This is a genomic window from Tolumonas osonensis (genome assembly GCF_014202415.1).
Lineage (GTDB): Bacteria > Pseudomonadota > Gammaproteobacteria > Enterobacterales > Aeromonadaceae > Tolumonas > Tolumonas osonensis.
In genome coordinates this window covers 115,344-173,014 of sequence record NZ_JACHGR010000003.1, presented here as the reverse complement: position 1 = coordinate 173,014, position 57,671 = coordinate 115,344, and the positions used below count along the sequence as shown (strand labels likewise).

Sequence of the window (57,671 nt, the reverse complement as noted above, 5' to 3'; positions counted from 1 at the left end):
CTTTTCTGTATATGAAAAACCCGGCTATCTGTGCCGGGTTTTTTGTTGCCATTTTTTAACCACCCCAGCATTACCTGAAGGTGGTTAACGGATTACATAGTGGCTTCCGTTTCGGCACTTCCGGTGTCGATATCTTTCGCGCTGAAATAGGCAAAAGTTTCGGCAGCAATGACATGACGCAAGCCAATCAGACCAATCAGGTTTGGAATTGCCATCAGGCCGTTGACGATGTCGGCAATGATCCAGATCAGATCCAGATGCAGCGTCGCACCGGCAGCAACCAGCAGGACGAAGACCCACCGGTAGCCTTTAATGGCTTTAACGCCCAGCAGATATTCGGTACACCGTTCACCGTAGTAGTTCCAGCCAATGATGGTGGTAAAGGCAAAGAACAACAGACCGATGTTAACCAGATAGAAGCCTAACTGGCTGCCGATACCCTGAGTAAACGCGAGGTTGGTCATGGCGGTGCCGGCAACTTCAGATTGCCATGCGCCGGTCAGCACCAGCGTAATGCCGGTCATGGTGCAGATGAGAATGGTATCGAAAAAGGTGCCGGTCATGCAGACCAGACCCTGTTCCACACAGGAGTTGGTTTTTGCCGCAGCGGCAGCAATAGGCGCTGAACCCAGACCTGATTCGTTAGAGAACACCCCGCGGGCCACACCCGCCTGCAATGCCAGCATCATAGTGGCACCGGCAAAACCACCGGTTGCTGCAGTCGAGGTAAAGGCGGCATTCAGGATCTGACTAATGACTTCTGGCAACTGTTCCGCGTGCAGATACATCACTCCCAGACAGGAGGTGATATACACCAGGGCCATGAATGGCACGATTTTGGTTGAAATGCGGGAGATGGACTGAATGCCACCCACCGTGATCAGCGCGACCAGCACAGCCAGGATCAGGCCAGTTGCCCATTTGGGTACATCAAAGGTGAGTTGAGCGGCATCGGCAATGGCATTGACCTGCGGGAAGGTGCCGATACCAAACAGCGCAACACCAATACCAAACAACGCGAATGCGCCCGCCAGAAATTTGCTGCCCAGGCCTTTTTCCAGATAGTACATCGGGCCGCCACTCATCTGACCGTTCGCGTCTTTCTGACGGTAGCGGACAGCCAGCAGGCCTTCGGCGTATTTTGTCGCCATGCCCAGAAAGGCAGCGATCCACATCCAGAAAATGGCGCCGGGACCACCCAGTTTTACTGCGGTAGCCACACCGACAATATTGCCGGTACCGATGGTGGCCGACAGGGCGGTACACAAGGCTGCGAAGCTGGATACATCGCCTTCTTTACCATCATGTTTCGGCGGGAAGAACACCAGTTTCAGTGCCAGTGGCAGGCGGATAACCTGCAGCAGGCCTAAACGGATAGTGAGATAAAGGCCGGTTCCCATCAGTAGCGCAAGCAGTGGTGGACCCCAGATAAAGTCATCAACGGCGGTAAGAAATGAATGAAGCATAGTTTTAAATATCCTCCTGAAACGAAGCTGTTCATTCGTGAAAGGAGGAGACAGGAACACCTACCCAGTGAGGATCACCAGATATGCTATTCCATCCCCTCTGTCCTTTTGCCTGAGAGTTTCAACCCTGACGGGTTTTGCTCCTTCGGCGCCCGATTTAACGGGTCTCTCCAGAGTATCGTCCAGTAGCAGTCCTCGCCTTGCGGCACCTGAAAGATTCACTTCTTCGGTGGATGTAGAACCATCCTCTCCTGCTACCTTCATCCGAACATTGGAAGGTAGATGCGGATCCTAAATAAAATCCCGGGATTTGTCTTCATATCAGCTGAAAAAATTACAAAATGATAATTTGCCTGAGGATTCAGCCTGAGATGATCCTCTGTTCGGTATTTAATTGGTCAGACTGGCATAAAAAACGTGTCAGGCAGGAAATGAGTCCGGTGGTTTATACATTAATCCGCTTAATTCATTTTCGATTAAAGATCGCGCTAATTTCGCTGAATGTAACCGGTTTATACGGTAAGATAAGTACAACTTTATTACTCCGGTGATGACGATGTATAAGCTGATTGCACTTGATATGGATGGCACGCTGTTGCGTGGTGATGGTTCGATTTCTGAGCGTACGAAAAGTGCGATTAAAGAAGCCCGGAAACAAGGGGTGAAAGTAGTACTGGCCTCCGGCCGGCCGCTGGAAGGGCTGGAGCGGTATCTGGAAGAGCTGGAGCTGACGACGCCGGAGGATTATGCGCTGAGTTATAACGGGGCGGTCATTAAGAATGTCGGCACCAGAGAAACGATCTGCAGTCAGCTGATCAGCGGTAAAGATGTGCAGGATGTGTATGCCATCAGCCAGCAGATTGGTGTGAACACGCATGCGTTTTCTACAGAGCTGGGTCTGATTTCTCCGAAGGTCAGTCATTACACGGCGCATGAGCGTGATATCAACGGCATTTCGCTGACATTGATTGACTATAACGAGTTGTCCGCCGATCACCCGATTGTGAAAGTGATGATGGTGGATGAGCCGGAAATTCTGTCTCCGGGTGTTGAACAGATCCCGGCAGAATATTATGAGCGTTTCACCGTGGTACGCAGCGCGCCGTTTTTCCTGGAAATTCTGAACAAGAACAGTAACAAGGGAAATGGTGTGTCCATGCTGGCCGACTATCTGGGTATCAAACCGGAAGAGGTGATCTGCGTGGGCGATGCGGGTAATGATGTGCACATGCTGGAATATGCCGGCTTGTCGGTCGCCATGGGTAATGCATTCGACGAGATCAAGGCGATTGCAGACTATGTGACGCACACCAACGAAGACGATGGTGTAGCACATGTGATTGAGAAGTTTATTCTTTCCTGATTATCGCCGATAAAACAGGACAGAGTTTAAGCCGTCTTTCCGATTTGGGAAGACGGCTTTTTTATTTACACAAAACGCATGGAAAGATCCATGGCGTGGGTGTGCTTGGTCAGGGCACCGACAGAAATGTAGTCCACGCCGGTTGCTGCATAGGTAGCGATGGTCTGCAGCGTCACGTTACCGGAAACTTCCAGCTTGGCTTTACCGGCGTTGATAGCAACTGCTTCACACATCATCGGGACTTCGAAGTTGTCCAGCATGATGATATCGGCATTGGCGTCCAGCGCCTGCTGCAGCTCATCCAGGTTTTCCACCTCGACTTCGACTTTCTTGCCCGGGTTCAGTTTACGAGCAGTCTCAATGGCCTGAGCAATACCACCACATGCCATGATGTGGTTTTCCTTGATCAGATAGGCATCGAACAGACCCATACGATGGTTAGTGCCACCGCCACAGGTCACGGCATATTTCAGTGCCGTACGCAGGCCCGGAATGGTTTTACGGGTATCCAGCAATTTGCATTGGGTACCGGCCAGTTTTTCCACATAAAGTGCGACGTTGCTGGAAACGCCGGACAGGGTCTGGATAAAGTTCAGTACGGAACGTTCACCAGTCAGCAGAATGCGCGCCGGACCATACAGACGAACCAGTTCCTGATTAGGCACAACATGGTCACCGTCTTTGACTTTCCACTCAATACGGACGTTACCGCCGAGTTGAGCAAAGACTTCTTCTGCCCAGGCTTTGCCACAGAACACGCCTTTTTCACGGGTGATCACATAGGCTTCTGCCTCTTTATCGGCAGGAATAAGTTGTGCGGTAATATCGGCATGCGCATCCAGTACGCCACCTAAATCTTCTTCCAGAGCGGCACGTACGGTGCGCTGAATATCAGTTTGCAACATGACAAGTCCTGTTGAATTAGCCGGATTTTCCGGTCGAAACAAAAAGATGTTGGATGTAAGCATACCATGTAGCATGCTCTGGCGCTAAAAGCAGAGAGGGAAACCGGTATGTGGCAGAAAAAGTGGTTGATAAATGAGCAAGGTTGGCTTGCTGAGGCCCGGCATTGTCCGTCACCGTTTTTTAATCAGCGCCCCGAAGGGGAGCCTGTTTCGTTGCTGGTGGTACATGGCATCAGCTTACCGCCGGGACAATTCGGTGGACCGCATATTGATGAATTGTTTACCGGAAAACTGGATCCACAGGCTCATCCGTATTTTGCCGAAATCGCGCATCTGCAGGTGTCGGCTCATTGCTTGATCCGCCGGGATGGGGAAGTGGTGCAGTATGTCGGTTTTCTGGATCGCGCCTGGCATGCCGGACGATCACAGTTTGATGGCCGTGAAAACTGTAATGACTTTGCGATAGGTATTGAGCTGGAAGGGACGGATGAAGGTGGGTATACCGAAGCGCAGTATCAGCAACTGGCGTTAGTCACCTTGGCGCTGCAGCAGCAGTATCCGGTGATCACGGCTGAACGGATCACGGGGCATTCGGATATTGCCCCGGGAAGAAAAACCGATCCGGGTCCTTCGTTTGACTGGGATCGGTATCGTCAGTTGTTGCAGTCGTGATCAGGTCACCGGAGCCGGGTTAAACACAGACAGTGCATTGAACAGGCCCCATTGATCCGACCATGGTTTCTTGCGGCCACTGGCAACATCAAGAATGAAGTGGAACACTTCCCAGCCCAGTTCTTCGATGGTCTTCTCGCCGGTGGCGACAGAGCCGGCATCAATATCGATCAGATCATGCCAGCGTTCAGCCAGTGAGCTGTGCGTCGACATTTTAATCACAGGCACTGCGGCTAAGCCATAAGGCGTTCCCCGACCCGTGGTGAAGACCTGTACGGTGATCCCGGAAGAGAGCTGTTGTGTGCCGCACACAAAGTCACTGGCCGGGGTTGCAGCGAAAATCAGTCCTTTTTTAGTTGGGCGCTGGCCTGGCGATAAGACTTCGACAATCGCTGAGCTGCCGGATTTGGCAATCGAGCCGAGCGCTTTTTCGACCACGTTGGCCAGACCACCTTTTTTGTTGCCGGGAGAGGGGTTGGCACTGCGGTCGGTTTTGCCGGTATCCAGATAATTGTCGTACCAAGCCATTTCGCGTAGTAAGGCTTTACCGACTTCTTCGTTGGCAGCACGTGGTGTCAGCAGGTGAATGGCGTCACGCACTTCGGTCACTTCGGAGAACATGACGGTCGCGCCACAGCGCACCAGCAAGTCTGCCGCATAACCAACGGATGGGTTGGCGGTCACACCGGAGAAGGCATCACTACCACCGCACTGTACACCGAGCACCAGTTCGGAAGCCGGGCAGGTTTCGCGTTTGCGCAGGTTCAGTTTTGCCAGCAGTTTTTCGGCCTGGCCGAGAATATCGTCAACCATGGCTTTAAAACCGACGTGAGCTTCGTCCTGCAGCATGATGATCTGGCTTTTATCGACGTTGATTTGTTCCAGCTCTTCATTTCCGGCCAGCAAGCGTTCCGGTTGCAGTTTTTCACAACCCAGCCCGACCACCAGTACTTCATTACCAAAATTCGGGTTCTTCGCCAGGTTGTGGATGGTACGGATCGGCACCACGGCAGCGGGAGCATTGATGGCGACACCACAGCCATATAAATGGTTCAGGGCCACGACACCGTCCACATTGGGATACTTGGGCAGTAAATCCCGTTCAATGATTCTCACGACGTAATCGACAACACCGGCGACACACTGCACGCTGGTGGTAATGCCCAGCATGTTTTTGGTACCGACACTGCCATCGGCGTTGCGGTAACCTTCAAAGGTATAACCTTCCAGCGGTGGTTGCGGTGCAGGGACTTTGGTGGCTAACGGCAGTGTTTCCAGTGCCGGAGCTTTAGGCAGATCAACCTGATGTTCGCTAATCCAGCCACCCTGTTGGATTGGTTCATTGGCATAACCGATGACTTCGCCATAACGAATGATGGCTTCACCTTGTGCAATTGCCTGTAATGCAACTTTATGTCCTTTAGGCACATGCTCGGTTAATGTTAATCCGCACGGGAACCGGCTGCCTTCAGGAAGACCGTTACTGTTAACGACAATCGCCACATTATCATCGGGATGCACCTTTATATAATGCGGCTGTGCATATGACTTATTGTTTGCAGACATATATTACCTTGTTATTAATTTGTTAATTGAAGCCCTGTTAAAAAATACGCTATTTGCTTTAGTCTGGCATTGTTGTTTTAAACAATATATGTGCTCTTGTTTGCTTATTATTTTGGTCAAATGACTCATAGATTGTGATATTAGGCATAAATCACTTTTTGTTTTTATTTTATAAAAAAGTGCAATATTTAAATTATAAAAATGTGATGTGTGATCTTATTTTTAAAGATAAAACCGGATTTTTAGTAAACCGGTTGCATTGATCATGTGGTTATCTGCTGTTTTGTGATCCATTCGCTAAATATTTGTGCTAATGCCAAGTATATTGCCGCTATTATTAATCATTGTTGTGTTTTTGCACGATGAACCTGCCACGCTGTCTATTTATACTTTTCCCCGAGTTGGACGTTTTGGTTTTGTTTGCTGTTGTGACGCAGTGAGTCTCCCGGCAATAAAAAAATCAAGTGGTAGTGTTCAATAACTTTGTTTGCCGGATTGCTTAATTAAGTTACTCAACATCTTTATAGCCTGAAGCTATAAACCGGGAGAATACAATGGAATCAGTAAATACAATGACTTTGGAGGCGGAAAAACGCACGAACGTCCGTTATTGGATTGTCGTGATGTTATTTATCGTCACCGCATTTAACTATGGCGATCGTGCGACCTTATCGATTGCCGGTGCATCCATGACCAAAGAATTAGGTCTGGATTCAGTTGGGATGGGATATGTCTTCTCGGCATTTTCCTGGGCCTATGTAATTGGCCAGATCCCGGGGGGATGGTTACTGGATCGCTTCGGTTCCAAGAAAGTTTACTTCTTCAGTATTTTGACCTGGTCCATATTTACCTTGTTACAAGGCTTCGTTGGTTCATTGGGTAGCGTTTCCAATGCAATTATCGGGTTATTTATTTTGCGTTTTATGGTTGGCCTGTGTGAATCACCTTCATTCCCGGGTAACAGCCGTATTGTGGCGGCCTGGTTCCCGGCGCAGGAACGTGGTACTGCAGTTTCTATCTTCAACTCCGCCCAGTATTTCGCGACCGTTATTTTCGCGCCAATCATGGGCTGGTTAACGCATGCTGTGGGCTGGTCACATGTGTTCTTCTTCATGGGTGGCTTAGGCATTCTGCTGAGTTTCGTGTGGCTGAAAGTCATTAAGAACCCGACCGAACATCCAAGCATGAACCGCGCTGAGCTGGAATATATTGAGAAAGGCGGTGCGCTGACCAATATGGACCATCAGGCCGCTAAAAGTAAGCTCACTATCTCTAAATGGGATGCGATCAAGCAGCTGCTGAAATCACGCATGATGATGGGTGTTTACTTAGGTCAATACTGTATCAACGCGCTGACTTACTTCTTCATTACCTGGTTCCCGGTTTATCTGGTACAGGAACGTGGTATGTCGATTCTGAAAGCGGGTTTCATTGCTTCCATCCCGGCTATCTGCGGTTTCACCGGTGGTGTACTGGGCGGCATTATCTCTGACTACATGCTGCGCCGTGGTTACAGCCTGACGCTGGCCCGTAAAACACCAATCGTATTAGGCATGATGCTCTCTATGTCGATGGTGATTTGTAACTACGTTGATTCGGAAATGATGGTCATCATCGTGATGGCGGCGGCGTTCTTCGGTAAAGGCGTGGGCGCACTGGGCTGGGCTGTAATGGCAGATACCGCGCCGAAAGAGATCAGTGGTCTGAGCGGCGGTCTGTTCAACATGTTCGGTAACATCTCCGGTATCGTTACTCCGATTGCGATTGGCTACATTATCAAATCAACAGGTTCATTCAACGGTGCGCTGGTTTATGTCGGTCTGCATGCTCTGTTGGCGATTATCAGCTTCGTCTTCATTGTCGGTACCATCAAACGTATTGAACTGAAAGCAGCATAAGCGAGGCAGAGTCATGAGTATGTCTACTACCCCGGTTATTACATCCATGCAGGTTATCCCGGTTGCCGGTCATGACAGCATGCTGATGAACATCGGTGGTGCACACGGTGCCTACTTCACTCGTAACATCGTCATTCTGAAAGACAACGCCGGAAACACCGGCGTTGGTGAGGCGCCGGGCGGTGAAGTGATTTACAAGACGCTGGTGGATGCGATTCCCCACGTTGAAGGCAAACAGATTGCGGTACTGAACAAGATTGTCAGCCAGATGCACGCCGGCAATATGGGTTCCGATTTTGAAACCTTCGGTAAAGGTGCCTGGACATTTGAACTGCGTGTCAACGCGGTAGCAGCACTGGAAGCGGCGTTGCTGGACCTGATGGGTAAATTCCTGAATGTACCGGTCTGCGAATTGCTGGGCCCGGGCAAGCAGCGTGATGAAGTCACCGTCTTGGGTTACCTGTTCTACATCGGTGATCGTCAGGCAACAGATTTGCCTTATCAGGCACCGGAAACCGGCAAACATGACTGGTATCGCCTGCGCCATGAAAAAGCGATGGATACCAATTCCGTACTGGAACTGGCAGCAGCGGCGAAAGACCGTTACGGCTTCAAGGATTTCAAACTGAAAGGCGGTGTACTGGCCGGTGAAGATGAAATTGAAACTGTGACGGCACTGGCGAAACGCTTCCCGGATGCCCGAATTACGGTTGATCCGAACGGTGCGTGGTTGCTGGAAGATGCCATCCGTCTGTGCAAAGGCATGAAAGGTATTCTGGCGTATGCCGAAGATCCGTGCGGCGCAGAACAGGGCTTCTCCGGTCGTGAAATCATGGCGGAATTCCGTCGTGCTACCGGTCTGCCGGTCGCGACCAACATGATCGCTACCAACTGGCGTGAAATGGCGCATACCGTGATGCTGAACGCCATCGATATTCCGCTGGCTGATCCGCACTTCTGGACCCTGACCGGTGCGGTACGTGTCGCGCAGCTGTGCAATGACTGGGGTCTGACCTGGGGTTGTCATTCCAACAACCACTTCGATATCTCGCTGGCGATGTTCACGCAGGTGGGTGCGGCGGTGCCGGGTAATCCGACCGCGATTGATACGCACTGGATCTGGCAGGAAGGTCAGCATCTGACCAAAGAGCCGCTGCAAATCGTCGATGGCAAGATTGCAGTTCCTGATAAACCGGGTCTGGGTGTCGAGCTGGATATGGATCAGGTGATGAAAGCGCACGAGCTGCATAAAAAGCTGCCAACCGGTGCGCGTAACGATGCCATGGCGATGCAGTATCTGATCCCTGGCTGGAAGTTTGATCGCAAGCGTCCTTGCATGATCCGTTAATCAATTTAATACCGGACTCTCAAACGGGAGTCTGTTCTTGGATGGAGATTTAAAGATGAGTTTTTCTACAGCCCCTGTAGTCACTGAAATGCAGGTTATCCCGGTTGCGGGCCACGATTGTATGCTGATGAACCTGAGTGGTGCGCACGGCCCATTCTTCACCCGTAACATCGTTGTCATGAAAGACAGCGCGGGCCACACCGGTCTGGGTGAAGTGCCGGGCGGCGAAAAAATCCGTCAGACACTGGAAGATTCCAAAGCGCTGATCATCGGTAAATCACTGGGTGAATACAAAAACATCATGACCCGCATGCACAAAGAGTTTGCGGATCGTGACTCTGGTGGCCGTGGTTTACAGACATTCGATCTGCGTACCGCGATCCATGCGGTGACTGCGGTGGAATCAGCGATGCTGGACCTGCTGGGTCAGTTCCTGAATGTGCCAATCTGTGCGCTGCTGGGCGATGGTCAGCAACGTGATGCGGTGGAAATGCTGGGTTACCTGTTCTTCGTGGGTGATCGCAAGAAAACCGATCTGCCATACCTGAGCAACGAAAACGCAAGCTGCAACTGGTATCGCGTACGTCACGAAGAAGCGATGGATCCGGAAGGTGTGGTGCGTCTGGCAGAAGCCGCGTACGAAAAATACGGCTTCAACGATTTCAAACTGAAAGGTGGCGTACTGAGCGCGGATGCTGAAGCGGATGCGGTGACTGCACTGGCAAAACGTTTCCCGGAAGCTCGTGTGACACTTGACCCGAACGGTGCATGGTCACTGGAGGAGGCGATCCGTGTTGGTAAACGCCTGAAAGGTGTGCTGGCTTACGCAGAAGATCCATGTGGCGCAGAGCAGGGCTTCTCTGGTCGTGAAGTAATGGCGGAATTCCGTCGTGCGACCGGTCTGCCAACAGCGACCAACATGATCGCTACCGACTGGCGTCAGATGGGCCATTCTGTACAACTGAATTCTGTGGACATTCCGCTGGCGGATCCACATTTCTGGACCATGCAGGGTTCTGTCCGTGTGGCGCAGATGTGTCACGAATGGGGTCTGACCTGGGGTTCACACTCTAACAACCACTTCGATATATCTCTGGCGATGTTCACTCAGGTGGCTGCGGCTGCGCCTGGCAACATCACCGCGATTGACACCCACTGGATCTGGCAGGAAGGCATTGACCGCCTGACCAAAGAAGCGCCGGAAATTAAAGGCGGCCTGGTGAAAGTGCCGGAAAAACCAGGTCTGGGTGTGGATGTGGACATGGAACAGGTGCTGAAAGCGCATGAGCTGTACAAGTCACAAGCCCTGAATGCGCGTGATGACTCTATCGGTATGCAGTATCTGATCCCTGGCTGGAAGTTTGATAACAAACGTCCTTGCATGGTGCGTTAATTTGTCGTCAGGAGCAGGCGAGTTGCCTGCTCCGAACAACTCAAGGAAATGAACATGAACAAGCAGTACATACCCAATCAGCTTCGTAAAAGCCTTCAGAATCAGACCGTACAGATTGGGTGCTGGTCCGCATTAGCGAATCCGATTTCTACCGAAGTATTAGGTCTGGCCGGTTTTGACTGGATTCTGCTGGACGGTGAACATGCCCCGAACGACATTTCCACCTTCATCCCGCAGCTGATGGCGCTGAAAGACAGCAGCAGCCAGCCGGTGGTGCGTCCACCAGTGAATGAGCCAGTGACCATCAAACGTCTGCTGGATATCGGTTTCTACAATCTGCTGATCCCATTCATTGAATCAGCAGAAGATGCCAAACAGGCCGTAGCGTCTACCCGCTATCCACCTGCCGGTATCCGTGGTGTTTCCGTTGCGCACCGTAACAACGCTTACGGCACCATGCCGGACTACTTCGCCACCATCAATGACAACATCAGCGTGATCGCGCAGATCGAAACGCAGAAATCAGTCGATAACATCGACGAAATCGCGGCGGTGGACGGTGTGGATTGCCTGTTTATCGGCCCTGGCGATCTCTCTGCCGGCATGGGCTATATCGGTCAGCCGGGTCATCCTGAAGTGCAGAAAGCCATCAAGTATGTGTTTGACCGTGCGAAAGCCCATGGCAAAGCCAGCGGTATTCTGGCACCGAACGAAAATGATGCCCGCCGTTACATGGAGTGGGGCGCCACTTTCGTTGCGGTTGGCAGTGATCTCGGTGTGTTCCGTAGCGCAACACAAGCATTATGCGACAAATTCAAGAAGTAACTATTCGACGTTTACCCAGACTGGGGAATATGCCCCGTCTGAGTGAACGGTTGAATGAGCTGCAACAGTATCAAGAAGGAAAAGAAAATGAGTCTGAAAATCGGTTTTATTGGTCTGGGGATTATGGGCAAACCAATGAGCAAAAACCTGCTGAAAGCCGGTTATTCATTGGTAGTTTCTGATCTGAATCAGGTTGCAGTTGGCGAGCTGATTGAAGCGGGCGCCAAAGCGGCAAAAAGCCCGAAAGAAGTAGCGGAACAGGTTGATATCGTGATCACCATGCTGCCGAACTCCCCACACGTGAAAACCGTAGTGCTGGGTCAAAACGGCGTGATCGAAGGTGCGAACAAAAACACCATCGTGGTGGATATGAGTTCGATTGCGCCACTGGCGAGCCGTGAAATCGCTGCTGAACTGGCGAAAAAAGGCGTTGTCATGCTGGATGCGCCGGTATCCGGCGGTGAGCCAAAAGCCATTGACGGCACCCTGTCTGTGATGGTCGGTGGTGACAAGGCAGTCTTCGATAAATGCTATGACGTGCTGAAAGCGATGGCAGGCTCTGTGGTTCACACCGGTGATATCGGTGCGGGCAACGTGACCAAACTGGCAAACCAGGTAGTCGTAGCGCTGAACATCGCCGCACTGTCTGAAGCTATGTCACTGGCCACCAAAGCGGGTGTGAGCCCGGATCTGGTGTTCCAGGCGATCCGTGGTGGTCTGGCTGGCAGCACCGTGATGGAAGCGAAAGCGCCAATGATCATGGATCGTAATTTCAAACCGGGTTTCCGTATCGATCTGCACATCAAAGATCTGGCGAACGCGCTGGATACCTCACACGGCGTTGGCGCATCACTGCCACTGACTGCCGCTGTCATGGAAATGATGCAGGCATTGAAAACCGATGGCATGGGCGAATGTGACCACAGTGCACTGGCCCGCTACTACGAAAAACTGGCAAAAGTAGAGATTTCTCGTTAAGGGAAAAAAACAGCCCGGTGCGACCGTACCCCAGCACCGGGCTGACTCTGATGCCGTAGATGAATGACCGAGGACGCGATTATTTCGCGAAGTAGTGAATTATGAAGATAGTCATTGCCCCCGATTCGTACAAGGAAAGTCTGAGCGCTATGGATGTGGCCACTCAGATTGAGGCTGGATTTCGCGAAATCTATCCGGATGCGGAATATGTCAAACTGCCGGTTGCCGATGGTGGCGAAGGCACCGTTGAAGCCATGGTCGCAGCAACCGGTGGTCGTAAGATCAATGTCAGTGTGACTGGTCCGACCGGTAAACCCGTGATGGCCCATTTTGGTCTTACCGGCAATCAGCAATGTGCTGTGATCGAGATGGCTTCCGCCAGTGGTCTGGAGTGTATTCCGCCGGAAGAACGTAATCCGCTGATTACCACCAGTTATGGTACCGGTGAGCTGATCCGGGCGGCCTTGGATCTCGGGGTAACCGAATTCATCATCGGTCTGGGTGGCAGTGCCACCAACGATGGTGGTGCCGGCATGCTGCAGGCGCTGGGAATTCACCTGCTGGATAAATCCGGCCATAATATCGGAAAAGGCGGACAATGCCTGTCTGAGCTGGAATATGTCGATGTGTCCGGCATGGATCCGCGTCTGAAAGATTGCCGCATCACGGTGGCCTGTGATGTGACCAACCCGCTGACCGGTCCGCAGGGCGCTTCCGCCATTTTCGGGCCGCAAAAAGGGGCCAATCCCGCCATGGTGCGTTTTCTGGATGAAAATCTGAAGCACTATGCCGAGGTGATCGCCCGTCAGACCGGCAAGGATGTGGAATTTGCGCCGGGTGCCGGGGCTGCGGGTGGCCTGGGTGCCGCACTGCTGGCTTTCCTGAATGCCGAACTGCGTTCCGGTATTGATATCGTCACCGAAGCCGTGGGACTGGAAAAAGCCATCATTGATGCTGATCTGGTGATCACCGGAGAAGGGCGTATTGATAGCCAGAGTATTAAAGGCAAGGTGCCGGTCGGCGTGGCTAAACTGGCCAAACGGTATAACAAACCTGTCATCGGTATTGCCGGCAGTTTGAGCAGCGATGTCGCTGTCGTGTATGAACACGGTCTGGACTGTGTGTTCAGCGTGCTGAATAAAGTCTGCACACTGGAAGATGCGCTGAGCAATGCCGCTGAAAATGTGCGTCTCACCGCCCGCAATATTGCCGCTACTTTAAAGTTGTTACCGTGCTGATCTAGCCGGTGCTCATAATTGTGACAGTGCATTGCAACAAGCTGTCACAATTGTGATCCATTCGATTTTGTGCATTTGACCAATCTACTATCGTAAGCGCCTGTTATGGCTGTTCTGCTTGCGAAGGCTTATCCATGTTTAATAAATTTCTCGACTCCCGTCTGGCACAGGAAATCGTTGCCCGTACCATGCGTATTATTGACTGCAACGTCAATATCATGGATTCCAAAGGTTACATCATCGGTAGTGGCGATCCGGAGCGTATTGGTGAATTGCACGAAGGTGCACTGCTGGCCCTGTCGCATGGCCGTATGGTGGAGATTGATTCCAACCTGGTGAAACATCTGCAGGGGGTTAAACCCGGTATCAACCTGCCAATGCGCATTGATGGCCAGATTGTCGGGATCATCGGTCTGACCGGCGAGCCCTCCCAATTGCAGCAATTCGGTAAGCTGGTCTGCATGACCGCGGAAATGATGCTGGAACAGGCCCGGTTGTTGTCCATGCTGGCACAGGACAGCCGTCTGCGTGAAGAGCTGGTGCTGAATCTGATCCGCTCTGAATCGCTCTCGTCGGATCAGATTGAATGGGCGCAGCGCCTGGGGATCGATCTGAATTTGCCGCGCGTAGCGGCCGTGATTGAAATCGACAGTGGACAGCTCGGGGTCGATACCGCCATCTCGGAATTGCAGCAACTGCAGAACCTGCTGAATACGCCGGAAAAGCAGAATCTGGTGGCAACCGTATCGCTGACGGAAATCGTGGTACTGAAACCGGCACTGGGCAATGCCGGCCGCTGGGATTCGGCCCGGCTGAAAAAACAGATCGATACGCTGCTGGCTAACATGAGCATGTCCGGCGGACTTAAATTACGTATCGCACTGGGTAACTACTTCAGCGGCGATGGCAGCATCGCCCGTTCGTACCGTACAGCCTGCACCACCTTACAGATTGGCAAGCTCTATTACCCGGAACAACGCAGTTACAACTATCAGGATCTGATGTTACCAGTGCTGCTGGACAGCCTGCGTGGTAGCTGGCAAACCAGTGAGTTGGTCAGACCTATGCAAAAACTGAAGGTGATGGACACCAATGGCCTGTTGCGACGCACCTTAATGGCCTGGTTCAAGCACAATGTACAGCCTATCGCGACCGCAAAAGCGCTTTATATTCATAGGAATACCCTTGAGTACCGTCTGAATCGCATTGCGGAGCTGACCGGGCTGGATCTAAAGGAAAATTTTGACGATCGCTTGCTGCTGTATATCGCGCTGCAACTGGATGAAACGACCTGATTTAACCATTTGTTAATGGCCTGTTATCGTTTGGTCATACCTTAGAGAAAATATTCCGCTGTTTTTTGATTTTAGTCAGATAATTCGTGGACAGTTGTTAATGATTTTGCTAATTTGTTTAACAATTCGTTTATTGGTAATACCAAGTTAACAAATTTCACATGACTGAATACAAACCAACCCAGCCAAAACTGTCTGACAGCATTGTTGCCGAACTGGAACAGATGATTGTCGACGGCACTTTGCAACCTGGCCAGAAGTTGTTGCCAGAGCGTGAGCTGGCTGTACAGTTCGGGGTTTCCCGACCTTCTCTGCGTGAAGCAATCCAGCGTCTGGAAGCTCGTGGGTTGCTCTATCGCCGTCAGGGTGGTGGTACCTACGTCAAGAGCGAACTGAACCGTGGATTGTCAGACCCTTTCTTCGAATTACTGGCCAATCATCCCGGTTCCCAATTCGATCTCCTTGAATTCCGTCATGTTCTCGAAGGCGTCGCGGCCTATTACGCCGCGCTTCGGGGGAATGAAGCCGACTTTGCTCACATGCGCGAGCTACAGAATGATATCGAACAAGCACAGACCAGCGGTAATGTCGCCGCCGAAGCCAAGGCTGTGTCTGCCTTTTATCTCGCCATGACAGAAGCCTCGCATAACGTGGTGTTGTTACACCTGATGCGGGCCATCCGGGAGTTACTGGAACGTAACATTCTCGGCAATCTTGAAGTACTGAATCAGCGTCCGGGGGTGGTTAACCGGATCCGTCGTCACAGGTCAGACCTGATTGCGGCGATCCTGGCAGGCCACCCAGAACAGGCCAGAGATGCTTGCCATGAGCACCTGGCTTTTATCGAGGATACCCTGCTGGATATACAGCGGGAGGACGAGCGAGCGCAACGTCCTTCGCGGCAGATCCATCAAGGCTAGCCTTACAAACCAACATGCAGTCAACAAACACAGGAAACAGCCATGTCTGAACTCCTTAAACATGATGTGGACCCGGTAGAAACTCAGGAGTGGTTAACCGCCCTGGAATCACTGCTGCGGGAAGAAGGTCCGGAACGTGCTCAATACATTCTGGATCAATTGTCATCAGCAGCCAGCAAAGCAGGTTTAGCTGCAGGCACTGGTACTGGTGGTAAGGTGCTGACCGACTATATCAATACCATTGCAGCCAGCGATGAACCGGCCTACCCAGGCAAATTAGAGCTGGAACAACGTATCCGCGCAATTATCCGCTGGAACGCGGTGATGATCGTATTGCGTGCATCGAAGAAAGGCTTGGAGCTGGGCGGACACATGTCCTCTTTCGCTTCTTCTGCCACAATTTACGATGTGTGCTTCAACCATTTCTTCCGTGCGCGTAACGAGAAAGATGGCGGTGACCTGGTTTACTTCCAGGGTCATATCGCCCCGGGTATCTACGCACGTGCGTTTGCTGAAGGCCGTCTGACTGAAGAGCAGCTGGATAACTTCCGTCAGGAAGTGGATGGCAAAGGTCTGTCCTCTTATCCGCATCCGAAACTGATGCCGGAGTTCTGGCAGTTCCCGACCGTATCTATGGGTTTAGGCCCGGTTGGTGCGATCTATCAGGCGCGTTTCCTGAAATACCTGACCAACCGCGGTATCAAAGACTGTTCCCAGCAGAAAGTGTACGCCTTCCTGGGTGACGGTGAGATGGACGAGCCGGAATCAAAAGGCGCGATCACCATCGCTGTGCGCGAGAAGCTGGATAACCTGATCTTTGTTATCAACTGCAACCTGCAGCGTCTGGATGGTCCGGTTATTGGTAACGGTAAAGTAGTCAACGAATTGGAAGGTATCTTCGGCGGCGCAGGCTGGGATGTCATCAAGGTTATGTGGGGCTCCAAGTGGGATGAGCTGCTGAAGAAAGATACTTCCGGCAAACTGATCCAGCTGATGAATGAAACCCTGGACGGTGACTACCAGACCTTCAAGTCCAAAAATGGTGCTTATGTCCGTCAACACTTCTTCGGTAAATATCCGGAAACCGCCGCGCTGGTGGCTGACTGGACCGACGAGCAGATCTTCGCACTGAAACGTGGTGGTCATGACCCACGTAAACTGTTTGCGGCATTCCAGAAAGCCTCAGAAGCGAAAGACAAACCAACTGTGATCCTGGCGCATACCATCAAAGGTTACGGCATGGGTGAAGCAGCTGAAGGCAAAAACATTGCGCATCAGGTCAAGAAGATGGATATGGATTCTATCCGTCATCTGCGTGATCACTTCTTCGTGCCAGTGGATGATGCACATCTGAAAGATCTGCCTTATCTGAAAATCGAAGAAGGTTCAGAAGAATACAAATATCTGCACGAACGTCGTCAGGCGCTGAAGGGCTATCTGCCAACTCGTCTGCCTCAGACTACCGTGAAACTGGATATTCCTGAGCTGTCAGCGTTTGATGCGCTGCTGGGTGAGCAGACCCGTGAAATTTCGACCACCATGGCGTTTGTCCGCAGCCTGAACGTGCTGCTGAAAGACAAATCCGTGGGTCAGCGTCTGGTGCCAATTCTGGCAGACGAAGCCCGTACCTTTGGTATGGAAGGTCTGTTCCGTCAGATCGGTATCTACAGCCCGCACGGTCAGCAGTACATCCCGCAGGATAAAGAGATCGTTTCCTACTACAAGGAAGATCAGAAAGGACAGATCCTGCAGGACGGTATCAATGAACTGGGCGCTATGTCTTCATGGCTGGCGGCGGCAACGTCTTACAGCACCAACGACTGCCCGATGATCCCGTTCTATATCTACTACTCTATGTTCGGATTCCAGCGTATCGGCGATCTGGCATGGGCAGCGGGTGACCAGCAGGCGCGTGGCTTCCTGGTAGGCGGTACTTCCGGCCGTACCACACTGAACGGCGAAGGTCTGCAGCACGAAGACGGTCACAGCCATATTCTGGCTGGCACCATCCCGAACTGCGTCAGCTACGATCCATCGTTCGTGTATGAAGTCGCGGTGATTATTCAGGACGGTCTGCGTCGTATGTACGGTGACAATCCGGAAAACATCTACTACTACATCACCACACTGAACGAAAACTATCATCACCCGGCGATGCCTGCTGGTGCTGAAGAAGGTATCCGTAAAGGTATCTACAAACTGGAATCCAACGCCGGTGCGAAGGGCCAGGTTCAGCTGATGGGTTGTGGTTCAATTCTGAACTATGCGCGTCGTGCCGGTAAGATCCTGGCAGACGAATACGGTATCGGTTCTGATGTGTACAGCGTCACCAGCTTCAACGAGCTGGCACGTGATGGTCAGGATGCAGATCGTTACAACATGCTGCATCCGGAAGCGGAAGCCAAAGTGCCATATATCGCTCAGGTGATGGGTACTGCGCCGGCTATCGCCGCGACCGACTACATGAAAGCATATGCCGAACAGGTACGTAACTTTGTACCGGCAAGCAGCTTCCGTGTATTGGGTACTGATGGTTTCGGTCGCTCAGACAGCCGCGAAAACCTGCGTCGTCACTTCGAAGTGAACGAAGGTTACATCGTTGTCGCTGCACTGACTGAACTGGCGAAACAAGGCACCGTAGACAAGAAAGTAGTGGCAGAAGCCATTGCGAAATACGGTATCGATGCTGACAAGATCAACCCGCTGTACGCATAAGGGGAAATGGCATGTCTAAAGACATTTTTGTTCCGGATATCGGCGGTGATGAAGTTTCCGTTACCGAAATCCTGGTCAAGGTAGGTGACAAGGTTGAAGCGGATCAGTCCCTGATCACGGTCGAAGGCGACAAGGCTTCAATGGAAGTACCGGCTCCGGAAGCCGGTATCGTCAAAGAGATCAAAATTGCAGTAGGCGACAAGGTTTCTACTGGTTCTCTGATCATGGTCTTTGAAGCGGCCAATGCGGCAGTGACTGCACCGGCTCCGGCAGCTGAAGCGGCCCCTGCGGCGGCACCTGCTGCAGCAGCGGCAGCAAAAGATGTTCACGTACCGGATATCGGTGGTGACGAAGTGGCTGTCACCGAAATCATGGTGAAAGTGGGCGATACCGTTGAAGCGGATCAGTCCCTGATCACCGTAGAGGGTGACAAGGCTTCGATGGAAGTGCCTGCGCCGTTTGGCGGTGTGGTGAAAGAAATCAAAGTGGCTGCGGGTGACAAAGTGTCTACCGGTTCCCTGATCATGGTATTCGAAGTGGCGGGCGCTGCGCCTGCGGCGGCCCCTGTTGCTGCTGCTCCGGCTCCGGCTCCTGTCGCGGCAGCGCCAGCGGTTGCTGCGGTGAAAGAAGTCAATGTCCCGGATATCGGTGGTGACGAAGTGGCTGTTACCGAAATTCTGGTGAAAGTCGGCGATGCGGTTGACGCTGATCAATCGCTGATTACCGTAGAAGGCGACAAGGCTTCGATGGAAGTGCCTGCACCGTTTGCCGGTGTGGTCAAAGCGCTGAAAATCGCGGTGGGTGACAAGGTGAAAACCGGCTCGCTGATCATGGAATTCGAAGTGGCGGGTGCTGCACCTGCTCCGGCACCGGTTGCTGCACAAGCTGCTGCGCCTGCAGCGGTCAAAGCGGTTCCGGCTGCAGCGCCAGCGCCTGTTGCTGCGGCGAAAGCGGAAGAGAAAGGTGAATTTGTAGCGGGTGATGCTTATGTTCACGCCACGCCGGCCATCCGTCGTCTGGCGCGTGAATTCGGTGTTAACCTGTCAAACGTCAAGGGTACTGGTCGTAAAGGTCGTATCCAGAAAGAAGACGTTCAGAACTACGTGAAAGAAGCACTGAAACGTGCTGCTTCTGCACCGGCCGCTGGCGGCGCGGGCGCAGGTCTGGGCGTGCTGCCATGGCCGAAAGTTGATTTCGCGAAATTCGGTGAAATCGAAGAAGTTGCGCTGACCCGTATCCAGAAAATCTCTGGTCCAAACCTGCATCGTAACTGGGTGATGATCCCGCACGTAACGCAGTTTGATGAAGCGGATATCGGTGAACTGGAAGCGTTCCGTAAAGAACAGAACGTGATTGCCGAGAAACAGCAACTGGGCTTCAAGATCACACCGTTGGTGTTCATCCTGAAAGCGGCCGCGAAAGCGCTGGAAGCACATCCGCGTTTCTGCAGCTCGCTGTCAGAAGATGGTTCTACACTGATCATGAAAAAATACATTCATATCGGTGTGGCGGTGGATACACCAAACGGTCTGGTTGTACCGGTAGTTCGTGATGTTAACAAGAAAGGCATCTATGAACTGTCGAAAGATCTGGCTGAGATCTCCAAGAAAGCACGTGCCGGTAAACTGACTGGTGCGGACATGCAGGGTGGTTGCTTCACTATTTCCAGCCTGGGTGGCATCGGTGGTACTCAGTTCACCCCAATCGTGAATGCGCCGGAAGTGGCGATTCTGGGTGTGTCTAAATCAGACATGAAGCCGAAGTGGAACGGTAAAGAATTCGTACCACAACTGACGTTGCCGCTGGCGCTGTCTTATGACCACCGCGTCATTGACGGTGCTGATGGTGCGCGTTTCATTACGACGCTGACTGGTGTGCTGTCCGACATTCGTCGTCTGGTACTGTAATTTTGTCTGCCTTACCGGAAACGGGCTGGTTTAAGCCGGTTTCCGGTAGCAACTGAGATAAAGAATCGAGGTCATGATGAGTAATGAAATTAAAACTCAGGTTGTGGTAATCGGTGCCGGTCCTGCTGGTTATTCTGCTGCTTTCCGTGCTGCCGATCTGGGACTGGATACCGTTCTGATCGAGCGTTACGGTACCCTGGGTGGTGTCTGTCTGAACGTGGGCTGTATTCCGTCTAAAGCGCTGCTGCACGTAGCGAAAGTGATCGAAGAAGCCAAAGCGCTGGCAGAACACGGTATCGTATTCGGCGAACCGCAGACTGATATCAACAAGATCCGTCTGTGGAAAGAAAAGGTAGTAACCAAGCTGACCGGCGGTCTGTCTGGCATGGCCAAGCAGCGTAAAGTGCCGGTGGTGAATGGTGTTGCCAAGTTCACTGGCCCGAACAGCATTGAAGTGACTGCGGCTGATGGCGCTGTGACGACCGTTAAGTTTGATAACGCGATTATCGCGGCGGGTTCCCGTCCGGTAAAACTGCCGTTCATTCCGCACAACGACCCACGCGTGTGGGATTCTACCGATGCGCTGGAATTGAAAGAAGTTCCGGGCAAACTGCTGGTGCTGGGTGGCGGTATCATCGGTCTGGAAATGGGTACTGTGTACTCAGCGCTGGGTGCGGAAATCGACGTGGTTGAATTCGCGGATCAGCTGGTTCCGGTTGCCGATAAAGACGTGGTGAAGGTTTACGCAAAACGTGTCGAGAAGAAATTCAACGTGATGCTGGAAACCAAAGTGACTGCGGTTGAAGCGAAAAAAGACGGTCTGTATGTCTCTTTCGAAGGCAAACAGGCACCGGCAGAACCGGTTCGTTATGACAGCGTGCTGGTAGCTGTAGGCCGTGTACCAAACGGTAAAGCGCTGGATGCCGAGAAAGCCGGTATCGCTGTGACCGAACGTGGTTTCATCGAAGTGGATAAACAGCTGCGTACTAACGTACCGCACATTTTCGCGATCGGTGACATCGTGGGTCAGCCAATGCTGGCGCACAAAGGTGTGCATGAAGGTCACGTAGCTGCCGAAGTTATCGCTGGCAAGAAACACTACTTCGATCCGAAAGTGATCCCTTCTATCGCGTATACCGAACCGGAAATCGCGTGGGTGGGTCTGACCGAGAAAGAAGCGAAAGCCAAAGGCATCAACTTTGAAACGGCGGTGTTCCCATGGGCAGCCTCCGGTCGTGCGATCGCCTCTGACTGCGCTGACGGTATGACCAAACTGATTTTCGACAAGGCCACTCACCGTGTGATCGGTGGTGCGATTGTCGGCACCAACGGCGGTGAACTGCTGGGTGAAATCGGTCTGGCCATCGAAATGGGTGCGGATGCCGAAGATATCGCGCTGACTATCCATGCTCACCCGACGCTGCACGAGTCAGTGGGTCTGGCTGCGGAAGTGTACGAAGGTTCGATTACCGACCTGCCGAACGCCAAAGCGAAGAAACGTTAATTCTGTTTCGCCATGAAGAAAAATCCGGCTCAACGCCGGATTTTTTATGTCTGCTATTTTTTCAGTGCCAGGATCAGCGCGGAGGTATCCATCCGGCCACAGCCTTCCTGCTGCAGTTTTGCGTAGCGTTCATCCACCTCTCTGGTCAGTGGCAAATCGATATTCTGTCGTTCAGCCTCTTCCAGACAAATGCCTAAATCTTTACGCATCCAGTCGATCGCAAACCCGAAATCAAACTGGTTTTTCGCCATGGTTTCGGCGCGGTTTTCCATCTGCCAGGAACCGGCGGCACCAAATTTCAGCGTCTCGACCACCTGATGAATATCCAGCCCCACGGTCTCGGCCAGCAACAGTCCTTCACTCAAGCCTTGCAACACCCCGGCGATACAGATCTGATTCACCATCTTGCAACGTTGTCCGGCACCACACCGTCCAACCAGCTGGATCTGACGGGCATAAGACTCCATCACCGGTTTAACCACCGCAAAGGTCTTTTCGTCGCCGCCGCACATGATGGTCAGGCAGCCTTTTTCGGCACCACTCTGACCACCGGAGACCGGGCAATCCATGAAATGATTTCCCTGCTTGTGGCAGGCATTTTCCAGCTCATGCGCTAGGGTGGCCGAGGCAGTCGTATGGTCAATCAGTATGGCGCCGGGTTTTAAGCCAGCGAGGATGCCGTCGTCACCGTAACAGACGCCGCGCACGTCATTGTCATTACCGATGCACATAAACACGATGTCAGCATCCCGGGCTGCTTCCCGGGGCGTGGCGGCAATTTTTCCGTTATACAGCGCCTGCCAGGCTTTGGCTTTACTGTGCGTGCGGTTATAAGCCGTAGTGTTAAACCCTTTCTGCTGTAAATAGCCAGCCATGGGTGACCCCATGACGCCCAGGCCAATAAACGCAACTTTATTAATGTCCATCATGATCCCTCCTGATTGGTGGTATGAGGAGATAATCGATCTTTAAATGACATATGTCAATTGAGTTGTCCTGTAATCTCGATATGCCTGTATTTTGGTGCTGTTGCGCACTGTCTGGCTCATTTTCTTCTGTTATATATGTTAATTGATATATGTTATCTTTAGTCAATGAGGTTTATCCGGTAAGACACTATGAGTGCGCCTAAATATTTAGCCATTGTAAAAAAGATAGAAGCATTAATCCGTTCCGGCCAGTTTACGGAAGGTAGTCAGTTGCCGACGCATCGTGAACTGGCACAGCAACTGGGGACGACCCCCATCACGGTGGCTAAAGCTTACAAAACTCTGGCGGAGAGAAAGCTGATTGAGTCGTTTGTCGGACGGGGCAGCTTTGTCTGTAACCACAGTCAGCTGTCGGATGTGATCCGTGCGGAAAGCAGTGAAACGGAGAAAAATCTCTCTATTCTGCAGCCTTGTCTGTCTCAGCATTCGGAGCGGTTAAACCAGGCATTTTCACAGATACTGAACCGGGGCAATGAAGCACTCTACGGTTATGTCGAGCATACCGGATTGGCCCGGCACCGTTTGATGGGCGCAATGTGGGCCCGGCATTATGGTCTTGAGGTCACCGATCATCATGATGTCGTGCTGGCGAGCGGAGCCCAGCATGCATTATCTGCCTTGATCCAGTGCTATACGCAACCTGGTGATACGATCGCGGTGGAAGCGCTGACCTATCCCGGCATCTTGTCGATGGCGAATATGCTGGGCAGGAAAGTGGTCGCGATCGCCATGGATGCAGATGGGATGTTACCGCAGGCCCTGGATGACCTATGTCAATCGTCGGATATCGCCATGGTGATGATTGTGCCATCGCATCAGAATCCGACTGCGGCGACGATGCCGGCTGAACGGCGCCAGCAGATAGCGGCTGTGATCAATCGTCATCGCATATGGCTGGTAGAAGACGATATTTACGGATTTCTCAATCCGCAGCCGATTGCGGCGATCACCAATTTTGCCCCGCAGTACAGTTTTCACATTACCAGCCTGTCAAAAGCGATCAGTCCGGGTATGCGCTGTGCCTTTATCAAGACACCGGCAACGGAAAGTGAGCGGCTGGCGGCATTTATCCGTGCCACTATCTGGCTACCATCCCCGGTTCCTTTTGCGGCGGCCGCGATCCTGATCCATTCCGGCGAAGCGTTCCGTATTGCAAAAGAACAGCGGCAGATTGCGCTTCGTCGTCAGCAATTAGCCAGAGAGCAGCTAGCGGAATTTACGCTGTACAGTCAGCCTGACAGTTATCATCTGTGGCTGGAATTACCGGCATACTGGCAGGCGGATGCATTTACGCTGGCGGCGAAAAACAGAGGGATTCTGGTCAGCAGCGCTTCTTATTTTAAAGCGGATCCACAGGCAGTGACGCCGAATGCGATCCGTTTGTCACTGATGGCAATCGAAAACGAAGCGGCGCTGGTGTCGACGCTGAAACAGCTGGCGGAACTGCTGAAACGGGATACCCGGTTTGACTATGTGCATTGCTGATATGAAAAGACCCGGTAGTGACCGGGTCCATGGTTTGGCGTGGTGGTTGAATTCAGGTATGCCGTGTTCTTCAGTCAGTAATCCTGGTTTTCAGTTTTGCACTTTTATGCTGCTCTCTGGTCATATGGCGCCGGTTAACCGCACGTCGGTACAGACAATAAACGGCCCATAAAATCAGAATCGAGCCAGTAACCAGCCAAAATGTCTGTCCGGTATTCCTGATGAATAAAATCCCGACAAATGAATAGAAGAAGGGTCTGAATTCATACAATGCCTCAGGAAAGAACAGGTATTTAGGAGAAAAATGTTGGCGGGTAGGGCGTATATCTGTCCGCCGGCTTTTGGATCTGAGTATCCAGATGAGCGCTCCGGCCCAGAAGAAAAGACCCGCTGAAATTAACAGTAGTCCACTTTCTCCTTTAGCCAGCAGGGCTGCTCCGCCGCAAAGATAGATCAGTGGTAAGGGTTCGTACAACAGGATAGGTAACATATGACATCCTCTCTGTTTTCAGAACATGCTTATTCAGTATAGTAATCCTGATGACTCTACGTAATTTTTTGTTAAGTTTGGGAGCTGGATGACATTGGGGAAAAAGGTTGATATGGCGCAGAAAATCAGTGCATGGCAGATCCTGATAATTTTTTTGCGGCTGGGACTGACATCATTTGGCGGACCGGTGGCGCATTTAGGTTATTTCAGGGAGGAGTTCGTTGTCCGACGTCACTGGCTGAGTGCGCAGCGCTATGCGGATCTGGTGGCACTGTGTCAGTTCCTGCCCGGACCAGCCAGTAGTCAGGTGGGGATGGCCTTGGGTCTGGTTCAGGGCGGATACCGCGGTGCTCTGGCTGCCTGGTGCGGATTCACATTACCGTCTGCCATGATAGTGATCCTGTTTGCAGCAGGTCTCACACATTGGCAAAACCACGTCCCGGCCGGTGTGCTGCACGGATTAAAAGTGGTGGCCGTTGCCGTCGTGGCGCAGGCGGTCTGGGGAATGGCCGGACAATTTTGTCGCGATAAGCGTCATATCAGTCTGATGCTGATGGCGACGACCATCTCTTTGCTGTGGCCTTCCGTTCTGGCGCAGATGGTCATCATTCTGGTGGCGGCTGGCACCGGCTATGTTCTGTTCCGGACAACGCCTTCAACAGGGTGGGATCCGGAGGGAAACAGACTTAGTCACCGCCATGGGGTGATCTGGCTGCTACTGTTTGTCGTCCTGCTGGTGAGTTTACCCATCCTGGCAACCGTGTCATCCGGGCCGGTTATTCAGTTATTGGATATTTTCTACCGGACCGGGGCACTGGTCTTTGGCGGGGGGCATGTTGTACTGCCACTCTTGCAGGCAGAAGTGGTGCCCGCAGGGCTGGTCAGTAATGAAACCTTTCTGGCTGGTTATGGCGCCACGCAGGCGGTACCGGGACCGCTTTTTACCTTTGCCGCTTTTCTCGGCGCGTCCGTGCCGGATCTGGGATGGTTTGGTGGTGTCGTCGCACTGACGGCAATTTTTCTGCCGTCATTTTTATTGGTGGCGGGGGTGTTGCCTTTCTGGGAGCGGTTGCGTCGTTTTGCGCCGGTACAGGCAGCGCTGAGTGGCATCAATGCAGCGGTCGTGGGCATCTTGCTGGCGGCGCTATACCAGCCGGTCTGGACGAGCGCTGTGCAGCATGCTGCCGATTTTGTGCTGGCGCTACTGGCCCTGATGGCTTTAATGGTCTGGCGTATATCACCTTGGCTGGTGGTGATCGGTTGCGGAGTTGGCGGCTGGGTTATCGCCCTGGTTTAAAAAAGCTGCCAGCATGCCCGCTGGCAGCGAGATTTACGGTTTACCCTTTATGTCTCAGGTAAAGGAAATAAAGCACCGGGATGACCACCAGTGTCAGCATGGTCGATGCGAACAGGCCGAACACCAGACTGATCGCCAGTCCGTTAAAAATCGGATCGTCCAGAATAAACATCGCGCCGATCATCGCTGCCAGTGCAGTCAGTATGATCGGTTTTGCCCGCACGGCACCACTGTTGATCACCGCCTGCGCCAGTTCCACCCCGGCGGCACGCTGCAGATTGACGAAATCGACCAGCAGGATCGAGTTGCGCACAATGATGCCGGCCAGTGCGATCATGCCAATCATCGACGTGGCGGTGAAGGGTGCGCCGAGCAGGGCATGGCCGGGCATGACACCGACCAGTGTCAGCGGAATGGGGGCCATGATGATGAGCGGCACGCTGTAAGAGTTAAAATGCGCCACCACCAGGAAGTAGATCAGCAGGATCCCCACGGAATAGGCAATGCCCATATCGCGGAAGGTTTCATAGGTGATCTTCCACTCGCCATCCCATTTGATCGCGACACCGGACAAGCCGTCGGGCTGACCGATCAGTGACTGTTCCCAATCAGGATGCTGGTCACTGAGCGTCGAGGCAATCTCGGCCATCCCGTACAGCGGGCTATCCAGCTTGCCGGCCATATCGGCGGTGACCATCACCATCGGCTGCATATTTTTGTGCACGATGCTGTGTGGTTTGCTGCCTTCGGTGATATCAACCAGTTCACTCAGAGCAATCGCCTTACCGGCTGCAGAAGGTAGGGTCAGACTCAGGACACCCAGCAGATCGACTTTCTCGCCATCATCCAGACGCAGACGAATCGGTTTGGCGTATTTCTGATCGGGGGTGTGCAGATAACTGACATCCTGCCCGTTAATGGCGCCTGCCAGTGTCTGTCGGATCAGCGCTTCAGAAATCCCCAGCCGGGAAGCCCGCGCCCGATTGATACTGATTTGCCAGTGCTGTTGAGTGGCCGGGACATCGACATCCACATCGACAATATCTGCGGTTGTCCGGAAGATATCCTGTACCTGCAGGGCAGCCTGTTCCCGCATGGCCTGGGTCGGGCCATACACTTCCGCCAGGATCGGTGACCAGACCGGCGGCCCGGGCGGAATTTCCACGACCTTGATGGCGGCGCCTGCTTTCATGGCGATAGGGGTCAGACGTTCCCGGGCATCACGGGCGATCTGGTGACTGGCGCGATCGCGCTCATCCTTGCCTTTCAGATTAACCTGCAGATCACCGAGCTCGGCGGATTGCCGCATAAAATAATGGCGTACCAGCCCGTTAAAGTTAATGGGCGCGGAGGTACCGGCATAAATCTGTACCGAGGTGACTTCAGGAATGGTTTCAGCCTCCGTCGCCAGCTGATGCAGTACCGACTGCGTCTGCTCCAGGGAGGTGCCTTCCGGCATATCCACCATCACCTGAAACTCTGACTTGTTGTCAAAAGGCAGCATTTTCAGCACGACCAGCTGTACAACCGGCAAGGCCAGAGAACCAACCAGCAATAAGCCGACAACCAGGGCCAGTTTGCGCCGGGCTTTTTGTGCCTTATCGCCCAGCAAAAAACGGCTGAGGAAGTGGCGGAAAAAACCGACGGCCCGGTGTTCCTGCGCCTGTTGTTCTTCTGCCTGATGATGGGAACGCAGCAGATGCAGTGCCAGCCACGGCGTCACAATAAACGCCACCGCCAGCGAAATCAGCATGCCGGTACTGGCATTGATCGGGATCGGGCTCATGTAGGGTCCCATCATGCCGCTGACAAAAGCCATCGGTAACAGCGCGGCAATGACAGTCAGTGTGGCCAGGATAGTCGGGCCACCGACCTCATCGACGGCCTGCGGAATGGCTTCTTTCCAGTTGCCACCATCTTTCTGGTGCCGGTGAATGTTTTCGACCACCACAATGGCATCATCCACCAGGATCCCGATCGAGAAGATGAGGGCAAACAAGGAGATCCGGTTGAGCGTAAATCCCCAGGCCCAGGAAGCAAACAGCGTCATCGCCAGCGTCAGCAGAATGGCGCCACCGACTACCACTGATTCCCGCCAGCCCATGCTGATCCAGACCAGCACGATAACGGCGGCCGTTGCAAAAATCAGTTTGCTGATCAGCTTATTGGCTTTTTCGTTCGCCGTTTGGCCGTAATCCCGGGTCACACTGACTTCAACCCCCTGCGGGATGAGGATGTGATGAACGGCTTCGAGCCGGCTGCTGACCGCCCGGGTCAGATCAACGGCGTTGATGCCGGGCTGTTTGGCAATCGCCAGCGTGACGGCCGGATAAATCTTCCCGTCCTGACTCATCCACACATTGGCAGTGGGGACATCCGCGCCTTCTTTTACCTCGGCGATATCAGACAGATAGATCGGATGACTGTTCTGCGTACTGATAATCAGCTGACCCACTTCATCCGCAGACTGTAAAAAGGAACCGACCTGCAGACTGATCTGACGGTTTTCCTGTGTCAGCGAAAGATTGCTCTGCTGCTGATTGGCGGTCTGTAATATCTGGGATACCTGTGGCCAGCCCAGACCAAACGCATTCATTTTTACCGGATCGACCGTCACCTGTACGACCCGGTCATGCCGTCCTACGGTCTGGATCTGGCGGGTGCCCGGCAGCCGTTTCAGTTCGGTTTCCAGACCGTGCGCCACCTGCGTCAGCTGTTCTGCGGTGATCCCGGCCTGTTTGCTCCACAGGGTTAGATTCAGGATGGGAACATCATCGATCGCCCGCGGTTTGACCAGCGGTTCACTCACTCCCAGACCGGATGGCAGCCAGTCCTTGTTCGAATCCAGCTGATTGTACAGATCGACCAGCGCCTGCTGCCGCGGTTTCCCCACCTTGAAGGCCACAATCAGCATGGCGCCACCCGGTTGGGAGAACGAGTACATGGTGTCGATATCCTTCATTTCGGATAACACCTGTTCGGCCGGCAGGGTCACCAACTGCTCGACTTCCTGCGGACTGGCACCGGGGAAGGGGATATAGATATCCGCAAACGTCACTTCAATCTGCGGTTCTTCCTCTTTCGGCGTGATGAGCACCGCCGCGACACCGAGCAACAGGCCCAGCAGTGCCAGCAACGGCGTGATCGGCGAATGCAGAAACTGACGGGCGATCCGTCCGGAGATACCGGATTTAAGGTGCATAGTGGCCTCCCTGCGAAGCAATCACCGTATAGGCATCACGAGCAATCACATCACCGGCATTCAGACCGGAGAGGATTTCGATCTGATCCTCATAGTGACGGCCCAGCCGCACTTGGCGCAGCACATAACTATCCTTTTCTGCCAGATAGACCGCCGATAATTCATTCTGGCGCAATACGGCATGTTCCGGGATCAGCAGCTTCGGTTTGGTTGCCAGCGGCATGGCTAGTTTGACCCAGGTGCCATTACGCCAGATAGGCGTTTCCTGTTTTGGCAGATTGGCCCGTAATGTGAAACTGTGACTTGCCGGATCGGCGAACTGAAACAGCTGGTGTTGCGGCAGCGTCAGGGTTTGTCCGTCAGGGAAGGTGACCTGAAGCGGTGTGGTCTCTTTCAGCTGGGAAATATATCTGGCAGGCAATGAGGCCACGACCCGCATATTTTCAAAAGCATAGCCACTCAGCAACAACTGGCCCGGATTGACGGTTTCACCCAGTGACACATGGCGTCCCGATACCACACCGGCATAGGGCGCGACGACCCGGGTATATCCCAGATTCTCCCCCGCCCGCACCAGTTCGGCTTTGGCCTGTTTTAATACATTGGCGGCGGCTTCCGCTTCGGTGGCGGCACTGTCATATTCCCGGCGGGAGATAGAACCTTTCTTCACCAGATCGACCAGGCGTGCACGTTGCCGTTCCGCATCGGCATATCGGGCTTCAGCGGCTTTGACCGCCGCTTTGGCCTGATCCAGCCCGGCGGTCTGGGAGGTGTTGGTGATTTCAATTAACAGATGCCCGGCGGGTACCACATCGTTGACATCCACAGTGATGGCACTGATCCGGCCGCTGGTCTGCGCGGATACCGTACCCTGATCCACCGGTTCTATCCGGCCGTCCATGATAAACCAGTCGGGGATATTTGTTGGCTGTACGGTCAGTGTTTCACCGGTGGATGGCGTATCGGCGGCAACAGCCAGTCCGGCAGAGAGAATAATGAGGAGACTTAAGAGATATCGCATAGCCATGCTCCATTAAATTAGAACTATCTAATATATAGCGTTATATATATCCTGCAACTAATAGAAGTTTAGAACTGTTCGGCCGTATATAGCAGAAAATCGCGCTGTTTGAATCTTTATTGCCGAGGCAGTGGCGGGTCCGATGAAAGCGATTAATACTTAATCAGGTAATATGGATTGATTCTTACAGGAGTGCATTATGACTGCAGATAAAGCTGTACGTGCATTTGCCGGTATCATGGTTTTACTTTCTGTGGCGCTGACATACTGGGTAAGCCCATGGTTTGTGTTACTGACGCTGTTTGTGGGTGCCAACCTGCTGCAAAGTGCGTTTACCGGATTCTGCCCGGCAGAAATGTTTTTCAGAAAAATGGGGCTGAAGTGATCGCCGTGATCACCAGCCATACCCGTTGAATAGTTAAGACAGTTCCCGCCAGCGGAAAGGTATTTACTCTGCCAAAAACAGTGATCGGCATCTGGCTTGGAGCTGAAGAAGCGGAGATAAAATAATGGCGACTGTGATTGTAATTGGCGCCGGTTTAGGTGGCATGTCGGCGGCCTATGAAATTAAGGCAGAACTGGGTAACGCGCACGACGTCATCCTGATCAATAACAAGCCTGATTTTGAATTTACCCCCTCTAATCCCTGGATTGCTGTTGACTGGCGGCAGCGCAAAGAAACCTCGCTCCCTATCGAACCTTATGTCAGCAAGAAAGGAATCCGGTTTATTGCCTCCGGTCTGCAGGCGCTGCAGGCAGAACAAAAGCAAATCACGTTAACCGACGGACAAACCCTGGATTATGACTTTCTGGTGCTCTGTACCGGGCCGGAACTGGCCTTTGATGAAATTCCAGGCGCGGGGCCGGATGCAGGGGGCACCGTCAGTGTCTGTACGCTGAGCCATGCCGAACACTGCCGGGACAGCGTGCATGCCCTGATTGAAGAGCCGGGGCCTGTTGTAGTCGGCGCCATGCCGGGCGCTTCCTGTTTCGGTCCGGCCTATGAATATGCCTTTATTCTGGATAAACACCTGCGTGATAAAAAGGTCAGAAAATCGGTACCGATGACCTTTGTCACCAGTGAACCCTATATCGGACACCTGGGGCTGAACGGGGTGGGCGATTCCAAAGGCATGCTGGAAAGCGAACTGCGCCAGCGGGATATTCAATGGATCTGTAATGCCAAAACGGTCGGTATCGTCGATGGCAAGATAGAAATTGATGAACTGGACGAAGATGGCAATGTCAGAAAACATCACAGTCTGCCGTATAAACACAGCATGATGCTGCCGGCTTTCCGTGGGATCGCACCGTTACGGGGGATTGACGGTCTGGTTAATCCGCGTGGTTTTGTGATTGTGGATGAACATCAGCGTAACCCGAAATATCCGCAGATTTATGCGGCCGGGGTCTGTATCGCGATTGCACCGCCGAAAGCAACACCGGTACCGACCGGCGTACCCAAAACTGGTTATATGATTGAATCCATGGTGCGGGCGCTGACGCTGAATATCAAAGCCGAACTGGAAGGCGCACAACCCAGCGCCAAGGCCACCTGGAATGCGATTTGTCTGGCCGACATGGGGGACACGGGTGCTGCGTTTGTGGCGATGCCGCAGATCCCGCCGCGTAACGTTGCTTGGTTCAAAAAAGGAAAATGGGTACATCTGGCCAAAGTGGCCTTTGAAAAGTATTTCCTGCACAAGATGCAAACCGGGGATACCGAGCCGATTTATGAACGGGTTGTACTGAAGTCGCTGGGGATCGACAAGCTGGAATAATCTGCTCACCGGAGAGCGCCGGGCTATCAACGCTCTCCGGACATACCGAATTCAATCGCCGCCTGTGTGTAGAAAATGTTGATGTTTTCTTGTTTCAGCAAAGCAAACACCTGTCCGGCTTCCTCTTCTGTAACAGCCATCGTGACCTGCAACGGTTGTTCCGCCAGTTCAAAGAAATGTGCGGAGTGCAGTTTTTTATCATGACCAAAGCCTTCCGTAGCGGCAGAGAGGGTGGCGCCACGAATACCGATTTCCTTCGCTTGCTGGATCAACCATAACGCCAGTGACTGACCATGCACGGTACGATCCTGCTGGGTAAAAAACGTCAGTTTGAAGCCTTGCATAAACACCTCCCGGATGATCAGTCATCCGTTATATTGTCATCAGCTGCGTTGCAAGAAACTCATGGTTGCCATACCAAGGAGCGTCATCAGCAGAGAACCCGTCACATGGACGGCGATGGCGCCACCGGCCCAGAGCAGGCGGCCTTGCTGTAACAGCGTGGTCACTTCTGCCGAGAAGGTAGAAAAGGTGGTCAGGCCGCCCAGAAAACCGGTGATCACCAGCAAACGCCATTCCGGTGGCAGATGCGGATTAGCGGCGAAAAAGCTCACTGCGATGCCGATCAGATAGCCCCCCAGCAGATTCGCCAGCAGCGTGCCGGGCGGAATTGTCGGGAACAAGGCATTAAACCCTAATCCCAGCAGCCAGCGGCTGACCGCGCCAAACGAGGCGCCGATACTGATCGCCAAAACCGAATACAACATGACACTGTCCTTATATAAAACCGGACAGGGCTTACTTTAGCTCGCCTGACCGCAATAGAATCTGAAATTCGTATTTCGTTAAGTATAGCTTTAGCGTCAATTGCTGACTACTTCGTGAAAGGCCATCGGTATGACAGTCCGGCAGGATCAGAGCACGAAATTTTTTCTTCGTTAATTACCGGTTGGTGTTTTTTTGGTTGGTAACGATTATGCTTAGCCGGTTAGTAACAATAACAACTACAGAGGAACACTCCTGTGAAAAACATGTCGTATTTTGCATTGGCAGTTGCAGCAATTGTGATGGTTGGTTGTGCCGATCCTTATCATCCGGTTCGTGTTAACCGGGCTGATGTGGATGTAGGTGGCGCACGTGTGATTTTGGGTGATCAGTCCCCTGCATATCCTGCCGGTAGTGGCCGATTCTGCCCGCCAGGTCAGGCGAAAAAAGGTCGCTGCTGATTAGCAGATATGTTTCTAATTTGCATATAAATTCACTATAGTGGTCCCCGTATTGCTTAATAAAGCCGAGTTAAGCCACTGAAAACTGTTCAGGGAAGAGCGGCGGGGCTGATTTTCGAAAGAGGAGTGCATTGTGCTGGAAAACTATCGTCAACACGTCGCGGAACGTGCTGCGCAGGGTGTTGCGCCAAAACCATTATCAGCCGAACAGGTTGCTGCACTGGTTGAATTACTGAAAAACCCACCGGCAGGTGAAGAAGCATTCCTGCTGGAACTGCTGGCTGATCGCGTTCCGCCGGGAGTGGATGAAGCCGCTTATGTGAAAGCGGGTTTCCTGGCTGCGGTCGCCAAAGGCGAAGTTACCTCTCCGGTGGTCAGCGCGGAAAAAGCGACTGAACTGCTGGGCACCATGCAGGGCGGTTACAACATTCAGCCGCTGATCGATCTGCTGGATGACGCCAAGCTGGCACCGATTGCGGCAAAAGCACTGTCTCATACTCTGCTGCTGTTTGATTCTTTCCACGATGTGCAGGAAAAGGTCAAAGCCGGCAATGCTTACGCCAAACAGGTGATGGAGTCCTGGGCAAATGCCGAATGGTATCTGAACCGTCCGAAGCTGGCGGACAAAGTCACGCTGACCGTATTCAAAGTCACCGGTGAAACCAATACCGATGACCTGTCCCCGGCACAGGATGCCTGGTCACGTCCTGATATTCCGCTGCATGCGCTGGCGATGCTGAAAAACAGCCGTCCTGGCATTACTGCCGATCAGGAAGGTGTGGTTGGCCCGATCAAGGCACTGGAAGCGCTGAAACAGAAAGGTTTCCCGCTGGTATACGTGGGCGACGTCGTCGGTACCGGTTCTTCCCGTAAGTCCGCGACCAACTCCGTGCTGTGGTTCATGGGCGACGATATTCCGAACGTACCAAACAAACGTGCCGGCGGTTTCGTGCTGGGCGGCAAAATTGCACCGATTTTCTTTAACACAATGGAAGATGCGGGCGCACTGCCAATCGAGCTGGATGTCAGCAAGATGGACACCGGCGATATCATCGACGTGTATCCATACGAAGGCAAAGTGACCCGTCATGGCAGCGACGAAGTGATTGCCACTTTCGAGCTGAAAACCGATGTGTTGCTGGACGAAGTCCGTGCGGGTGGCCGTATCCCGCTGATCGTGGGTCGTGGTCTGACGGACAAGGCGCGTGAAGCGCTGGGTCTGGGTCATTCCGACGTCTTCAATCGTCCGAAACCAGTGGCTGATACCGGTAAAGGTTACACTCTGGCGCAGAAAATGGTGGGTAAAGCGTGCGGCGTAGCCGGCATTCGTCCTGGCACTTACTGTGAGCCGAAGATGACCACCGTGGGTTCGCAGGATACCACCGGCCCGATGACCCGTGACGAGCTGAAAGATCTGGCCTGTCTGGGCTTCTCGGCGGATCTGGTGATGCAGTCTTTCTGTCACACTGCGGCTTATCCAAAACCAGTGGACGTGCAGACGCACCACACACTGCCTGATTTCATCATGAACCGTGGCGGTGTCTCACTGCGTCCGGGCGATGGTGTTATCCATAGCTGGCTGAACCGTATGCTGTTGCCGGATACTGTTGGTACTGGTGGTGACTCACATACCCGTTTCCCAATCGGTGTTTCCTTCCCGGCTGGTTCTGGTCTGGTGGCGTTCGCTGCCGCAACCGGCGTGATGCCGCTGGATATGCCGGAATCCGTACTGGTACGCTTCAAAGGCGAACTGCAACCGGGTATCACGCTGCGTGATCTGGTGCATGCGATCCCTTATCAGGCTATTCAGATGGGCTTGCTGACCGTTGAGAAAGCGGGCAAGAAAAACATCTTCTCCGGCCGTATTCTGGAAATCGAAGGTCTGCCACAGCTGAAAGTGGAACAGGCGTTTGAACTGGCGGATGCGAGTGCAGAACGTTCTGCAGCGGGCTGTACCATCAAGCTGGACAAAGAGCCAATCGCTGAATACCTGAACTCCAACATCGTGATGCTGAAATGGATGCTGGCCGAAGGTTACGGCGATCCACGTACCATCGAGCGCCGTATCGCCGGTATGCAGGAATGGCTGGCGGATCCGAAACTGATGGAAGCGGATGCAGACGCAGAATATGCGGCGGTGATCGAGATCGACATGAACGCGATCAAAGAGCCGATCCTGTGTGCGCCGAACGATCCGGATGATGCGCGTCTGCTGTCCACCGTTGCGGGTGACAACATCGACGAAGTGTTCATCGGTTCCTGCATGACCAACATCGGCCACTTCCGTGCTGCCGGTAAACTGCTGAACCAGTTCAAAGGCCAGTTAAATACCCGTCTGTGGATTGCCCCGCCAACCAAGATGGATAAAGACCAGCTGACCGAAGAAGGTTACTACGGCATTTTCGGTCGCGTTGGTGCGCGTATCGAAATTCCGGGCTGTTCACTGTGTATGGGTAACCAGGCACGTGTGGCAGATGGTGCGACTGTGGTTTCGACCTCGACCCGTAACTTCCCGAACCGTCTGGGTCAGGGCGCCAATGTCTATCTGGCATCGGCAGAACTGGCCTCCGTGGCGGCGATCCTGGGTCGTATCCCGACGACCGAAGAGTATCTGGCTTACGCGAAAGAGCTGGATGCGATGGCGGCAGATGTTTACCGTTATCTGAACTTCGATCAGATTGCCAGCTACACCCAGAAAGCTGACAAAGTGATCCTGCAGATCCCGGCATAAGCTGCGGTTTACGCGGTTCTGAAGGGCAAGTCACGGACTTGCCCTTCTTTTTTGGTTAAGAAGAACAAGTTTCAACTATTGTTAATACAGAAGCTAAATAAGGCAAACGCAGCCTCTGCTGACAGGCTGAATGGTAAAAGGAGTGACCCGTATTGCCGCTGTTCAGGAGCATTAGATATGGATCATGAGTTTGTCCGGGATATTGATGGCCGCTGCCGGGCTAACCTCTCAATGGGGCATGAAGCCTTCGGTTTCTGGCTGACCGATGAGTTGGGCGCGGATGTGGCCCGCTGTAATGAGCTGCTTAAAATAACCGCACGATTACTGCATGGCGGTGATGATCATACGGTAACGGGAAATGCATTTTGTCTGCATCTGGATCAGGAGGCCGCGACGGTCAACGCGCTGGAGCTGCAATTTGAAACGCAGATGGAAGATAACGAAGCTGGATTGAGTTATTACGACGATGAATTGTTCGCTGCCTGCGGGCTGGATGATTTTGAACAGTTGCTGCTGGCCTGGCGGGAATTTATCAGCGAACAATAGCAGGAAAATGACCCACAATGACGCCCCTTTTTGGGGCGTTTTTGTTGCATTGCGAAGCCTGGGTGCATAAATAAACAGATTAATGTTTATCAGTCATCGGATTTGCATCGTAACTATATAAAATATAACGATATTAAATAGATGGCACAGACATTGAATTGTTTCACTCAAGCCCAATTAACCAGGGAGTGGGAGTTTAACTATGAAACTTATCAGTGCAATCATTAAACCGTTCAAACTGGATGACGTGCGTGAAGCCGTTGCGGCACTCGGTGTGGACGGTATGACCGTGTCCGAAGTGAAAGGGTTTGGCCGTCAGAAAGGTCACACCGAGCTGTATCGTGGTGCCGAATATCAGGTCGATTTTCTGCCGAAAGTGAAGCTGGATATCGCCACTTCTGATGAGAACGTTGAAAGCATTATTGAAGCCATCAGCAAAGCCGCTTATACCGGTAAAATTGGTGACGGCAAGATTTTCGTGTACGACCTGGCGCACGTCGTGCGTATCCGTACCGGCGAAGTGGATGGCGAAGCCATCTGATCCGAATTCGGTTTGTTCGTCCAGACATGTTGGGACCTTAAGGGTCCCTTTTTTGTTGCCACCTGTTCATCCATCACCTGAATACCCGGCTTTTCTCTCAGTAAAACCGAATTATAAATTCAATAATAACGAGATTTATTTTCATTTATTTACAAATGAGATTTGTTATCATATCTTTATGATAATTATTCTCATTGGTTGGATGGATACGTAATGAAAAAGATCGCGTTATTGGCTTTACTGGTTGCTGGCTCTGTTCAGGCGGCAGAAGAGATTAATGTTTATTCTTCCCGTCAGGCTTATCTGATTGATCCGATTATTAAAGAGTTTGAAAAAGAACAGGATATCAAGGTCAACATGGTGTATGCCGAGGATGGACTGGCGGAACGTCTGGCCCGTGAAGGTAAACATACACCGGCTGATCTGGTGCTGACCGTGGATATCAGCCGTCTGATGGAGCTGGTCGAACAGGATCTGGTACAGCCGGTTGACAGCCAGACGCTGAATAGCAATATTCCCGCCCAATACCGCGATCCGGACAACCGCTGGTTTGCGCTGACCACCCGGGTCCGCAATATTTACACCTCCAAAGACCGTATCGGCAAGCCGGAAGACATTACCTATGAATCTCTGGCTGACGAGAAATTCAAGGGCAAGATCTGTACCCGCAGCGGTAAGAATGCCTATAACGTTGCGTTAGTCGCTTCCATGATTGCGCATCACGGCGAATCGAAAGCGGAACAATGGCTGGAAGGGCTGAAAGCCAACCTGGCGCGTAAACCTCAGGGCAATGACCGTGATCAGGTCAAAGCCATCAAGGAAGGCGTATGTGACCTGTCTCTGGGTAACAGCTATTACCTGGGCAAAATGTTGCAGGATGAGGAACAGAAATCCTGGGCTGACGCCGTGTATATCAACTTCCCGAACCAGAAAGATCGCGGTGCGCATGTCAACGTGAGTGGCGTGGTGATGACCAAATACGCCAAGAACAAGGACGCGGCAGTCAAACTGATGGAATTCCTCTCGGCGGACAAGGCTCAGCAAATGTATGCTGAGCTGAATATGGAATATCCGGTGAAAGCGGGCGTTGCCCCATCCAAACTGGTCGCATCGTGGGGTGAGTTCAAGCCGGATGCGCTGCCAGTGGCTCAGATTGCCTCTTATCGCAAACAGGCAATCGCATTGATTGATAAGGTTAAATTCGATCTGTAAGGATATCTAATGGCTGTTGTACGCCATCGTCGCTGGTTAATCGGTAGCGGAGCCTTGGCTCTGCTGCTGTTTTCACCTGTGATGGCTTTAGTGATTGAAGCCTTCAGTGCGGATGCCGGTTTGCTGCAACAGCTCTGGCAGACCGTATTACCCACCTATCTTTTCAATTCGCTGGCACTGGTCACGCTGGTGGTTCTGCTCGCAGTCTTGCTGGGGTTACCGTGTGGCTGGCTGCTGGCGAATTATCAGTTACCTGGTCATCGCTATCTGGAATGGGCCCTGATCCTGCCGCTGGCGATGCCAGCCTATGTCGTGGCCTATATCTATACCGATCTGCTGGATTACACCGGCTGGCTGCAAATCCAGCTGCGCAACCTGTTTAGCTGGCAATCCTCTGCCGACTACTGGTTCCCGGAGCTGCGTACCCTGGGCGGTGCCGCCGTCATGCTGGCTCTGGTGCTCTATCCCTATGTCTATCTGCTGACCCGAGCCGGATTTCTGGAACAATCGATCAATCTGCAGGATGCCGGCCGGATGCTCGGCGCCAATCCGTGGCAACGTTTTTTCCGTATCAGTCTGCCACTGGTCCGCCCTGCCTTAATTGGTGCCATGACGCTGGTGGCGATGGAAACGCTGGCCGATTTTGGCACCGTCTCCTATTTTGCCGTGAATACGCTCACCACCGCGATCACCGATGCCTGGCTGGGTTATGGCAGTCTGCCTTCCGCCGCCCAGCTGTCGGTTTGTCTGATTTCGATGGTGGTGCTTCTGATCCTGCTGGAAAAGATGAGCCGTCGCCGCCAGCAGATCTTTCAGAAAGGAAATGGCGTTCCGTTAAGCAGCCGCCCGCGACTGACCGGACGAAAACTTTGGCTGGCACAGGGCTATTGCTGGCTGCTGGTGTTGCTGGGCTTTTTCCTGCCGGTGCTGGTGTTGCTGGATTACGCCTTTTCAGCTGTCGCGGAGCAGGATTGGCAGGATCTGCTGCGTTACAGTTTTAATAGCCTCAAGATCGCGCTGGCAGTGGCTGCGCTGGCCGCCATTCTGGCCTTGCCGCTGGTGCTGACCCGACGCCTGTTGCCGGATAAACCGGTCATTCAGGTGCTGCAACTGGCCGGTATTGGCTATGCCATGCCGGGGACGGTACTGGCGATTGGGATTCTGATCCCGTTCACCCTGGGCGATTTTCTGCTGAATGACGTGATTGCCTCATGGGGCGGGGAAGAGCCGGGCCTGATCCTGACCGGGACCATTTTCGCGCTGGTGTGCGCCTATGTGGTGCGTTTTATCGCTGTTGCCATCGGCAGCCAGGAGGGGTCGCTGGCCCGTATTTCCTTCAGTCTGGATATGGTGAGTCGCAGTCTGGGTTATTACCCGTCACGCATGTTTGCCCGGGTACATTTGCCGCTGATGTGGCGCGGTATCATGGCCGGCGTGGTGCTGATCTTTATTGAATCCATGAAGGAGTTACCCGCCGCCTTGTTATTGCGGCCGTTTAACTTCGAAACTCTGCCGACCATCGTTTATCAATATGTCAAAACCGAGCAGCTACAGCCGGGCGCGTTTCCGGCGCTGATGATTGTGCTGGTCGGATTGCTACCACTGATCTTCTTTAACCGCTCGCTGGAACGGGGAATCACATGAACGCCATTGAAATTCATAATCTGCAGTGCGGGTATCAGGAACAGGCCATTTTGCAGAATGTTTCCCTGGTTCTGGAAGAAAGGAAAATCCTGGCGCTGCTCGGCCCGAGTGGCTGTGGCAAAACCACCTTGCTGAAAGCGATTTCGGGGTTGATCCCGATCGATCACGGCCAGATCTATCTGCATGGCCAGCAGGTGCAGAATGGTCACCGTGGTCTGGATCCGGAAGAACGCGGTGTGGGTTTTATCTTTCAGGATTATGCGCTGTTTCCGCACATGACGGTGCATGACAACCTGATGTTCGGGTTACGGCCACTGCGGTTGAAAAAACAGGAAGCCGAAGAACGCATTGCCTCTACTTTAGCTATTGTCGGGCTGTCTGGCATGGACAAACGTTATCCGCATGAGCTCTCCGGTGGCCAGCAGCAGCGGGTGGCGATAGCGCGGTCACTGGTCTGTCGGCCGAAACTGATGTTGCTGGATGAGCCGTTTTCCAATATCGACAGTCAGTTACGGATCCCGTTGATCCGCGAGATCCGCGAATTACTGAAATCGCAGCACATCACCGCGATTTTTGTGACACACAATAAGGAAGAGGCGTTTAGTCTGGCCGATGAGCTGGCGGTGTTTCAGCAAGGCAACATCGTCCAGCAAGGGGAGGCCAGCGCCGTCTATCATCAGCCGGCCAACCTGTATGTGGCTGAGTTTCTGGGCCGGGGAAACCTTGTCCCCGTGACCCGCCAGAGTGATCGATCGGTGCTCACCCCGTGGGGCGTCATCCCGGTGAATCAGGTGCCGGCTCACGCCGATCTGATGATGTTTATCCGCCCGCAATGGCTTGAAATTGTGGAAGGGGGCGACGGCCGGTTAATCGAACAGCATTTTCTCGGCACACATGCTCATTGCCGTATTCACTGGCAGGGGATGGACTGGGACGCCTGGCACGCGGATTCGATGCCTATCAGTACCTCGGCTGTCTCATTACGCTTACGACCGCATCAGCCGGTGATCTTCCGGGGGAAACAGGGCTGAAGACCGGTTTTATTCTGAAACAGTGACTTGCATGCTCTATCTAGGATAGGGATATCGAGCGTTTTCCTCGTTTTTTTTGTAAAATTGGCTTGGAATCGCGAGAGGAAAAGCCTGTGTTCAATGTTTTAATTGTCGATGATGATGCCATGGTTGCCGAGCTCAACCACCGCTATGTCTCCCAGCTCCGGGAATTTCAATGTTGTGGGGTTGCCTCAACCCTGGAACAGGCGAAGGCGCTGGTACTGAACCCTCAGCATCCCATCGATCTGATTCTGCTGGATGTCTATATGCAGCAGGATAATGGGCTGGATCTGCTGCCGGTGCTGCGCAGTGTGCAGCGTCCGATTGATGTGATCATGATTTCTTCCGCGTCCGATGCGGACACCATCAAGAAATCACTGCATTATGGTGTGGTCGATTATCTGATCAAGCCTTTCCAGTTTGCCCGGTTTGAGGAAGCATTAACCAACTGGGCAAAGAAAAAGGTGCTGATGGACAATCAGCAGAATTATCAGCAGTCGGAACTGGATCGCATCATCCACGGTACCCCGGCGCAGGCGCCGCGTCCGGAAGGTGAAGCCAAACGGTTACCGAAAGGCCTGACCGTCCAGACCCTGCGCACCATTTGTCAGTGGATTGATGAACATGCCGACACTGAGTTTTCAACCGAAGATCTGGCAAGTTCAGTGCTGATTTCCCGTGTCTCCTGTCGTAAATATCTGGTCTGGCTGGAAGAGATCAAGATCCTGCACACCAGTGTCCATTACGGCGTGACCGGCAGACCGGTTTATCGCTACCGTTTACAGCCGGAACAGCATGCTCAGTTAAAACAGTATGCGCAGGACTAACCGCTGCCGGAGCCTGGCAGATTACACCAGATGGTAGTCGTTATCCTGTAACGTGAAGCGGAACTGGCGCTGTGATGAGAGGATCACCTGACCGGTTCTGGTGACAAAAATTGCCTCAATGTGTGGTACGGTAGTGAGATAACGCAGGCTTTTTTCCACGCCCATGCCATACAGCAAGGTCGTGTAGATATCGCCATCAATCGAGTCGTCAGAAATCACCGTGACACTGAGCAGCTCGTTATCCAGCGGATAGCCGGTTTTGGGATCCAGAATGTGGTGATAAAGCTTGCCATCCCGCTCAAAATAACGCTCGTAAACGCCGGAGGTCACCACCGACTTGCCGGCGACCTCAATGGTGCCAATCAGCGCATCCGGCGCGGCAAACGGTTTTTGCAGGCCAATTCCCCATGCGGTCTGATGGCCATGCTGCGGCGCACCTAACGTCAGGACATTGCCGCCCAGATTAATCAGCGCATGGTGAATATCCATCTGTAACAACAGATCCCGTACCCGATCAGCAATATAACCTTTGGCGATTGCGCCGAGATCGATCTCCATACCGACCTGAGTCAGAAAAACGGCACAGGTCTGTGGATCGAGAATGACCTGCTCCGGGCGGGTCAGGGGCAACAGCGACTGAATCTCTGCCTGCGGAGGAACGGCGTCACCGCGAAAACCGATTTTCCAGCGTTTGACCAGTGGGCCAATCGTCAGATTAAAACAGCTGTTTTCCATCAGGCTGACGGTTTTTGCTCTGCGGATCAGCTCGAACACCGGGCGACTGACTACCACCGGCTGCTGTCCGGCAGCATGGTTGACGGCCATCAGCTGGGAATGTTCACGGTTGACGGTCAGCAGATCTTCCAGCTGTTTGATCAGGCGAAAAACGGCGCTGGCGGCTTGCGGATTGTCTTCGAAGAGTTTGAGCAGGATGGGGGAACCCATCAGGACGGCGGAGTAGGAGTAAACCCGTTCAGGTGATGACATAGAGATCACTCCGGTGACAGGGTGGATAAATCAGTGCGCTCACCGGGAGCGCACTGTATAAACGACGGTTGGCTATGAACGCTGTGCGTGATAGGCCGCGTTACGTCCTGCCATCGTACCGAAGATAATGATATCTGCAACCGCATTACCACCGATACGGTTACCACCGTGGATACCACCGACGACTTCACCGGCAGCGAAGGCACCCGGAATCACCTGTTTGTTCACATCCAGCACTTCGGTGTTGGTGTTCACGGTGACCCCGCCCATGGTGTGATGCACACCCGGTGCGATGCGGATCGCGTAGAACGGTCCTTCGTGGATCGGATGACGCAGTGCGGTCTGACGACCAAAATCTTCGTCATGCTGTTTTTCCACAAAGACGTTGTAACGTTCCAGCGTGGCCAGGAAGGCATGCATGTCCATACCCAGTTTGTCCGCCAGCTGACGCGGGCTATCAGCACTCACCACAAAACCTTTGCCGATATACTCATCAGCCGCCTTGTTGTTCAGGCGAACCTGTTCATCGAACACGATGTAGGCGTAGTGTTCTGGCAAACCGATGATCGCGGCAGAAACCTTGTCTCGGGTTTCCATTTCATTGAAGAAACGTTCACCCTTCTGGCTGACCAGAATCGCCCCACCGCCGCGGATCGCTTCCGAGATCAGATAGGAGGTAGTCTGTTCCACGGTCGGGTGGATCTGGATTTCACCCATATCCACGGTGCCGGCGTTGATGCTTTGCAGCAGAGCAATGCCTGAACCGGTTGCGCCTTTGTGGTTGGTGGTGACAAAGTCTTTCAGTTCAGGGCGGTATTTGACCACCATCTCCTGATTCGCGCTGAAACCACCACTCGCCATCACGATGCTCTTGGTGTGAATAGTGAGAATTTCATTCTCTTCGTTTTTCACCCGCAGGCCGCTGACGGCTCCGTTTTCGGTCAGAATTTCGGTCACGTCAGTATCGAGCATCACATCGATGTCGCGCTGGTTCACGTTGCGCAGCAGACCACTGATCAGGAAACCGCCGACGGCAGAACGGTCTGCCGGACGGTGGGTACGATCGATGCTCATACCGCCGGTGATGGTGATATCGTTCAGCTCAATGCCACGATCAGCCAGCCATTCAATCGCTTCCGGGGCGTTGTTAACGAAACTGCGCAGCAGTTCAGGGTTGTTCATCCCTTTACCGCCTTTCAGACTTTCCTGATAGAACTTCTCTTTGCAGTCATCAATGCCTTTCAGTTTCTGGAAACGGGTACCGGCCGCGTTCATACCAACAGAGGCCTTGATAGTGTTACCGCCAATCGTCGACATCTTCTCGACGATCAGTACGCTGGCATCACGGTCGCTGGCCTGAATGGCTGCAGCCAGACCGGCGCCACCACTACCAATGACTACCACGTCGTAACAAGCAGGTTCCAGATTGCCGCCTTCTTCCAGCGCCATGGCTTTGCAGGATTTGGCCATCGCCTTGGTCACGGCTTTCTTCACCGCTTCACTCTGTGTGGTGGCACCGGACACGGCGTCCACGTGCGGCGTGTTGGCATCCAGAATACGGGTCCGGATCTCTTCAAAGCTGGAGACAAAAGTCACGTCCAGATCGGCCTGAGTGTCCAGCGCGATATCCGCAATGCGATCGGTTTCCAGGTTGACGTTGATCAGCAGTTCATTGTCGCCGTCCTGCACTTTTTCCTGGAAGACGCCGCTTTTGAATTTGCCGGTTGGCATGCTGCTCAGATCGCGGATCATCGCCTCAACCAGCGAGAAGCGCCACAGCGGTTCCGGAATGGTCAGGGCTTCACGCTGGGTGCTGTCGATGAACAGTTCCAGGGTTTCACCGCGGGCAATGCGATCTGTCCAGTCAGGGTAGGCGATACATGCTTTACCCACGGCAACCAGATCGTAGCCATGTTCAATCGCGATTTCCGCATCGGCTTTGTTAACGATGCCACCTACGCCAATCATCGGGATCTGCGCCAGTTTTTCAGAACGCAGCGCAGTGTATCGCTGGATCAGCGGGGTTGGATCGTGTTTATCAACGATGGATGGACGCAGGGTGTAACCCATGGAGAAGTGCAGGTAGTGCAGACCCAGCTCTGCCAGTTTTTCCAGCAGATACATGGTGTCATCAAAACGGATGCCCGGTACTTCCAGCTCTTCCGGAGAAAAACGGTAGCCGATGATGAAGGACGGGTCGGCGTACTGACGAACCATTTTCTGGGTAACTTCCAGCACGGCCAGTGGGAAACGCGCGCGGTTTTCACGGCTGCCGCCCCATTGGTCATCACGCTGGTTGGAGTTCGGGGAGAAGAATTGCTGGATCAGGTAGGTGTTGGCGCCGTGAATTTCGACACCGTCGAAACCGGCTTTGATGGCGCGACGTACTGCTTCACCAAACTTGGTGATCATCGCGTCCACTTCTTCGCCCGTCAGCTCGACCGGTGTTGCTGCGCCGTCACGCGGTGCGGCAATCGCGCTCGGACCCACCGGGGTGCGGCCACCGATCAGCGTGGGTTCGACCATGCGGCCACCGTGATAAACCTGAATCACGGCTTTTGAACCTTTCGACTTGATGGCTTCGGCGATTTTCGCCAGACCTTCGATTTTGTCGTCTGTGTCGAGACCAATCGCACCTGGGAAAGCCAGGCCGAGATCATCCACAAAGCCACATTCCACGATTACCGTACCGATGCTGCCTGCACGCTCGCGATAGTAGTCAACCAGTTCACTGGTGACACTGCCGTCGAAATATCCGGTGCAGGTGGTCATTGGAGCCATCAGGAGACGGTTTTTCAGTTGTGTGCCATTGGGAAGAGTAAATGGACTCAGAATGTCATTTTTAGAGTACATAATATCAGCTCCAAACTAAAAAACTCAGATAGGTAGATTTAAGAAACTGGTTCCCGTTGATTATTTTTTTATTTTTCAGAATGGTGTAGGGGTAATTCTTATTGCAATAAAAACTAATTTTTAACTGGGTTTAACTCTACGATACAGAAAACAGAGTTGAATAATGTCGGTTAAATTTAATTAGCTCACTGGAAATATAGTATTCTATTTTTCTCTTAAAACCCGCTTACATTAGTTAAATAACTAATTTCCGTTTATAAGAATAGCTGTTGATTAATTGTTGTTGTTATTAAAAATAAATGTTCCACATTTGTTATTATATCCTTTTATTTATTTATAAATAATTATCAATCTGGTAACACATTAATAACAATTCATATTATTTGTAATATTATCAATTGGTTGTGTGTTTTTTATTATCGGAATCAGGTTTCCTTATAGATCGTGGAATCATATAGAGCCACTATTTTCTAACTGATTGACTCTAGTCTGGACAGTGAAGACGATCCTCGTTTATAAAATGACAAGCGTTGCCATTTATTCTTTTGTTACTCGGTGGATTAATCCTTATTCTAAAATTATGATCAAGATCAACTGCGGTTTTTTTTAAAAATGATTATACTGATTATATAGGTTTTAGACGCCGCTATTCATTTTCGATAAAAGCAGTAATCATTAAAAAATTAATTTGTCATTACTTTTGAAACTAATGTAAGTAATAAAACTAAAATAATTAAAACTGACGGATTTTAATAAATGTCGGCATGTTCTCTGTCGGGCGTAATTCAGGTTTCTGGTCAAAACGGAAACTTGATCTTTGCCAGAAAAAGACATGCATGGGTCATGAATACAGAATTATTAACTACTGAAGATAAACACTATGAGTGAAGCAAGCGTTTCAATTGACACTAAGGTGGCCAGTAAAGCATCAGATGGTAAGCTAAACCGTCTTTTCTTTTTGTTGGCACCGTTCGTGGTAACGGCTCTATTGTTGTTGATGCCAGTTCCCGAAGGATTACAGCCCTATGCATGGTATTACTTTGCCATTTTCGTAGGGGTTATCGTTGGTCTGATTTTCGAACCGCTGCCGGGCGCTGTGATTGGCCTGACCGGTGTGGTCGCGATTGCCCTGGCCAGCCAGTGGGTGTTGTTCAGCCCGGAAGATATGGCGGCGCCGAAATTTAAACTGGCCGCCGAATCCTTCAAATGGGCCGTCAGTGGTTTTGGTAACTCCACGGTATGGCTGATCTTTGGCGCCTTCATGTTCGCGGCCGGCTACGACAAGACCCAGTTTGGTCGTCGTCTGGCGCTGATTCTGGTGAAATATCTGGGTCGCCGCAGTCTGACTCTGGGTTATGCGATCACCTTCGCTGATCTGCTGCTGGCACCTTTCACGCCGTCAAACACCGCGCGTAGTGGCGGCACGATTTTCCCAATCATTGCCAACCTGCCGCCGCTGTACGGTTCAAAACCGAATGATCCAAGTGCCCGTAAAATCGGTTCCTATCTGATGTGGGTGGCGATCACTGCAACCTGTATCACCAGCTCGATGTTCCTGTCGGCACTGGCACCGAACCTGCTGGCCCTGGCGCTGGTAAAAAGCACCGTCGGTATCAATATTACCTGGGGTAACTGGTTCATGGCGTTCCTGCCACTGGGTATCCTGCTGATCCTGACCATGCCGCTGCTGGCTTACATCTTCTATCCGCCAGAAGTGAAGTTTAACGATGAAGTACCGCGTTGGGCGAGTGCCGAACTGGCGAAACTGGGTCGTCTGTCCCGTAACGAAATGCTGCTGCTGGTGTTCGTTTGTGCGGCACTGATCATGTGGATCTTCGCGGCATCCGTGATTGAACCTGCGATGGCGGCGTTGCTGATCATCGGTCTGATGCTGTGGACCGGCGTGCTGAACTGGAACGACATTACTGGTAACAAACCAGCCTGGAATACCTTCTTCTGGTTTGCGACGCTGGTTGCCTTGGCGAACGGTTTATCAACTACCGGTTTCATTGCCTGGTTAGGCAAAGAAGGTGGGGTGTTGATGAATGGATTTTCTCCAACGGTGGCTACTATTCTGATCGTGGTCGCGTTCTACCTGCTGCATTACCTGTTTGCCAGCGCTACGGCCCACACCACGGCACTGCTGCCGGCTGCACTGACTATCGCCGCCACGATTCCGGGTGTTAATATGGAAGTGTTCTGTCTGATGATGGTGACCTCGCTGGGCGTGATGGGCATTATCACTCCATACGGCACAGGTCCGAGCCCGATTTACTACGGTAGTGGTTATCTGCCGACTGCAGACTACTGGCGTCTCGGGACTATCTTCGGTGCCATTTTCCTGGCGGCACTGCTGATCATTGGCTATCCATGGATGGCAATGATGTTCTGATAAACAAACAGCCGACCCACCGGGACGGCTGTTTTTGTATTTGAATCTGCGCCGTAAGCAGGGAGAAAGATTTCTGCTGCGGTGGTCATAAAAATGATGAGAGAGTAGAGCAATGTCAAATAAACCATTTTATTACCAGGATCCGTTCCCACTCGCAAAAGACGACACCGAATACTATCTGCTGACCAAAGATCATGTTTCTGTCAGTGAGTTTGAAGGTCAGGAAGTCCTGAAAGTAGCGCCTGAAGCGCTGACCTTACTGGCGCAGCAAGCGTTCTACGATGCTTCTTTCATGCTGCGTACTTCGCACAAGCAACAGGTTGCTGCGATCCTGCATGATCCGGAAGCCAGCGAAAACGATAAATACGTTGCCCTGCAATTCCTGCGTAACTCTGAAATCTCTGCCAAAGGTGTGCTGCCGACCTGTCAGGATACCGGTACGGCTATCATCATGGGTAAGAAAGGCCAGCGCGTCTGGACCGGCGGTGGCGATGAAGCCGCGCTGACCCGTGGTGTTTACAATGCCTACACCGAACACAACCTGCGCTACTCACAGACCGTCGCGCTGGATATGTATAAAGAGACCAACACAGGTACCAACCTGCCTGCACAAATCGATTTGTACAGCGTGGATGGTAACGAATACAAATTCCTGTGTATCGCCAAAGGCGGTGGCTCTGCCAACAAAACCTACCTGTACCAGGAAACCAAAGCGCTGCTGACGCCAGAAAAACTGAAAACGTTCCTGGTAGATAAAATGCGCTCACTGGGTACCGCAGCTTGCCCGCCATATCATATCGCCTTTGTTGTCGGTGGCACTTCAGCGGAAAGCACGCTGAAAACCGTGAAGCTGGCTTCTACCCGCTACTATGACGGTCTGCCAACCGAAGGCAACGCGCACGGTCAGGCGTTCCGTGATGTTCAACTGGAACAGGAACTGCTGAAAGAAGCACAGAATCTGGGTCTGGGCGCGCAGTTTGGTGGTAAATATTTCGCGCACGACATTCGCGTGATCCGTCTGCCGCGTCACGGTGCATCCTGCCCGATTGGTATGGGTGTTTCCTGCTCGGCTGACCGTAACATCAAAGCGAAGATCAACCGTGATGGTATCTGGATCGAGAAACTGGAAACCAATCCGGGCCAGTATATTCCGGAAGAACTGCGTCAGGCCGGTGAAGGCGAAGCGGTGCAGATCAACCTGGACCGTCCGATGAAAGAGATCCTGGGTCAGCTGTCGCAATATCCGGTTTCAACCCGTCTGTCTCTGTCCGGTACCATCATCGTGGCCCGTGACATTGCGCACGCCAAACTGAAAGAGCTGCTGGATAACGGTCAGGAACTGCCACAATACGTGAAAGATCACCCGATCTATTACGCAGGCCCTGCCAAGACTCCGGAAGGTTATGCATCCGGTTCACTGGGCCCGACGACTGCTGGTCGTATGGATTCCTATGTTGATCTGCTGCAATCCCATGGCGCGAGCATGATCATGCTGGCGAAAGGTAACCGTAGTCAGCAAGTGACCGATGCCTGCCATAAACATGGTGGTTTCTATCTGGGCAGTATCGGTGGCCCGGCGGCGATTCTGGCGCAGGAAAGCATCAAGAGTCTGGAATGTGTGGCTTACCCTGAACTGGGGATGGAAGCGATCTATAAGATCGAAGTTGAAAACTTCCCGGCATTCATTCTGGTGGATGACAAAGGTAACGATTTCTTCCAGCAGATCCAGGCGAAATGCGCTGGCTGTGCGATGAAGTAATCACCTGGTATTCAGTCAGCGAAAACTGACGTGAAATCAGATAAAAATCCAGTGACCGCAAGGCACTGGATTTTTTAACTGAGCATTTCCGAAAGCCTGATAGTCAGCGGGTTTTCAGAAATGTTTACCGTTTGAGCAAAATCATTCACAGTTTCTCTCTCATTTCCCGTATCTTGATTTTCTCTTTTTTAGTGAACCCTCCGGTTTGTATTTCTGAAAGGAATAGCATTGGTGCTCAGACTGTCTTCTCCTTTGAAACTTCGTACCCGAATCATGCTACTGGTTTGTACTGTGATTGCGCTGGTGTTACTGGTGGTGCATGCCATCTTTGTTACACAATCAACCGCCCTTACTAAAAGCAGTCTGGAAGAAAAGGCCAGGGCAGTCGCACGTACACTGACGGAAACCCCGTTTGTGGGTGCGGCGATCAATGATCCTGAGCAGCAGCAAGCCTTACAGAAATACATAGAATCCGTCCGAAAACACAATGAATTGCTCTACATCACGGTGATGGACATGAACGCGATCCGTCATACCCACCCTGATCCGAAAATGATCGGCCAGCGTTTTCAGGGCGGCGATGAAAAGAAAGCGCTGCGAGGAGAGGAGTCTATAACCGAAGCCATGGGCTCGTTAGGAAATTCGGTGCGAGTGATCAGCCCGCTCTATTATCAGGGCAAGCAGGTTGGTGCGATCGCTGCGGGGCTTTCAACGGAAAAAATAGAGGCCACTATCTCTGCTAACCTCTTATTTGCTTATATTGCGTTGTTGTTTGGGGGGGTAGTTGGCGCTATCGGCGCGTTTTATCTGGCGCATAAAATCAAATCAATCATGTTTGGCCTGGAGCCTTCCGAAATCGCCAGTTTACTGGAACAACGCAGTGCGATGTTGCAATCGATTCGCGAGGGCGTCATTGCGGTCAATGCACAGTCCGAAATTACGCTGATCAATGATGAGGCAAAACGCCTGTTACGACTGAGTGGTTCGTTCAATGAACTGTTGCAGGATAAGGGCAGCAAAAGCTGGCCCAAACTGCTGAATCTGCAGGAAGTGTTGCAAACGGGAACCGCCCGGCATGATGAAGAGCTGAAGTTTAACGGACTTGTTCTGCTGAGCAGCAGCGTGCCGGTACGGGTGAATGGCCAGATCGCCGGGGCCGTGGTGTCGTTTCGTGACAAGACGGAGGTCAGCCAGCTGGTTCAGCGCCTGAGCGGCATGTCGAATTATGCCGAAGCGCTGCGCATGCAGACGCACGAGTTTATGAACAAGCTGCAAGTCATTCTGGGCATGGTCAATATCCGGGCTTTTGATCAGCTGGAACATTACATCATGGGGATCGCCGGGCAGTATCAGAGTGATGTCGGTGCATTGATTCGGCAAATAAAAGATCCGGTCATTGCCGGATTTCTGCTGGGTAAAATCAACCGGGCGCGGGAGGCGGGGATCACCGTGATCGTCACCGACGACAGCTATCTGCCCGAATCCAGCCAGCTGGAGCAATTGCATGTCCTGGTGACGATGCTGGGCAATCTGCTGGAAAATGCAATAGATGCGCTGGAAGGGGTTCCTGACCCAACCATTACGGTGGCACTGGATTATGAGGACGGTTCGCTGTTTTGTGTGGTCAAGGATAACGGCAAGGGCATTCCACCGGATGTGATCCCCCATATTTTTGAGCGGGGATTTTCCACCAAAGGGACGCAGCGGGGGCTCGGGCTTTATCTGGTCAAAGAAAGCCTGGCCAAACTGGAACACAGTTCGATTGAATGCCGGAATAATCCGGATCGGGGCGCCAGCTTTATCGTGACCCTGCCTTATGCCGGCAAGGTGGCTGAATCATAACCGGGCATCGTGGCTGAGACTGCCAATGAGAGATCCTTCCCCCGCATGACAAGGGGGAAGGTGTGACGCAGTTAACTGGTCTGTTCGAACAGCTCAAGCACAGAGTCGTATAACTCATCAATATCGGATTCGGCGGTCGGCGTGATGAAGATAGTGTCATCGCCGGCGATAGTGCCGAGAATACCTTCCGCTTTACCCAGCGAATCCAGCATGCGGGCAATCAGTTGCGCCGCACCGGGCGTCGTGTGAATGACCAGAATGATGCCGTTATGATCCACATCCAGAACCAGATTTTTCAGTGGACTGTTGATGGTCGGAATGCCCAGTTCTACGGGCAGACAATACACCATCTCCATTTTTGCATTACGGGTACGTACCGCGCCGAACCGGCTCAGCATGCGGGAGACTTTAGACTGGTTGATGTTTTCAAAACCGATTTCGTTGAGCGCGGTGACGATTTCGGCCTGTGAGCCGAACCGTTCTTCCCGCAACAAGGCTTTGAACGCTTTAACGAGTTGTTCCTGTTTTTCGCCGGGCTTCATTTAAAATCCGAGATGAATCGTTCATAAAAGGATAATTTTGCAGTCTGGCTGCATATATTTCAATGATCGTTGCATAAAAATTGATACCTGAATGCGGGAAGTGTGCGGCAGTTTTCGTTTGCCGACATGTAAAAATGACATAAGAAATCAGTTAAACGATTCAGTTCCGGAAAATAAAGAGTGAAACGCAGTTCACACTTCATAATGCAATGTTTGGAGAGGGCGCCACTTTCTACTATTTTCATTAAAGAGCAAGATCTGATTACTACCATCACAACAACAAAATCTGTGGAGCCTGCTATGAAAATAACTGTTCTTGGTGCTGCTGGTGGTATAGGACAATCGGTGTCTCTGTTATTAAAAATGAAATTGCCGGCGGGTTTTAAACTGGCCTTGTATGACATCGCACCGGTCACGCCGGGGATCGGGGTGGATTTAAGCCATATTCCTACCGACGTTGCGGTCAAAGGTTTCACCGGTAACGATCTGCCTCTGGCATTGGAAGGCAGCAATGTGGTGGTGATCTGTGCCGGTATTGCCCGCAAACCAGGTATGCACCGCAGTGATTTATTCAAATTCAACGCCGGTGTTATTCGGGATCTGATTGCTACGGGTGCCGCGATTTGTCCGAATGCCTGTTTCTGCATTATTACCAATCCGGTGAACAGCATGGTGCCGGTAGCGGCAGAAGTGCTGAAAAAAGCCGGGGTTTATAATCCGCAGAAACTTTTTGGCGTCACCATGCTGGATGTGATCCGGGCTGAAACCTTTGTGGCGAAATTCCTGGATCGGGCGGCAGGGACCATTCGGGTCAATGTGATTGGTGGCCACAGTGGTCAAACCATCCTGCCGGTTATGTCGCAGGTGGGGGGATTTGAATTTACTGACGAAGAAGCGGCTGCCCTGGTCCGTCATATTCAGGATGCCGGTACCGAAGTGGTGGATGCCAAAGCCGGCAATGGATCTGCCACACTGGCGATGGCGGCGGCAGGATACCGTTTCATTAATGCCGTCGTCCGTGGGCTGATGGATGAAGAGAACGTGATTGAATGCGCCTATGTGGAAGGTGGCAGTCAGCACAGCCGGTTCTTCTCGCAACCGATGCGTCTGGGCAAAGAAGGCTGGTACAAGGTATTGCCGTATGGGCCGCTGACACAGGCAGAGAAAGCATCGCTGGAGGCGATGCTGCCAACGTTACGTGACGAAATCCGGATGGGCGAGGACTTTATTCTGAAACCGGAGCTGTTTCAGGATCAGCCGGCAGAGGCGGGAAAAGCTGAAAAGAAATAGGTGCTTTAAATTAAGACAAAGGGAGCGTTGGCTCCCTTTCTGCTTTTACGGATCAGGCTATTTACCCCAGATAACGTTCCGGCCGGTGATTAATCGTAATAATCATGTTCATGATAAAAGCCCCGATCAGCGAGGCAATCAGCATCTGCATATCGACAATAAAGAATGAGGCAAACAACACCAGCGTATCAATCAGCATCTGCAGCTTGCCGGCCTTGATCAGACCTTTTTCCTGTAAATAGAGTGCCAGTACATTAATACCACCCAGACTCATTTTGTGACGGAACAAGACAATAAATCCGACCCCCATCAGCACATTGCCGAAGATGGCGGCATAGAAAGGATTAATCAGATCAATATGGATGAATAAGGGATGCCATTCCGAAAACACGGAGACACTCGCAACAGCCGTGAAGGTCTTGATGGTGAACGGCCAGCCCATCCGGCGAATAGCCAGATAATAGAAAGGCAGATTGAGCAGGAAGAAAAAGACACCGAAGGCGGTATGCGTCAGATAATGGAGCAGAAAAGCGAGTCCGGCGATACTACCGGTCAACGCCCCGGCCTGTTTCAGCAGGATCACACCGAATGAAACCATGGATGTACCAATGACAATGGCAAAAAGATCTTCATAGATCCGGTGCGTTAACGGCACGGCGGCCATCTGCTGACTACTCATATACGCTTACTCCCTCAGTTCTGACTGGCGCTGCTTTCTTCTTCATCAACCGGAAAAAGAAAACGAAACGCATGATACATGCATGAAAACTCAAATCAATGCATGAATCGTGCGATATTGTCGCCATTCAGGAGGTTTCTTAGTTTTTTCCTGCAGTCGTCGGCAGGGCTGGAATCATGATGCCATTTTCCTTTAGCCGATTGAGAACTACAGAGGTTTTCAGGTGCGCCACGCTGCTGTTTTGCGCCAGAATCTGACTGATCAGCTCGCTCAGGCTTTGCAGATTCGCCACGGCCACTTTTAGCAGATAGTCGGCATCGCCGGTCGTCTTGAAGGCATCAATAATGGCATCAACGTTTTCCAGCATAGTGTGGAAGGTTGCCACACAGTTAGGGGTATGGTTAATCAGTTTAACTTCAATTAAACCAATCATTTCCTGACCCACCGCATCCGGCGCCAGGCGGGCATGATAACCCAGAATCAGTTGTGCCTGCTCCAGCGCAATACGCCGGCGGGAACATTGCGAGGAAGAGAGACCGGTCAACTCGCTGAGTTCCGCATTGGTCAGCCGCCCGTTGGATTGCAACAGGGTTAATATTTTTAAGTCATAATCATCAATCTGATACATACGATCCACATTTAGTCACATCGGTTTATCGTGAGCCTATCAGTTTTATTCCGTCAGACCTAATCAAACACCGCTTATGTGGGTATCACAATTCACATATCACCCTTTTTATGGATCTTTACTGCACATTTAGTGCGTCATCATTGATCTTTATGCACAATATAAGCGCGTGGCAGGCACTTATCGTTTTTAGATGTGGATCGGAATAAAAATATATTCTCTTAAATCAATGAGTTAATTTAAAAGTGATAAAACTGGTCTGTTTGCTGCTTTATCCGGATGGATTTTATTCTTTGGAGATTCAAGATGGATTCATCCCAGCAGCACGGACAATTAAAACGGGGTCTCAAAAACCGGCATATTCAGCTGATAGCCTTGGGCGGTGCTGTCGGCACCGGTTTGTTCCTGGGGATCGCGCAGACGATCCAGATGGCTGGCCCGGCGGTATTGCTCGGTTATGCGATTGCCGGTCTGATCGCGTTTTTTATCATGCGTCAGCTCGGGGAGATGGTGGTAGAGGAGCCGGTCGCGGGTTCATTCAGCCACTTTGCCAATAAATACTGGAGTCCTTTTGCCGGTTTCATGTCGGGCTGGAATTACTGGGTGCTGTATGTGCTGGTCAGTATGGCGGAACTGAGCGCCGTCGGTATCTATGTTCAGTACTGGTTTCCGGCCATTCCGACCTGGGTTTCGGCTGCGGTCTTCTTTGTCATCATCAATACCCTGAATCTGACCACGGTCAAAATGTATGGTGAGCTGGAGTTCTGGTTTTCCATTATCAAGGTGGCCGCGATCATCGGGATGATCCTGTTCGGCAGCTATCTGTTGATGAGCGGCACCGGCGGTCCGGAGGCCTCGGTCAGTAATTTATGGCAGCACGGCGGTTTTTTCCCACACGGTATCTCCGGTCTGGTGATGGCGATGGCGGTGATCATGTTTTCGTTTGGAGGGCTGGAACTGGTCGGTATTACGGCCGCAGAAGCCGATGAACCGGAGAAGAGCATCCCGCGAGCCACCAATCAGGTGCTGGTCCGTATTCTGATCTTTTATGTGGGCGCACTGGCGGTGCTGCTTTCGCTGTATCCGTGGACAAAAGTGGTTGAGGGTGGCAGTCCGTTCGTGATGATTTTCCACGCGCTGGACAGCGAGTGGGTGGCCAATATTCTGAATCTGGTGGTGTTATCCGCCGCCCTTTCGGTCTACAACAGCTGTGTCTACTGCAATAGCCGCATGTTGCTGGGGTTGGCACAGCAGGGTAATGCGCCACAAACGTTCAGCCGGGTGAATAAACGGGGGATCCCGCTCAAGGCACTGAGTATTTCGGCTCTGGCGACCGGACTTTGTGTTCTGCTCAATTTTGCCATGCCGGGCAAGGCCTTTGAGCTCTTGATGTCGCTGGTGGTGTCGGCACTGGTGATTAACTGGATCATGATCTGCATTACGCATCTGAAATTCCGTCAGGCCAAGCAAGCGCACCAGCAGACAACTCGTTTTAAAAGCCTGGGTTATCCGCTGACTAACGGGCTGTGTCTGCTCTTCCTGCTGGGTATTCTGCTGGTGATGGCCATGACGCCGGGTATCCAGATTTCGGTCTGGCTGATCCCGATCTGGTTGCTGGTGATGGCGGTGGGCTATCAGATTAAATGTAAATATGCAGGTTCTGATGTGCTGGTAGGGATAACTGAGCATTAAGAGGTTAAGGGAGCATCCGCTCCCTTTTTATCTGCCGGTAGTGATTGATTTCACAACCAGATAAGTACCTTCTGCGGCAACAACCTTAACCACGGCTCCGGCCGGTAGCGCTTCATTCGTCAGCACCACCCAGACGGTATCTTCGATCCGTACCCGGCTTTTTCCCAGTCTGACATCTTCCAGCAAGGTGGTTTGTACACCGATACAACGCTGTATGCGCTGATTCAGCACTTTCACTTCGGCGGATGGCTTATCCTGCTTGTTAAGCCGGAACCAGCACCAGGTGGTGATAATGCTGAATATGGCAAACAGGCTCCATTGCGTATAGATACCGGGTTCTGCAAGAAAAACGATCACCGCTGTCAGCAGCGCAGCAATACCGGTCCACAGCAGCAGACCGGCGGTACCGAATAATTCCAGCAATAACAGGATGGAGCCCAGGATCAGCCAGTGCCAGTAACTCCATTCAGACAGCCATATCCAGTCATGCATCATCTATCATTGTCCTTTTTTCGGGGCGATCTCGTTCACTAGCTGGCTGATACCGCTGATCGAACCGATCAGTTGTGATGCCTCCAACGGCATCAGTACCAGCTTGCTGTTCTGACCATCGCCAATTCTGGCCAGTGCATCGGTATATTTTTGTGCCACGAAGTAATTGATCGCCTGTGTATTTCCGTTGGCAATGGCATCAGAAACCAGCTGGGTGGCTTTCGCCTCGGCTTCAGCCTGACGTTCCCGGGCTTCTGCGGCCAGAAACGCGGCCTGACGTTCCCCTTCGGCTTTCAGGATCTGTGACTGTTTTTCCCCCTCCGCTTTTAATATCTTGGATTGCCGGACACCTTCCGCTTCCAGAATTTCCGCCCGTTTTTGCCGTTCCGCTTTCATCTGGGCATTCATCGAAGCGATCAGATCCTGCGGTGGCCGTACATCCTTGATCTCGATACGGGTGACTTTGACCCCCCACGGG

Annotated in this window: 46 protein-coding genes and 1 riboswitch (1 of these 47 only partly in view); of the genes, 30 read left to right on the top strand and 16 right to left on the bottom strand. The window is 52.3% G+C overall.

Annotated features, from left to right (window positions below; genetic code table 11):
• Positions 1–92: 92 nt before the first annotated feature.
• Positions 93–1,466: an alanine/glycine:cation symporter family protein gene (locus HNR75_RS05245; RefSeq protein ID WP_188025955.1), complete on the bottom strand. Its 1,374-nt coding sequence runs from the start codon at positions 1,464–1,466 to the stop codon at positions 93–95.
• 90 nt (positions 1,467–1,556) lie between these two features.
• Positions 1,557–1,650: riboswitch (glycine riboswitch) on the bottom strand.
• 372 nt (positions 1,651–2,022) lie between these two features.
• On the opposite strand from HNR75_RS05245, the gene yidA reads away from it, so the two are divergent.
• Positions 2,023–2,829, top strand: a complete 807-nt coding sequence (gene yidA / locus HNR75_RS05240; protein WP_188025954.1) for a sugar-phosphatase — start codon at positions 2,023–2,025, stop codon at positions 2,827–2,829.
• A gap of 65 nt (positions 2,830–2,894) precedes the next feature.
• Here yidA and nadC read toward each other — a convergent pair whose 3' ends face one another.
• Positions 2,895–3,734 carry a carboxylating nicotinate-nucleotide diphosphorylase gene (gene nadC, locus HNR75_RS05235; RefSeq protein WP_188025953.1) on the bottom strand — a complete coding sequence of 280 codons (840 nt, stop codon included), beginning with the start codon at positions 3,732–3,734 and terminating at the stop codon, positions 2,895–2,897.
• Between the two features lie 108 nt (positions 3,735–3,842).
• Between nadC and ampD the strand changes: the two genes are divergently transcribed.
• Positions 3,843–4,406, top strand: coding sequence for a 1,6-anhydro-N-acetylmuramyl-L-alanine amidase AmpD (ampD, locus tag HNR75_RS05230; protein ID WP_223157783.1), 564 nt, complete (start codon positions 3,843–3,845; stop codon positions 4,404–4,406).
• Here ampD and garD read toward each other — a convergent pair whose 3' ends face one another.
• Positions 4,407–5,972 (bottom strand): galactarate dehydratase, encoded by a 1,566-nt coding sequence (gene garD, locus HNR75_RS05225; RefSeq protein WP_188025952.1) that lies wholly within the window; start codon positions 5,970–5,972, stop codon positions 4,407–4,409.
• 554 nt (positions 5,973–6,526) lie between these two features.
• Between garD and HNR75_RS05220 the strand changes: the two genes are divergently transcribed.
• The 11 genes from HNR75_RS05220 to lpdA all read left to right on the top strand — a co-directional run bounded on the left by HNR75_RS05220 (position 6,527) and on the right by lpdA (position 21,993).
• Positions 6,527–7,870 (top strand): MFS transporter, encoded by a 1,344-nt coding sequence (locus HNR75_RS05220; RefSeq protein WP_188025951.1) that lies wholly within the window; start codon positions 6,527–6,529, stop codon positions 7,868–7,870.
• 13 nt (positions 7,871–7,883) lie between these two features.
• Positions 7,884–9,218: an enolase C-terminal domain-like protein gene (locus HNR75_RS05215; protein ID WP_188025950.1), complete on the top strand. Its 1,335-nt coding sequence runs from the start codon at positions 7,884–7,886 to the stop codon at positions 9,216–9,218.
• A 55-nt stretch (positions 9,219–9,273) separates the two neighbouring features.
• Entirely contained in the window at positions 9,274–10,611 is a 1,338-nt protein-coding gene (gene gudD, locus HNR75_RS05210) for a glucarate dehydratase (RefSeq protein ID WP_188025949.1), read from the top strand.
• Positions 10,612–10,665: 54 nt separating this feature from the next.
• On the top strand, positions 10,666–11,436 hold the full coding sequence (gene garL, locus HNR75_RS05205; RefSeq protein WP_188025948.1) for a 2-dehydro-3-deoxyglucarate aldolase: 771 nt from the start codon (positions 10,666–10,668) through the stop codon (positions 11,434–11,436).
• Positions 11,437–11,523: 87 nt separating this feature from the next.
• A complete protein-coding gene (gene garR, locus HNR75_RS05200) occupies positions 11,524–12,414 on the top strand; it encodes a 2-hydroxy-3-oxopropionate reductase (protein WP_188025947.1) in 891 nt (296 codons plus the stop codon).
• A 101-nt stretch (positions 12,415–12,515) separates the two neighbouring features.
• Positions 12,516–13,652, top strand: a complete 1,137-nt coding sequence (locus HNR75_RS05195) for a glycerate kinase (RefSeq protein WP_188025946.1) — start codon at positions 12,516–12,518, stop codon at positions 13,650–13,652.
• A 134-nt stretch (positions 13,653–13,786) separates the two neighbouring features.
• Positions 13,787–14,947: a CdaR family transcriptional regulator gene (locus tag HNR75_RS05190; RefSeq protein WP_188025945.1), complete on the top strand. Its 1,161-nt coding sequence runs from the start codon at positions 13,787–13,789 to the stop codon at positions 14,945–14,947.
• A gap of 161 nt (positions 14,948–15,108) precedes the next feature.
• On the top strand, positions 15,109–15,867 hold the full coding sequence (gene pdhR, locus HNR75_RS05185) for a pyruvate dehydrogenase complex transcriptional repressor PdhR (RefSeq protein WP_188025944.1): 759 nt from the start codon (positions 15,109–15,111) through the stop codon (positions 15,865–15,867).
• 42 nt (positions 15,868–15,909) lie between these two features.
• Positions 15,910–18,582 (top strand): pyruvate dehydrogenase (acetyl-transferring), homodimeric type, encoded by a 2,673-nt coding sequence (aceE, locus tag HNR75_RS05180; RefSeq protein WP_188025943.1) that lies wholly within the window; start codon positions 15,910–15,912, stop codon positions 18,580–18,582.
• Between the two features lie 11 nt (positions 18,583–18,593).
• A complete protein-coding gene (aceF, locus tag HNR75_RS05175; RefSeq protein ID WP_188025942.1) occupies positions 18,594–20,489 on the top strand; it encodes a pyruvate dehydrogenase complex dihydrolipoyllysine-residue acetyltransferase in 1,896 nt (631 codons plus the stop codon).
• A gap of 76 nt (positions 20,490–20,565) precedes the next feature.
• Complete coding sequence (gene lpdA / locus HNR75_RS05170; RefSeq protein WP_188026136.1) at positions 20,566–21,993, top strand: dihydrolipoyl dehydrogenase; 1,428 nt, start codon at positions 20,566–20,568, stop codon at positions 21,991–21,993.
• A gap of 53 nt (positions 21,994–22,046) precedes the next feature.
• On the opposite strand, the gene HNR75_RS05165 is transcribed toward lpdA, so the two are convergent.
• Positions 22,047–22,922: an NAD(P)-dependent oxidoreductase gene (locus HNR75_RS05165; RefSeq protein WP_223157782.1), complete on the bottom strand. Its 876-nt coding sequence runs from the start codon at positions 22,920–22,922 to the stop codon at positions 22,047–22,049.
• A gap of 189 nt (positions 22,923–23,111) precedes the next feature.
• Between HNR75_RS05165 and HNR75_RS05160 the strand changes: the two genes are divergently transcribed.
• The gene (locus HNR75_RS05160; protein WP_188025941.1) at positions 23,112–24,467 is read left to right on the top strand and encodes an aminotransferase-like domain-containing protein; all 1,356 of its coding nucleotides are present in this window, start codon (positions 23,112–23,114) and stop codon (positions 24,465–24,467) included.
• Positions 24,468–24,537: 70 nt separating this feature from the next.
• On the opposite strand, the gene HNR75_RS05155 is transcribed toward HNR75_RS05160, so the two are convergent.
• Complete coding sequence (locus HNR75_RS05155; protein ID WP_188025940.1) at positions 24,538–24,957, bottom strand: hypothetical protein; 420 nt, start codon at positions 24,955–24,957, stop codon at positions 24,538–24,540.
• An 88-nt stretch (positions 24,958–25,045) separates the two neighbouring features.
• On the opposite strand from HNR75_RS05155, the gene chrA reads away from it, so the two are divergent.
• Complete coding sequence (chrA, locus tag HNR75_RS05150) at positions 25,046–26,254, top strand: chromate efflux transporter (RefSeq protein ID WP_246358756.1); 1,209 nt, start codon at positions 25,046–25,048, stop codon at positions 26,252–26,254.
• A 40-nt stretch (positions 26,255–26,294) separates the two neighbouring features.
• On the opposite strand, the gene HNR75_RS05145 is transcribed toward chrA, so the two are convergent.
• On the bottom strand, positions 26,295–29,456 hold the full coding sequence (locus HNR75_RS05145; RefSeq protein ID WP_188025939.1) for an efflux RND transporter permease subunit: 3,162 nt from the start codon (positions 29,454–29,456) through the stop codon (positions 26,295–26,297).
• Positions 29,446–30,477 carry an efflux RND transporter periplasmic adaptor subunit gene (locus HNR75_RS05140; RefSeq protein WP_188025938.1) on the bottom strand — a complete coding sequence of 344 codons (1,032 nt, stop codon included), beginning with the start codon at positions 30,475–30,477 and terminating at the stop codon, positions 29,446–29,448. Before HNR75_RS05140 ends, HNR75_RS05145 begins: the two co-directional genes overlap by 11 nt.
• Positions 30,478–30,676: 199 nt before the next feature.
• Between HNR75_RS05140 and HNR75_RS05135 the strand changes: the two genes are divergently transcribed.
• Both HNR75_RS05135 and HNR75_RS05130 read left to right on the top strand, forming a co-directional pair.
• Positions 30,677–30,862 (top strand): YgaP family membrane protein, encoded by a 186-nt coding sequence (locus HNR75_RS05135; RefSeq protein WP_015879610.1) that lies wholly within the window; start codon positions 30,677–30,679, stop codon positions 30,860–30,862.
• A gap of 124 nt (positions 30,863–30,986) precedes the next feature.
• Positions 30,987–32,258, top strand: a complete 1,272-nt coding sequence (locus HNR75_RS05130) for an NAD(P)/FAD-dependent oxidoreductase (protein WP_188025937.1) — start codon at positions 30,987–30,989, stop codon at positions 32,256–32,258.
• Positions 32,259–32,284: 26 nt separating this feature from the next.
• Here HNR75_RS05130 and HNR75_RS05125 read toward each other — a convergent pair whose 3' ends face one another.
• Entirely contained in the window at positions 32,285–32,602 is a 318-nt protein-coding gene (locus HNR75_RS05125; RefSeq protein WP_188025936.1) for a DUF190 domain-containing protein, read from the bottom strand.
• Between the two features lie 39 nt (positions 32,603–32,641).
• Positions 32,642–33,025, bottom strand: coding sequence for a fluoride efflux transporter CrcB (gene crcB, locus HNR75_RS05120; protein WP_188025935.1), 384 nt, complete (start codon positions 33,023–33,025; stop codon positions 32,642–32,644).
• Positions 33,026–33,289: 264 nt separating this feature from the next.
• Here crcB and HNR75_RS05115 point away from each other — a divergent pair, with 264 nt between their 5' ends.
• From HNR75_RS05115 to dcuR, 8 genes are all read left to right on the top strand, one after another.
• Positions 33,290–33,484 carry a hypothetical protein gene (locus tag HNR75_RS05115; RefSeq protein ID WP_246358764.1) on the top strand — a complete coding sequence of 65 codons (195 nt, stop codon included), beginning with the start codon at positions 33,290–33,292 and terminating at the stop codon, positions 33,482–33,484.
• Positions 33,485–33,617: 133 nt separating this feature from the next.
• Positions 33,618–36,215 carry a bifunctional aconitate hydratase 2/2-methylisocitrate dehydratase gene (gene acnB, locus HNR75_RS05110; protein ID WP_188025934.1) on the top strand — a complete coding sequence of 866 codons (2,598 nt, stop codon included), beginning with the start codon at positions 33,618–33,620 and terminating at the stop codon, positions 36,213–36,215.
• 177 nt (positions 36,216–36,392) lie between these two features.
• Positions 36,393–36,761 (top strand): YacL family protein, encoded by a 369-nt coding sequence (locus tag HNR75_RS05105; RefSeq protein WP_188025933.1) that lies wholly within the window; start codon positions 36,393–36,395, stop codon positions 36,759–36,761.
• 202 nt (positions 36,762–36,963) lie between these two features.
• Positions 36,964–37,302 carry a P-II family nitrogen regulator gene (glnK, locus tag HNR75_RS05100; protein WP_188025932.1) on the top strand — a complete coding sequence of 113 codons (339 nt, stop codon included), beginning with the start codon at positions 36,964–36,966 and terminating at the stop codon, positions 37,300–37,302.
• Between the two features lie 213 nt (positions 37,303–37,515).
• Positions 37,516–38,514: a Fe(3+) ABC transporter substrate-binding protein gene (locus HNR75_RS05095; protein ID WP_188025931.1), complete on the top strand. Its 999-nt coding sequence runs from the start codon at positions 37,516–37,518 to the stop codon at positions 38,512–38,514.
• 9 nt (positions 38,515–38,523) lie between these two features.
• Positions 38,524–40,158: an ABC transporter permease gene (locus tag HNR75_RS05090; protein ID WP_188025930.1), complete on the top strand. Its 1,635-nt coding sequence runs from the start codon at positions 38,524–38,526 to the stop codon at positions 40,156–40,158.
• On the top strand, positions 40,155–41,189 hold the full coding sequence (locus tag HNR75_RS05085) for an ABC transporter ATP-binding protein (protein WP_188025929.1): 1,035 nt from the start codon (positions 40,155–40,157) through the stop codon (positions 41,187–41,189). The genes HNR75_RS05090 and HNR75_RS05085 overlap by 4 nt, the downstream gene beginning before the upstream one ends.
• A gap of 113 nt (positions 41,190–41,302) precedes the next feature.
• Entirely contained in the window at positions 41,303–42,037 is a 735-nt protein-coding gene (gene dcuR / locus HNR75_RS05080) for a two-component system response regulator DcuR (protein ID WP_188025928.1), read from the top strand.
• A 21-nt stretch (positions 42,038–42,058) separates the two neighbouring features.
• Here dcuR and HNR75_RS05075 read toward each other — a convergent pair whose 3' ends face one another.
• Positions 42,059–43,024 carry an FAD:protein FMN transferase gene (locus HNR75_RS05075; protein WP_188025927.1) on the bottom strand — a complete coding sequence of 322 codons (966 nt, stop codon included), beginning with the start codon at positions 43,022–43,024 and terminating at the stop codon, positions 42,059–42,061.
• Positions 43,025–43,096: 72 nt separating this feature from the next.
• Positions 43,097–45,877 (bottom strand): flavocytochrome c, encoded by a 2,781-nt coding sequence (locus HNR75_RS05070; protein WP_188025926.1) that lies wholly within the window; start codon positions 45,875–45,877, stop codon positions 43,097–43,099.
• An 880-nt stretch (positions 45,878–46,757) separates the two neighbouring features.
• Between HNR75_RS05070 and HNR75_RS05065 the strand changes: the two genes are divergently transcribed.
• The 3 genes from HNR75_RS05065 (at position 46,758) to dcuS (ending at position 51,870) form a co-directional block, all read left to right on the top strand.
• Positions 46,758–48,269, top strand: a complete 1,512-nt coding sequence (locus HNR75_RS05065; RefSeq protein ID WP_188025925.1) for an anion permease — start codon at positions 46,758–46,760, stop codon at positions 48,267–48,269.
• Between the two features lie 112 nt (positions 48,270–48,381).
• Positions 48,382–50,028: a class I fumarate hydratase FumA gene (gene fumA, locus HNR75_RS05060; RefSeq protein ID WP_188025924.1), complete on the top strand. Its 1,647-nt coding sequence runs from the start codon at positions 48,382–48,384 to the stop codon at positions 50,026–50,028.
• A gap of 231 nt (positions 50,029–50,259) precedes the next feature.
• Positions 50,260–51,870, top strand: a complete 1,611-nt coding sequence (dcuS, locus tag HNR75_RS05055) for a DcuS/MalK family sensor histidine kinase (protein ID WP_188025923.1) — start codon at positions 50,260–50,262, stop codon at positions 51,868–51,870.
• Positions 51,871–51,941: 71 nt separating this feature from the next.
• Here the strand turns inward: dcuS and argR are convergent, their stop codons facing one another.
• The gene (gene argR, locus HNR75_RS05050) at positions 51,942–52,412 is read right to left on the bottom strand and encodes a transcriptional regulator ArgR (RefSeq protein WP_188025922.1); all 471 of its coding nucleotides are present in this window, start codon (positions 52,410–52,412) and stop codon (positions 51,942–51,944) included.
• A 300-nt stretch (positions 52,413–52,712) separates the two neighbouring features.
• Between argR and mdh the strand changes: the two genes are divergently transcribed.
• On the top strand, positions 52,713–53,702 hold the full coding sequence (gene mdh / locus HNR75_RS05045) for a malate dehydrogenase (RefSeq protein WP_188025921.1): 990 nt from the start codon (positions 52,713–52,715) through the stop codon (positions 53,700–53,702).
• Between the two features lie 61 nt (positions 53,703–53,763).
• Here the strand turns inward: mdh and HNR75_RS05040 are convergent, their stop codons facing one another.
• Positions 53,764–54,381, bottom strand: coding sequence for a YitT family protein (locus tag HNR75_RS05040; RefSeq protein ID WP_223157781.1), 618 nt, complete (start codon positions 54,379–54,381; stop codon positions 53,764–53,766).
• 139 nt (positions 54,382–54,520) lie between these two features.
• On the bottom strand, positions 54,521–55,009 hold the full coding sequence (locus HNR75_RS05035) for an Lrp/AsnC family transcriptional regulator (protein ID WP_188025920.1): 489 nt from the start codon (positions 55,007–55,009) through the stop codon (positions 54,521–54,523).
• A gap of 306 nt (positions 55,010–55,315) precedes the next feature.
• Between HNR75_RS05035 and HNR75_RS05030 the strand changes: the two genes are divergently transcribed.
• Positions 55,316–56,701, top strand: a complete 1,386-nt coding sequence (locus HNR75_RS05030; RefSeq protein WP_188025919.1) for an amino acid permease — start codon at positions 55,316–55,318, stop codon at positions 56,699–56,701.
• A gap of 27 nt (positions 56,702–56,728) precedes the next feature.
• On the opposite strand, the gene HNR75_RS05025 is transcribed toward HNR75_RS05030, so the two are convergent.
• Positions 56,729–57,196, bottom strand: a complete 468-nt coding sequence (locus HNR75_RS05025) for an NfeD family protein (RefSeq protein WP_188025918.1) — start codon at positions 57,194–57,196, stop codon at positions 56,729–56,731.
• Between the two features lie 3 nt (positions 57,197–57,199).
• Positions 57,200–57,671 carry the 3' portion of an SPFH domain-containing protein gene (locus HNR75_RS05020; RefSeq protein ID WP_188025917.1) on the bottom strand. It continues 452 nt past the right edge of the window, so 472 of the gene's 924 nt are visible here — the last part of the coding sequence; the start codon falls outside the window, past its right edge; the stop codon is at positions 57,200–57,202.

What these genes read in the sequence shown, in the direction of transcription:
- HNR75_RS05245 (WP_188025955.1), bottom strand. Translation starts at nt 1,466, where the DNA reads ATGCTTCATTCATTTCTTACCGCCGTTGATGACTTTATCTGGGGTCCA.
- yidA (WP_188025954.1), top strand. Translation starts at nt 2,023, where the DNA reads ATGTATAAGCTGATTGCACTTGATATGGATGGCACGCTGTTGCGTGGT.
- nadC (WP_188025953.1), bottom strand. Translation starts at nt 3,734, where the DNA reads ATGTTGCAAACTGATATTCAGCGCACCGTACGTGCCGCTCTGGAAGAA.
- ampD (WP_223157783.1), top strand. Translation starts at nt 3,843, where the DNA reads ATGTGGCAGAAAAAGTGGTTGATAAATGAGCAAGGTTGGCTTGCTGAG.
- garD (WP_188025952.1), bottom strand. Translation starts at nt 5,972, where the DNA reads ATGTCTGCAAACAATAAGTCATATGCACAGCCGCATTATATAAAGGTG.
- HNR75_RS05220 (WP_188025951.1), top strand. Translation starts at nt 6,527, where the DNA reads ATGGAATCAGTAAATACAATGACTTTGGAGGCGGAAAAACGCACGAAC.
- HNR75_RS05215 (WP_188025950.1), top strand. Translation starts at nt 7,884, where the DNA reads ATGAGTATGTCTACTACCCCGGTTATTACATCCATGCAGGTTATCCCG.
- gudD (WP_188025949.1), top strand. Translation starts at nt 9,274, where the DNA reads ATGAGTTTTTCTACAGCCCCTGTAGTCACTGAAATGCAGGTTATCCCG.
- garL (WP_188025948.1), top strand. Translation starts at nt 10,666, where the DNA reads ATGAACAAGCAGTACATACCCAATCAGCTTCGTAAAAGCCTTCAGAAT.
- garR (WP_188025947.1), top strand. Translation starts at nt 11,524, where the DNA reads ATGAGTCTGAAAATCGGTTTTATTGGTCTGGGGATTATGGGCAAACCA.
- HNR75_RS05195 (WP_188025946.1), top strand. Translation starts at nt 12,516, where the DNA reads ATGAAGATAGTCATTGCCCCCGATTCGTACAAGGAAAGTCTGAGCGCT.
- HNR75_RS05190 (WP_188025945.1), top strand. Translation starts at nt 13,787, where the DNA reads ATGTTTAATAAATTTCTCGACTCCCGTCTGGCACAGGAAATCGTTGCC.
- pdhR (WP_188025944.1), top strand. Translation starts at nt 15,109, where the DNA reads ATGACTGAATACAAACCAACCCAGCCAAAACTGTCTGACAGCATTGTT.
- aceE (WP_188025943.1), top strand. Translation starts at nt 15,910, where the DNA reads ATGTCTGAACTCCTTAAACATGATGTGGACCCGGTAGAAACTCAGGAG.
- aceF (WP_188025942.1), top strand. Translation starts at nt 18,594, where the DNA reads ATGTCTAAAGACATTTTTGTTCCGGATATCGGCGGTGATGAAGTTTCC.
- lpdA (WP_188026136.1), top strand. Translation starts at nt 20,566, where the DNA reads ATGAGTAATGAAATTAAAACTCAGGTTGTGGTAATCGGTGCCGGTCCT.
- HNR75_RS05165 (WP_223157782.1), bottom strand. Translation starts at nt 22,922, where the DNA reads ATGATGGACATTAATAAAGTTGCGTTTATTGGCCTGGGCGTCATGGGG.
- HNR75_RS05160 (WP_188025941.1), top strand. Translation starts at nt 23,112, where the DNA reads ATGAGTGCGCCTAAATATTTAGCCATTGTAAAAAAGATAGAAGCATTA.
- HNR75_RS05155 (WP_188025940.1), bottom strand. Translation starts at nt 24,957, where the DNA reads ATGTTACCTATCCTGTTGTACGAACCCTTACCACTGATCTATCTTTGC.
- chrA (WP_246358756.1), top strand. Translation starts at nt 25,046, where the DNA reads ATGACATTGGGGAAAAAGGTTGATATGGCGCAGAAAATCAGTGCATGG.
- HNR75_RS05145 (WP_188025939.1), bottom strand. Translation starts at nt 29,456, where the DNA reads ATGCACCTTAAATCCGGTATCTCCGGACGGATCGCCCGTCAGTTTCTG.
- HNR75_RS05140 (WP_188025938.1), bottom strand. Translation starts at nt 30,477, where the DNA reads ATGCGATATCTCTTAAGTCTCCTCATTATTCTCTCTGCCGGACTGGCT.
- HNR75_RS05135 (WP_015879610.1), top strand. Translation starts at nt 30,677, where the DNA reads ATGACTGCAGATAAAGCTGTACGTGCATTTGCCGGTATCATGGTTTTA.
- HNR75_RS05130 (WP_188025937.1), top strand. Translation starts at nt 30,987, where the DNA reads ATGGCGACTGTGATTGTAATTGGCGCCGGTTTAGGTGGCATGTCGGCG.
- HNR75_RS05125 (WP_188025936.1), bottom strand. Translation starts at nt 32,602, where the DNA reads ATGCAAGGCTTCAAACTGACGTTTTTTACCCAGCAGGATCGTACCGTG.
- crcB (WP_188025935.1), bottom strand. Translation starts at nt 33,025, where the DNA reads ATGTTGTATTCGGTTTTGGCGATCAGTATCGGCGCCTCGTTTGGCGCG.
- HNR75_RS05115 (WP_246358764.1), top strand. Translation starts at nt 33,290, where the DNA reads ATGTCGTATTTTGCATTGGCAGTTGCAGCAATTGTGATGGTTGGTTGT.
- HNR75_RS05105 (WP_188025933.1), top strand. Translation starts at nt 36,393, where the DNA reads ATGGATCATGAGTTTGTCCGGGATATTGATGGCCGCTGCCGGGCTAAC.
- glnK (WP_188025932.1), top strand. Translation starts at nt 36,964, where the DNA reads ATGAAACTTATCAGTGCAATCATTAAACCGTTCAAACTGGATGACGTG.
- HNR75_RS05095 (WP_188025931.1), top strand. Translation starts at nt 37,516, where the DNA reads ATGAAAAAGATCGCGTTATTGGCTTTACTGGTTGCTGGCTCTGTTCAG.
- HNR75_RS05090 (WP_188025930.1), top strand. Translation starts at nt 38,524, where the DNA reads ATGGCTGTTGTACGCCATCGTCGCTGGTTAATCGGTAGCGGAGCCTTG.
- HNR75_RS05085 (WP_188025929.1), top strand. Translation starts at nt 40,155, where the DNA reads ATGAACGCCATTGAAATTCATAATCTGCAGTGCGGGTATCAGGAACAG.
- HNR75_RS05075 (WP_188025927.1), bottom strand. Translation starts at nt 43,024, where the DNA reads ATGTCATCACCTGAACGGGTTTACTCCTACTCCGCCGTCCTGATGGGT.
- HNR75_RS05070 (WP_188025926.1), bottom strand. Translation starts at nt 45,877, where the DNA reads ATGTACTCTAAAAATGACATTCTGAGTCCATTTACTCTTCCCAATGGC.
- HNR75_RS05065 (WP_188025925.1), top strand. Translation starts at nt 46,758, where the DNA reads ATGAGTGAAGCAAGCGTTTCAATTGACACTAAGGTGGCCAGTAAAGCA.
- fumA (WP_188025924.1), top strand. Translation starts at nt 48,382, where the DNA reads ATGTCAAATAAACCATTTTATTACCAGGATCCGTTCCCACTCGCAAAA.
- argR (WP_188025922.1), bottom strand. Translation starts at nt 52,412, where the DNA reads ATGAAGCCCGGCGAAAAACAGGAACAACTCGTTAAAGCGTTCAAAGCC.
- mdh (WP_188025921.1), top strand. Translation starts at nt 52,713, where the DNA reads ATGAAAATAACTGTTCTTGGTGCTGCTGGTGGTATAGGACAATCGGTG.
- HNR75_RS05040 (WP_223157781.1), bottom strand. Translation starts at nt 54,381, where the DNA reads ATGAGTAGTCAGCAGATGGCCGCCGTGCCGTTAACGCACCGGATCTAT.
- HNR75_RS05035 (WP_188025920.1), bottom strand. Translation starts at nt 55,009, where the DNA reads ATGTATCAGATTGATGATTATGACTTAAAAATATTAACCCTGTTGCAA.
- HNR75_RS05030 (WP_188025919.1), top strand. Translation starts at nt 55,316, where the DNA reads ATGGATTCATCCCAGCAGCACGGACAATTAAAACGGGGTCTCAAAAAC.
- HNR75_RS05025 (WP_188025918.1), bottom strand. Translation starts at nt 57,196, where the DNA reads ATGATGCATGACTGGATATGGCTGTCTGAATGGAGTTACTGGCACTGG.